We start from the raw sequence: 55307 nt of genomic DNA on the forward strand, positions 1-55307 counted from the left end.
GGCCGTCCACCACCGCGGCGACCGCCGCGAGCACCACCACGGCGGCCAGCGCCAGCCACCATGACGTATCCATACCGCAGACGGTACCGGCGCGCACCCCGCCCCGCGCGCCCCCCGAACCGGTGACAGCGCAGGTGAGTTCTCCCACAACGGCCCACGACAGAGGAGCGACCGGGCCTTTTGCGCCTTACGCTCGACGGATCGCAGCACTCCTCGAAGAGCCTCTCGCAGGCCCTTCGCGAGCCCCCAGCAAGGCCCCCGCACAACCCCCGTTTCGCCCCCGGAGGTTTCCGCTCCATGAAGCTCACCGTCGTCGGCTGCTCGGGGTCGTTTCCGTCCGCGGACTCGGCCTGCTCGAGCTACCTCGTCGAGGCCGACGGCTTCCGGCTGCTTCTCGACATGGGCAATGGTGCCCTGGGCGAGCTGCAGCGCCATATCGGTCTGTACGACATCGACGCGATCTTCCTCAGCCATCTGCACGCCGACCACTGCATCGACATGTGCGCCTATTTCGTGGCGCGCTATTACCGGCACGACGGCGGCCGCTGCGCCCCCATCCCGGTCTACGGACCCGAGGGCACGGAACAGCGCCTGACCGCCGCGTACGGCGACACCCCGTCGGCCTCCTCGATGAGCGAGGTCTTCGACTTCCACACCGTCAAGCCGGCCTCGTTCGACATCGGCCCGTTCTCGGTCCGCACGGAGAAGATGCGCCACCCGGTCGAGGCGTACGCCATCCGCGTCGAGCACGAGGGCAGGTCCCTCACGTACTCGGGAGACACCGGCGTGTGCGGCGCGCTCGACGAACTGGCCGCCGAGACCGACCTGTTCCTCTGCGAAGCGGCCTTCACGGACGGCAAGGAGAACATCCCGGACCTGCACCTCAACGGCCGTGAGGCAGGTGAGTCGGCACAGCGCGCGAGCGCCGCGCGGCTCCTGCTCACCCACATCCCGCCGTGGACGGACCCGCAGGCGAACCTGGCGGACGCGCGTGCGGTGTACGACGGCCCGGCCGAACTCGCGATGCCCAGCCTGAGCTACGAGATCTAGCGACCTGGCGATCTAGCGCCTGGTCCCGCGGCCGCCGAGCGCCATCCTGTTCCAGGTGTGGCGGCGGCCGCGGATCGCGACCGAGTAGGCGTACATGACCTCCGGATCGCACATGCCCGGCAGGTAGGAGTCGCCGAAGTGGTGGGCGTCGACGCCCACTTCCTTCGCGTTCAGGGCCAGCTGCGGCACGACGTTCGCGTGCGAGCCCTCCTGGCTGGTGCCGATCGCCCCCATCACGACCGCCCCCGCGTCCTGCACCGCGGCCACGGCCTCGGCCGCCAGCTCCTTGGTGACACCGGGCAGCGTCCCGGGCAGCGGCATCACGACGCCGTCCGCGCCCGCGTCCACGAGTGAGGTGAGCCGGGCGGCGGTGACCCGCTCCGGGTGACCGGCGTGGTGCATCTTGCCGCTCCAGAGCGCGACGTCGTCACCGAGGCCCTGCCGCAGCTCCTCCGTGACCCGCGCCAGACCCTCGTACGAACCGCCCGTCCCCGGATTCGCCGTCAGACAGAGCATCGCCGCGCCCATGTCGATCAGCCGTCTGGCGTACTCGGGCTTGGCGCGGCGGATCTCGGGGACGTCGCCGGGCTCCAGATTGATGCCGACGGGTCGGCCGATGAAGGCGGCGAGCTCGGCGATGGACGTGAACGTCCCGAGGCCGGGCAGGTCGAGCCGCTCGCCGTCCCAGGCCCGCTCGATCAGGTTCAGTACGACGATGTCGGCGCCGAAGGCCGCGACGAGCTCGGCGTTGTGCACACCGGGCATGCCGGGCACCGGGACGAGCGCGGCCCGGTCGGCGAACACCTCGCCGACCATGGTGCGCCCCTCGGCGGCGGCGACCGACTCGGTCAGGGCGCGGCCGCGCAGGGCGGAGAGCTGGTCGCGGTCGAGGTCGAGGATGCGGGGGGTCCGGGGGGTGGTCATGTCTCCGACCGTAAGCCGCAGAACATGACAAAGCCCCTCGCCGTTGGTCGCAACGGCGAGGGGCTTACGTCCTGAGGTGAGGCTGAGACCTACTTCGACTCGGCCTTCTGGAGCTCGGCGAGCTCCTCGTCGGATTCGCGGCCCGGCGTCGGGATGTTCCACTTGGTGATCGCGAAGCGGAAGATCGCGTAGTAGGCCGCCGCGAAGCAGAGGCCGACAAGGACGAGCATCCAGGGCTTGGTCGCGATGCCCAGGTTGAGGAAGAAGTCGACCGCACCGGCCGAGAAGCCGAAGCCGTCCTTCATGCCGAGCGCCCAGGTGAGCGCCATGGAGACACCGGTAAGCACCGCGTGGATCGCGTACAGCACCGGGGCGATGAACATGAACGTGAACTCGATCGGCTCGGTCACACCGGTGACGAACGCGGTGAGCGCGAGGGAGAACATCATGCCGCCGACGACCTTGCGGCGCTCGGGGCGTGCGCAGTGCACGATCGCCAGGCAGGCCGCGGGGAGGGCGAACATCATGATCGGGAAGAAGCCGGTCATGAACTGTCCGGCGGACGGGTCGCCCTGGAGGAAGCGGGCGATGTCGCCGCTCTTGCCCTCGTACGAACCGGCCTGGAACCACGGGAAGGAGTTCAGCAGGTGGTGCATGCCGACCGGGATCAGCGCACGGTTGACGACACCGAAGATGCCCGCGCCGACGGCGCCCGAACCGACAAGCCACTCACCGAAGTTGTGCAGACCCGTGCCGAGGACCGGCCAGACGTAGCCGAAGATGATGCCGATGAACAGACCCGCGAAGGCGGAGAGGATCGGGACCAGGCGGCGGCCACCGAAGAAGCCCGCCCAGTCGGGCAGCTTCGTCCGGTAGAACTTCTGGTAGAGCAGGGCCACGACTATGCCCATGACCACACCGCCGAGGACCTTGGCGTCCACGGGCGCGTCCACCATGACGACCTTGCCGTCGACGGCGGTGGCGACCTTCGGCAGGTTCTTGTCCGTGAAGGTACCGAGCACCTTCTGGAAGACGAGGTAGCCGGTGACGGCCGCGAGAGCGGTCGAGCCGTCCGACTTCTTGGCGAAGCCGATCGCGATGCCGACGGCGAACAGCAGCGCCATGTTGTCGATGATCGCGCTGCCACCGGCCGCCATGAAGGAGGCGATCTTGGTGATGAACGCGGGGAAGGACTCGCGGCCCAGCATGTCGGGCTGGCCGAGGCGGATGAGCAGGGCGCCTGCCGGCAGCACGGCGACCGGCAGCATGAGGCTGCGGCCGATGCGCTGCATGACAGCCATCGCGCCTGCGCCCTTCTTCTTGTCGGCCGCGGGGGCGGCACTGGCCGTGGACACAACTTCCTCCAGTGGGCAAGGCGCCGCCTGGGGACATGGAAGTGGGGGACGGCGGCGTCTCCGGGGGTCGCGGCTGGACGGCCGCGTGGTCTACACCAATTAGTGGTGTAGACCTGTTGTAGCACGGTGAAGGTGACGTAAGGAACCCACGAGTTTTGTGGGGTCGGCCATAACGTGAAATGAACGGCAAAAGACCCCCGGACCTGAGGTCCGAGGGCCTTCCGTATGCGGCCGCGCGCGGGGGCCGATCAGGCCACTGCCAAGGGTTAGGCCTTGGTCTGCTCCGCATCCAGTGCTTCCGCTTCCTCCTCGGGCTCTCGCCCGGGAGTCGCCAGGTCGAACTTGCGGATCACGAAGCTGAACAGGGCGTAGTACACCACGGCGAAGACCAGGCCGATCGGGATGATCAGCCAGGGTTTGGTCGCGAGACTCCAGTTGATGACGTAGTCGATCAGACCCGCCGAGAAGCTGAAGCCGTCCTTCACCCCCAGGCCCCACGTCACCGCCATCGAGACACCCGTGAGGACCGCGTGGATCGCGTACAGCGCCGGGGCGATGAAGAGGAACGAGTACTCGATCGGTTCGGTGATGCCGGTGACGAACGACGTGAGGCCGACCGACAGCATCAGCCCGCCGACCACCTTGCGGCGCTCCGGGCGGGCCGCGTGGGTGATCGCGAGGGCCGCCGCGGGGAGCGCGAACATCATGATCGGGAAGAAGCCCGACGTGAACTGACCTGCCGTCGGGTCGCCCGCGAGGAAACGGTTGATGTCACCGTGGACGATCGTGCCGTCCGGCTTGGTGAAGTCGCCGAACTGGAACCAGACGAACGTGTTCAGGAACTGGTGCAGGCCGATCGTGAGCAGCGCACGGTTGGCCACGCCGAAGATTCCGGAGCCCAACCACCCAAGGTCCACAAGCCACTTGGAGAAGCTGGTCAGCGCGTCACCGACGGGCGGCCAGATCCACACGCACAGACCCGCGAAGACCAGACCGACGAAGGCCATGATGATCGGCACCAGGCGACGGCCGTTGAAGAAGCCGAGCCAGTCGACCAGCTTCACGCGGTGGTAGCGCTGCCAGAACCACGCGGAGAGCAGGCCCATCACGATGCCGCCGAAGACCCCTGGATTCTGGTACGGGGCCTGCGCGACCGTTCCGTCCTCCGCCACACAGACGCCGCCCCACATCCCCGCGCCGCCGAACGTGGTGTCGGTGGGGCAGCCGTCGGGGAAGGCCCGCAGGACCGCGTAGTAGACGAGAAAACCCGCGACCGCCGCGAGCGCCGTGGAGCCGTCCGACTTCTTGGCCATGCCGATCGCGACACCGATGCAGAACAGCAGGGGCAGACCGAGGGTGGAGTCCAGGAGTGAACCGCCCGCCGCCGCGAAGACCTTGGCGACGTTGTCCCAGCCGAGGCCGTCGGCGCCGAAGACGTCCGGCTGGCCGAGGCGGTTGAGGATGCCCGCGGCCGGGAGGACGGCGATGGGGAGCTGGAGGCTGCGCCCCATCTTCTGGAGGCCTTGGAACAGGCCGCTCCACCACCTCTTCTGCGGCACCGCCGCTGCGTTGGAACTCATGGGCGTCCCCTCCGGAACAGGCCAGGTTTGGCGGTCGTCGAAAACTGGTGTAGACCAGTTGCGGAACGGGTGCGGTGCTGCCCCGACAGGGATGGCACCTTGATCGTCATCATTGGGTACGAGTGCGGTGACCGCCCGCGAAGATGCTCCAACCGTGCGTTACCGTGACAAAGCGGGCCCACGGTGTGGTGAGGCCGCGTCCTTTAGGAACAGGGAGAACACCATGGCCAGCAAGGCTGAGAAGATCGTTGCCGGGCTCGGCGGCATCGAGAACATCGAAGAGGTCGAGGGCTGCATCACCCGCCTCCGCACCGAGGTCCACGACCCGAGCAAGGTCGACGACGCCGCGCTGAAGGCCGCAGGCGCCCACGGAGTCGTCAAGATGGGCACCGCGATCCAGGTCGTCATCGGCACCGACGCGGACCCGATCGCCGCGGACATCGAAGACATGATGTGAGTCGCGCCGCATCCTCCGGGGAGTAACCCCCGGACCCCCGGCAGGACATGCGTGTGGGCCCCGCTCCGACAACCGGAACGGGGCCCACACGCGAACCGGATAGGGTCGGCACCATGTCTCGAATCGACGGCCGCACCCCCGAACAGCTCCGCCCGATCACCATCGAACGCGGCTGGAGCAAGCACGCCGAGGGATCCGTTCTCATCGCCTTCGGCGACACCAAAGTCTTCTGCACCGCCTCCGTCACCGAGGGCGTCCCGCGCTGGCGCAAGGGCAGCGGCGAAGGCTGGGTCACCGCCGAGTACTCGATGCTGCCGCGCTCCACCAACACCCGCGGCGACCGCGAATCCGTACGCGGCAAGATCGGTGGCCGCACGCACGAGATCTCCCGGCTCATCGGCCGCTCCCTGCGCGCCGTCATCGACTACAAGGCGCTCGGCGAGAACACCATCGTCCTGGACTGCGACGTCCTCCAGGCCGACGGCGGCACGCGCACGGCGGCGATCACGGGCGCGTACGTCGCCCTTGCCGATGCCGTCGCCTGGGCCCAGGGCAAGAAGCTCATCAAGGCCGGCCGCAAGCCCCTCACCGACACCGTCTCCGCCGTCTCCGTCGGCATCGTCGGCGGCGTGCCGCTCCTCGACCTGCGCTACGAGGAAGACGTCAAGGCCGACACCGACATGAACGTCGTCTGCACCGGCGACGGCCGCTTCGTCGAGGTACAGGGCACCGCCGAGGCCGAGCCGTTCGACCGCAAGGAACTCAACGCCCTGCTCGACCTCGCGGTCGGCGGCTGCGAGGACCTGGCCGCGTTCCAGCGCGAGGCGCTCGAAGCGACGAAGTAGGCGGGCAGCCGAGCAGGCGAACAACTGGGCGGCCGGGAAAGCAACCATCGGACCCCCCACACGCGTTCTTACCGATACAGGCGCACGGGCAATGCCGTGCGCCTGTGTCAGCACCCGGGGAGGGATCCACGCATGGCCGCGCGTCACCGCCGTATCGCCATCGCCATCACGTCCGTACTCATCGCCGTACCGGCGGGCGTCGGACTTGTCGGCTGCAGCGCAGTCGAGAAGGCCCTCGACTGCGTCCAGACCGCGGACGCCATCGCGGAGAGCGTCACCGACCTCCAGCAGGCCGTCGAGAAGGCGGGCGACGACCCCACGCAGGCGGACGAGGCGCTCGACAAGATCGACAAGAACATCGACGAGATCGGCGACAAGACCGACAACACCGATGTGAACAAGGCGGTCGACGACCTCGAGAAGGCCGTCAACAATGTCCGCGACTCCATCGACGGCGGCGACTCCACACCCGACCTCAGCCCGGTCGTGGACGCGGCGGGCGAACTGACGAAGGTCTGTACGCCGTAACACCCACGGGCCCGGATACTGGTGGGCATGACCCGCCTCATCCTCGCCACCCGCAACAACGGCAAGATCACGGAACTCAAGGCGATCCTCGCCGACGCAGGCCTCACCCATGACCTCGTCGGCGCGGACGCCTACCCCGAGATCCCCGACGTCAGGGAGACCGGCGTCACCTTCGCCGAGAACGCCCTCCTCAAGGCCCACGCCCTGGCCAAGGCCACCGGCCTGCCCGCCGTCGCCGACGACTCAGGCCTCTGCGTGGACGTCCTCGGCGGCGCCCCCGGCATCTTCTCCGCCCGCTGGGCAGGCCGCCACGGCGACGACACCGCGAACCTGAACCTCCTGCTGGCCCAACTCGGCGACATCGACGCGGACACCCACCGCGGGGCCCACTTCGCCTGCGCCGCGGCACTCGCCCTGCCGGACGGCACGGAACGGGTGGTGGAGGGCCAGTTGAGGGGAGTACTGCGCCACGCCCCCTCGGGCTCGGGCGGCTTCGGCTACGACCCGATCCTCCAGCCGGAGGGCGAGACGCGGACGTGCGCGGAGCTTTCGGCCGAGGAGAAGAACGCGATCAGCCATCGGGGGAAGGCGTTTCGGGCGTTGGTGCCCTTCGTGCGGGATCTGCTCGGCTAGACCCGAGAGGGCCCGGCACCGCGAACACATCGCTTGGCACAGCACATCTGCACAGCGCATACGAAGGGCGCCCGTCGTCGAGACGGGCGCCCTTCGTCAGATCCGTGCGGCCGGAGGGACTCGAACCCTCACGGGAGTTACCCCACTGGGACCTAAACCCAGCGTGACTGCCAGTTCCACCACGGCCGCGTGCGTGGCCCATCGTAATGGGCCCTGCACACGGGGCGGACCCGGAGTCAGAACCTCGGAGTCGGCGCGGCGGCCTCCACCATTTCCGCCGCCTCCTCCTTCGTCTCCACCGACGGGGGCGAGCCCGACAAGGGCTTCTGGGCTGTTTCCTTCATGCAGGCCACTGCCGCTATGCCGACCAGTGCCGCGGCCATCGAGTAGTAGGCGGGGACCATGTCCGTTCCCGTGACGCTGATCAGGGACGTGATGACCAGGGGGGCCGTGCCGCCGAAGAGGGATGCGGAGAGGTTGTAGCCGACCGAGAGGGAGCCGTAGCGGACCGATGTGGGGAACAGGGCGGGGAGCGTTGCCGACATCGTGCCGAGGAGGCAGACCAGGGAGAGGCCCAGGAGGAGCATGCCGCCGGAGACCGCGATCAGGCTGCCCTGCTTGATCAGGAGGAACGCCGGGATGGAGATGACGAAGAAGCTGACCATGCCCGTCATCAGGAGCGGCTTGCGGCCGAACCGGTCGGAGAGCTTGCCCACCTGATTGATGATCAGCATCAGGACCACCATCGTGCCGATGAGGATCAGCAGGCCGTGCGAGTCGTCGTAGCCGAGCTCGTCCGAGAGGTACGTCGGCATGTAGGAGAGGAGCATGTAGTCGGTGACGTTGTAGGCGCCCACCAGGGCGATGCAGAGGACCAGCATCGGCCAGTGCTCGCGGAAGATCTTCGCCAGGTCGCCCTTGGCGGTGGTCTCCACGGTGGAGGCGCCCTCGGACGCCGAGTGGTAGGTCGCGTCCTCCATCTTCTGGAACGCGGGCGTCTCGTCGAGCCTCAGCCGCAGGTAGAGGCCCACGAGGCCGAGCGGTCCCGCGACGAGGAACGGGAGGCGCCAGCCCCACGACTCCATGGCGTCCGGGCCGAGGGCGGTGTTGAGAGCGAGGACGAGGCCCGCCGCGCTCGTGTAGCCGGCGAGGGTGCCGAGCTCCAGGAAGCTGCCGAAGTAGCCGCGGCGCTTGTCGGGGGCGTACTCGGCGATGAAGGTCGACGCGCCGCCGTACTCACCGCCCGTCGAGAAGCCCTGGACGAGCCGGAAGAAGATCAGCAGCACCGGGGCCCAGAAGCCGATCGTGGCGTAGGACGGGATCAGGCCGATGGCGAGGGTGCCGATCGCCATCATGATCATCGTCAGTGCGAGGACCTTCTTGCGGCCGATCTTGTCGCCCATCGGGCCGAACACCATGCCGCCGATGGGTCGTACGAGGAAGGACACCGCGAAGGTGGCGAAGGAGGAGATCAGCTGGACCGTGTCGTTCCCAGAAGGAAAGAAGACGTGGCCGATGGTGACGGCCAGGTAGCTGTAGATGCCGAAGTCGAACCACTCCATGGCATTGCCGAGCGAGGCCGCCTTCACCGCCCGCTTGACCGCCGCATCGTCCGTGACCGTGATGTCCGTGCGGCGCAGCGGTGGATTCGCGCGCCGTTTGGCGGCCCGGAAGAGGGTGCGGTGGCGCTTCACGGCCTCGGGATCGGCCTCTGCCTGGTCGTGGGCCGCCATGGGTAGTCCTTCCGTTCTGCGAACAATCCTCCTGGGATCACTTGCTCGAACATGGCTGACGCAAACGAAGGCCCCCATGAAGGGGGCCTTCGTCACAGTCTCAGTCGCAGCGGAAGGGGAAGGGGCAGGTCAGATGCCCAGATCCTTGATGATCTTGGCTACGTGGCCGGTCGCCTTGACGTTGTAGAAGGCGTGCTCGACCTTGCCCGACTCGTCGACAACGATCGTCGAGCGGATGACGCCGGTCACGGTCTTGCCGTACAGCTTCTTCTCGCCGAAGGCGCCGTACGCCTCCAGGGTCTCCTTGGACGGGTCGCCGACCAGCGTGACCTTGAGGTTCTCCTGCTCGCGGAATTTCGCCAGCTTCTCCGGCTTGTCCGGGGACACGCCGATGACGTCGTAGCCCGCGGTCGCGAGCACGTCGAGGTTGTCCGTGAAGTCGCAGGCCTGCTTGGTGCAGCCGGGGGTGAGGGCGGCCGGGTAGAAGTAGACGATGACCTTGCGGCCCTTGTGGTCGGCCAGGGAGACCTTGTTGCCGTCCGCGTCCGGCAGGGTGAAGGCCGGGGCCGTGTCGCCGGGGGTGAGTCGCTCGCTCATCTTCGGTCTCCTCGCACAGGATGCTCGTAAAACGTGTGGTGACGGAGTCGAGCGTAATAGGGGTGCCGTGGGGTGCGGTGCGCCTGGAGCTGACAGACTGTCGGCGATACGTACAGAAGGAAACAGACAGCCGGACACGACCACGGAGGCAGCGCGGTGTCGGACACGTCGGATATCAGGACCCCGGCGCAGATCGAGGCGGACATCAAGCGCCGTCGCGAGACGCTCGCCGAGACGCTCGACGAGATCGGGGTGCGGGTCCACCCGAAGACGATCGTCGGTGACGCGAAGGCCAAGGTCGTCGCCAAGGTGGACAACTCCCTCGGGCGGGCGTACGTAGGTGCCAACCGCGTCGTGTCGGACGTGCGGGCCCAGCTGGTGTCCGAGGACGGGGCGCCGCGTCTTGAGCGCATCGTGCCGGTGGCGCTGGTGGCCGTGGGCCTGGTGGGGCTGCTCGCGTTGGGTTCGCGGCGCCGCAAGGACTGACCCGGCATCGTACGGACGTGCCGTCGGCAGGTAGGTTCGGGGCGTGAGCGCCAAGAGCCAGGGACACAGCACCCACGACGACAAGCTGCCCATCCGCATGCTGCACGACCGCGTGCTCGTGCGGCAGGACACCGCCGAGGGCGAGCGCAAGTCGGGCGGCGGCATCCTGATCCCCGCGACCGCCGCCGTCGGCAGGCGTCTGGCCTGGGCCGAGGTCGTCGCGGTGGGGCAGAACGTGCGGGCGGTGGAGCCGGGTGACCGGGTCCTGTACGACCCGGAGGACCGGGCCGAGGTGGAGGTGCGGGGCGTGGCGTACGTGCTGATGCGCGAGCGCGACCTGCATGCCGTGGCCGCCGACCGGTTCGAGGGCTCCGAGGATTCGACGGGGCTTTATCTGTAGTCCTGTAGGTCTGTAGTTCTGTAGTCGGCGGACAACGACGTGCGTAAGGGGCTGGTGACCATCGCCACCAGCCCCTTACGCACGTCGTTTGCTACCTTTTAAGGACCCCGACGAGACGCGCCGTACCGGGTTTCTGAAAAGACGACGCACCCCCATCAAGTAACGCGATCTCGCGTTCCTACGTTGTCGGAGGTGCCGTCATGGCCTGGGTTCTGTTGATCGTCGCCGGTCTGCTCGAAGTGGGCTGGTCGATCGGGATGAAGTTCACCGAGGGGTTCACCCGGCTGTGGCCGAGCGTGTTCACGGGTCTCGGGATCGTCGCGAGCATGATGCTGCTCTCCCATGCCGCCAAGACGCTGCCCATCGGTACGGCGTACGGCGTGTGGGTCGGCATCGGTGCGGCCGGTGCGGCGGTGGTCGGGATGATGGTTCTCGGTGAGCCCGCCACCGCCGCCCGGATCTTCTTCGTCGTGCTGCTGCTGGTCGCCGTCGTGGGTCTGAAGGCGACCTCGGGGCACTAGTAGTAGGGGTTGTACGCCGGGTCGGCGTCGCCCCGCCTTCTGGCCGCCGAGCCCTCCGTCAGGCCGCCCAGGGCGCCGTCGTCGCCCGTCCCGCCGTCGGCGGTGGAGCCGTCGGTCTGGCCGCCCTGTGCGGTGCCCGGGTCGGCGGTGGTGCCTCCGTCGCTCGCTCCGCCGTCGACGGTGGCACCGCCGTCCGTCTGGCCCTGCGTCTGCCCTTGGTCCTGGCCCTCTGTCTGGCCCTGGTCCTGGCCTTGGGTCTGCCCTTGGTCCTGGCCCTGCGTCTGGCCCTGGTCCTGCCCTTGGGTCTGGCCCTGGTCCTGGCCCTGCGTGTCGTCGCCGCCGGTGGCCGCCCCGCCGGTCGCCGGGTCCTCCTCGACGTCCGAGGGGTCGGGGATCACCGGTACGTCGGCGCCCTCCTCCAGCTCCAGGTCGAAGTCCCGCACCGGCTCGCCCTCCAGGGCGTCCCTGGTGAACTGCGCCCAGATCTGGGCCGGGTAGGCGCCGCCGTTGATGCGGGGCTGGCCGAGCGCCCCGTACAGCGGGGTGTGCGCGCCAGTGTCCGGGTTCTGGCCCATCACGGAGACCACGGTGGCGAGTTCGGGGGTGTAGCCCGCGAACCAGGCCGCCTTGTCCTCCTCCGCGGTGCCTGTCTTGCCCGCCGCCGGGCGGCCCGCGGCCTGCGCGGCCGTGCCGGTGCCGCCGTCGACGACGCTCTGCAGGATGGACGTGGTGGTGTCGGCGGCCTCGCGGCTGACGGCCTGCGCGGTGTTCTGCTCCGGCAGTTCGACCTCCTGGCCGTCCTTGGTGACCTTCTCGACCATCGTGTACGTGGGGTGCTTGCCGTGGTTGGCGAGCGTCGCGTACGCCTCCGTCATGTCCAGGACCGAGGCCGTGGAGGGGCCGAGCGCGATGGACGGGGACGCGGTCAGGTCGGGGGTGGACTCCGGGACGCCGAGGGCGACCGCCGTGTCCTTGACCTTGTCCGAGCCGACGTCGACGGCCATCTGCGCGTAGACCGAGTTGACGGACTTGTCGGTGGCGGCGCGGACGGTGAGGTTGCCGTAGTTGACGTCGTCCTCGTTCTCGGGGGCGTACAGACCGCCGTCCCAGCCCTGGACGGGGCGCTTGTTGGTGCCGTCGTAGATCGTGTTCGGGGTGATGGTGCGGCCGTCCTGGGTGACCGAGCCGTTCTCCACGGCCGATGTGAAGACGAACGGCTTGAAGGTGGAGCCCACTTGGTAGTCGCGGCGCGTGGCGTTGTTGACGTACTGCTTGGTGTAGTCGATGCCGCCGTACATCGCGACGACCTTGCCGGTGGCCGGGTCGATCGAGGCGCCGCCGGCGCGCACATTGCGGTCGACCTTGCGGGCGTCCTTGTCGACCTTGGACATCACCTGGTCGTCGACCGCCTCCTTGAAGGCGTCCTGGCGGCCCTTCTGGAGGGTGGTGGTGATGCGGTAGCCGCCCTTGGCCAGGGTGTCCTCGTCGACGATGTCGTTGGCCGTCAGGTAGTCCTCGACGGCCTGCACGAGATACCCGCGCTGCCCGGAGAGGCCGGACGCGCCCTTGGCCTCCTTCGGCGCCGGGAACTTGATCTTCGCCCGGTCGGCGGCGCTGAGCCACTCCTCCTTGACCATGCCGTCAAGGACGTAGTTCCAACGGCCCACGGCACGCTGCTTGTTCTCCGGGTGCGTCGCCACGTCGTACGCGTTGGGGGAGTTGAGGAGGGTCGCCAGATAGGCGCCCTGCGCGGTGTTCAGGTCCTTGACGTCTTTGCCGAAGTACGCCTGGGCCGCGGCCTGCACGCCGTACGCGTTGCGCCCGAAGTAGCTGGTGTTCAGATACCCGGCGAGGATGTCGTTCTTGCTCACCTCGCGGTCCAGCTTGATGGAGATGAAGAACTCCTTGGCCTTGCGGGTGATCGTCTGCTCCTGGCCCAGGTAGTAGTTCTTCACGAACTGCTGGGTGATCGTCGAACCGGACTGTTTGCCCTTGCCGGTGACGGTGTTCCAGGCGGCGCGGATCATCGCCTTCGGGTCGACCGCGGACTCGCTGTAGAAGTCCCGGTCCTCGGCGGCGAGCGCGGCGTGCTGGACCTCCTTGGGGATCTGGCTCAGCGGTACGTTCTCGCGGTTGACCTCGCCGTCGCGGGCCAGTTGGCTGCCGTCGGCGTAGAGGTAGACGTTGCTCTGCGCGGTGGCCGCCGCGTTGGCCGGGGGGATGTCGACGATCATGTAGCCCGCGACGAAGCCGCCGACGCAGAGCAGGATCAGCAGGATGAAACCGCCGAGCACCATGCGCCAGGTGGGGAAGATCCGCCGCCAGCCCTTGCGCTTGGGGCGTTTCTTCTTGCCCTCCTTACCCTCCTTGCCTGCGGGTGCCGCTGACGACTCCTCAGGGGTCTCATCGGGGGTGTCCACGGGTTCGCGGGGCGCCCAGCCCTCGGGTCCTTTGGCGCCCTGCTGCTGCGGCTCGTCGCTGCTCATGTCTCGTGGAACTCCCGGTTCGCCTCGTACGTCACGTACGCCTCGTACGACCCATTGCACACTGTCGATTCATGCGTTCCCCGCCAGGCACGCGCCGAGCGCCGAAAATGCCTGGCACGAGCGATGACGACCGCACTAGGCTCCGTCTCTTTGGTCCGGACCGGGCAAGGCTTTCGTCAAGGCTCTCGTTAAAGGGGATGCGTGTGCGTACAGGACGGTTCCGCTTGTACGCGGCCGTCGCCCACGGAGGCTTCCGGCGGTACGCGACCTATCGGACGGCGACCCTGGCGGGGGTGTTCACCAACACCGTCTTCGGGCTGATCCTCGCGTACACGTACATCGCGCTGTGGGACGAGCGTCCGGGGCTCGGCGGCTACGACCAGTCGCAGGCGCTGACGTTCGTGTGGCTGGGGCAGGCGCTGCTGATGGTGGTGGCGGTGATGGGCGGCGGTTTCGAGGACGAGCTGATCGAGCGCATCCGGACGGGTGACATCGCGATCGACCTGTACCGGCCCGCCGACCTGCAGGCGTGGTGGCTCGCGGGCGACCTGGGCCGTGCGCTCTTCCATCTTCTGGGGCGTGGGGTCGTGCCGATGCTGATCGGGGCGTTGATCTTCGATCTGGCGGTGCCCGCCGATCCGTTGACGTGGCTCGCGACGGCCGTCGCGATCGTGCTGGGCGTGGTGGTGAGTTTCGCGCTGCGTTTCCTGGTGGCGCTCTCCGCGTTCTGGCTGATGGACGGCGCGGGCGTGGCACAGATGGCGTGGCTCGCGGGGATCTTCTTCTCCGGGATGCTGCTTCCGCTGAACGTCTTCCCGGGTGCGCTCGGCGAGTTCGCGCGGGCGATGCCGTGGTCGGCGTTGATCCAGGTGCCCGCGGACGTGTTCCTCGGCAAGCGCACGGGGTTCGACCTGCTCACCACGTACGGCTTCCAGGCCGCGTGGGCCGTCGGGCTGCTGTGCGCGGGGCGGATGCTGCAGACGGTGGCTACGCGACGGGTGGTGGTTCAGGGTGGCTGAGAGTCTCCTTGACGGGGCGCCGGACACGCGGGTGTCGCGGGCGCTCGACGGCGTGCGGACCTACCGCATGATCGCGGCCATGTGGATCCGCTCCACGATGGCCTACCGCGCGTCCTTCGCGATGACCGCGTTCGGCAACTTCGCGGCGACCGCGCTCGACTTCGTCGCGATCCTGCTGATGTTCTCCCAGGTGGACGCCCTGGGCGGCTACTCGCTGCCCGAGGTGGCCTTCCTGTACGGCTCGGCGGGCGCGGCCTTCGGGCTCGCCGACCTGGCCATGGGGTCGATGGACCGGCTGGGGCGACGGGTGCGGGACGGCACCCTGGACACCCTGCTCGTACGGCCCGCTCCGGTGCTCGCGCAGGTCGCCGCCGACCGGTTCGCGCTGCGGCGCCTGGGCCGGATCACGCAGGGCCTGCTGGTCCTCGGCTACGCACTCGTCGTGCTCGACATCTCATGGACCCCGCTCAAGATCCTGATGATCCCGCTGATGCTGCTCAGCGGCGGGACGATCTTCGCTGCGGTGTTCGTGGCGGGCGCGGCCTTCCAGTTCGTGGCGCAGGACGCCTCCGAGGTGCAGAACGCCTTCACGTACGGCGGCACCACGATGCTCCAGTACCCGCCGACCATCTTCGCCAAGGACCTGGTGCGGGGCGTCACGTTCGTCCTGCCGCTCGCCTTCGTGAACTGGCTGCCCGCGCTGTACGTGCTGGGGCTGCCCTATCCGCTGGACCTGCCGCGCTGGCTGGCCCTCACACCGCCGCTGGTGGCCGTCGGGTGCTGCGCCCTCGCCGGACTCGCCTGGCGGGCGGGACTTCGTTCTTATCGCAGTACGGGGAGCTGAACGCACGTGACATCAGAATCGGACTTCATCGAGCTCGACGGCGTCGAGAAGGTCTTCGACGTACGCAAGAAGACCGGCTTCCTACGGCGCGAGAAGCACGAGGTGCGGGCCGTCGACGGCATCACCTTCACCGTGCCGCGCGGCGAGATGGTCGGCTACATCGGGCCGAACGGCGCGGGCAAGTCGACGACGATCAAGATGCTGACGGGCATCCTGACGCCGAGCGGTGGCCGGCTGCGCGTGGCGGGCATCGACCCCTCCCGCGAGCGCACCCGCCTCGCGCGGCGCATCGGCGTGGTCTTCGGCCAGCGCACCACCCTGTGGTGGGACCTGCCGCTGATCGACTCGTACCGCCTGATGCACCGGATGTACCGGATCCCGGACGCCCGCTTCAAGGAGAACCTCGACCGATGTGTCGAACTCCTTGAGCTGAGCGCCCTGTTGGACGTGCCCGTGCGCCAGCTCTCGCTCGGCCAGCGGATGCGTGGCGACATCGCGGCGGCGCTCCTGCACGATCCGGAGGTGCTGTACCTGGACGAGCCGACGATCGGCCTCGACGTGATCAGCAAGGCCAAAGTCAGGGAATTCCTGCGGGACTTGAACACGGAAGCGGGTACGACGGTCCTGCTCACCACGCACGACCTGACCGACATCGAGATGCTCTGCAAGCGGGTGATGGTGATCGACCACGGCCGCCTGATGTACGACGGTCCGCTTGCGGGGCTGCACGAGGTGGGCGAGAGCGAGCGGACCCTGGTCGTGGACCTGGAGCGCGAACTTCCGCCCATCGAGGTGGAGTCGGCGCGGGTGGTGAAGGTGGAGGGCCCGCGGCAGTGGCTCGCCTTCCCCGCGGCGGAGTCGGCAGCTCCGCTTGTCGCCCGTATCGCCGCCGAGTACCCGATGGTCGACCTCTCGGTCAGGGAACCCGACATCGAGGCCGTCATCGCCAAGATGTACGCGGAGAAGGCGACCTCGTAGGCTGCTTCGTATGACCGACGAGCAGCCTCATCTCCCGGATCTCCGGGCCGCCGACGCCGACCGTGAACGCGTCGCCGAACGACTCCGTGACGCCGTGGCCGAGGGCCGCCTCGACATGGAGGAGTTCGAGGAGCGCCTGGAAGCGACGTACAAGGCGCGTACGTACGGCGAGCTCGAGCCGATCACCCGGGACCTGCCGGAGGCGGGCGCCCGGATCTCCATGGTGAAGTCCAGCCCCGCCGGTGAGGGCGGGATCGACTGGCACTCCCGCATCGGCGGCGAGGCCACCTCCACGGGTGCCTTCGCGTTCTGGAGCGGCTTCAACCGCAAGGGCGGCTGGACCGTGGGCTCGCGGTTCACCGCGTTCGCGATGTGGGGCGGCGGCGAGATCGACCTGCGCGAGGCGCGGTTCGCGGACCGTGACGTCGAGATCCGCTGCTTCACGATCATGGGCGGCCTGCAGGTCACCGTGCCGCCCGAGCTGAACGTCCAGGTCAAGGGCTTCGGCATCATGGGCGGCTTCGACGACAGGGCTACCGGGGAGGGCACCCCCGGCTCCCCGCGCGTGGTGGTCAAGGGCTTCGCCCTGATGGGCGGGGTCGGCGTGGACCGCAAGCTGCCGCGGGCGGAGCGCCTGCGGATCAAGGAGGAGCGCCGCCGCGAGAAGCTGGAGCGGCGCGAGGAACGGCACCAGTTGCACCCGCGCAAGCGCGAGGAGCGGGACTGAGCGGGGACTGAGCGGCGGGGAGCGGGACCGAGCCGCGGGTGACCGCGGCTCGGCGGCCGACTACAGCTGGCGGCCGACTACAGCTCGGCGGCCGCGGAACCCCGCAGCTGCGCCAGGTTGAAGGTCTCCGCCATCTTCCGGTAGCCCGCGTCGCTCGGGTGCAGGTGATCGCCCGAGTCGAACTGGCCGCGCAGCTTGCGGGGGTCGTACGGATCCCGCAGCGCGCGGTCGAAGTCGACGAACTCGTCGAACACCTTGCCGTCACGGATCTGCTCGTTCACCGCCTGACGCACGTTCTCGAGCCCCGGCTGGTAGCCCCGGTGCCCGCCGAACGGCATCAGCGTCGCCCCGACGACCCGCAGCCCGCGCGCGTGCGCCTGCCGCGTCAGCTCCCGCAGCCCTTCCACGATGCGGTCGGGGTTGTTCTGGTGCGGGTTGCGCAGGATGTCGTTGACGCCGAGTGCGACGACGACGGCCTTGACGCCCGTCCGGTCGAGCACGTCACGGTCGAAGCGCGAGAGCCCGCTCGGGTTGTCCGCGGGTGTCCCGTTCCCGTCCGAGAGGACGCGGTTGCCGCTGATCCCCTCGTTCACGACGCCGTAGCGCGGGCCGCCCGACTCCTCGCGGAGGCGGTCGGAGAGGGTGTCGGTCCAGCGGGCGTTGGCGCCCATGGTGGAGGAGATGCCGTCGGTGAGCGAGTCACCGAAGACGACGACGGTGCCGTCCGACTCGTTGCTCAGGACGTCCACCGCCGACAGGTAGCGCCAGGAGGTGCTCTGCTGGGTGTACGCAGCGCCGTTCGGGTCCTCCGTACGGTCGCCCTCGGCGACGTAGCTGACCTGGCGGGCGTGCGGGTGGACGGTGACCGGGCCCGAAGGGGTCGGCGAGAACGTCGTGACCAGGAGGTCACCGTCGTGCGGCACGCGCAGCCGGACCGCGTCGCTCATCACCTGCTGGCCCGCGGGGATCACCACGGACGTGTTGCCGTTGAAGTTCAGGCGGCGCAGGGTGCCGGGTGCGACGGCCGGGTTGTTCGCCCCCACGGCGACCGCGATGGAGGCGTGGGTGATGCTCAGCGGCTGCTGCCCGTACAGGTTCGACAGGGTGATGCGAGCGCTGTCGCCGCCCACGCTGGTGTGCACGACGTTGCGGATGGAGCGGCCCGCGAAGCCGTTGCGGTGCGTGTTTGGTTCAGCGGCCGCGGGGGATGCGGCCCAGGTGCCCACCCAGGTGCCGGCGGACGCGGGCGCCGCGGAGTTGCGCGGCGTGCGCCCGCCCGCGCTGATGGTGTCCTGAGATCCGTCGTCGGTGTGCGCGACACCGAGGTATATGGCGGCGGAAATCACCACTATCACCGCGAGGACCGCGGCAAGCAGGGCATAACCGTGACGCTTGGTCATGCGGGCTGTGTCTCCTCGAGCAGGGGGAGCCCGAGGCTCCGATGTGATCACCCCATGATGCGTCATGGGCCGTGAGGCGGCCGACACTGCCCCCCTCCGACCATTGAGACGCCGGGAACTTGTGGTCCGTTCCAGGAGTCGGTCAGGAAGGGACGCAGAGAGACGGGGACAATACGGATGAGGACGCCGCGAATCACGCGAACGGGCCAGGTGGAGTGAGTGGAACGTACGAATCGATCAGTTCCGGGGGATGCGGCTGAAGAGGGTGCTGCCGGGCAGCATGCCCGTGAGCCCGCTCCTTCAAGCGGTGTCCCGTCCGGCTCGGGCAAGGGCGGCTTCGGCGCGGGCGGCGGCTTCACGTACAGCCCCGCCGACGAGGAGAAGCAGCGCGGCGTCCGCCGGATGAAGATCACCGCGACGGGCCTCCTCGTCTTCGTCGCACTCGTCTACGTACTCGCCAAATGGGCACAGAGCTCCGGCGCCGGCGCCTGGGCGGGCTATGTCGCGGCGGCGGCCGAGGCCGGCATGGTCGGCGCGCTCGCCGACTGGTTCGCGGTGACGGCGCTCTTCCGCCACCCGCTGGGCCTGCCCATCCCGCACACGGCGATCATCCCGAACAAGAAGGATCAACTGGGCGCCTCCCTCGGCGACTTCGTGGGCGAGAATTTTCTCTCCTCTGATGTCGTACGAGGCCGTCTGCGCGCCGTGGGCATCGGAAGCCGCCTCGGCACCTGGCTGGCGGACCCCGAACACGCCGACCGGGTGACGGCCGAGCTGGCCACGGCGCTGCGCGGCGCCCTGACGGTGCTGCGCGACTCCGACGTCCAGGCGGTCGTCGGCGAGGCCATCACGCGCCGCGCGGACGCCCAGGAGATCGCGCCGGGCATCGGAAAGATGCTGGAGAAGGTCGTGGCGGACGGCGGCCACAAACGAGTCGTGGACCTGGTCTGCGTACGCGCACACGACTGGCTGGTGGAGCACGACGAGTCGGTCATGGACGCGGTGCAGGGCGGCGCCCCCGGCTGGACCCCGCGGTTCGTCGACAAGAGGGTCGGCGAGCGGGTCTACAAGGAGCTGCTCCGCTTCCTCGCCGAGATGCGGGACATGCCCGAGCACCCCGCGCGCGGCGCCGTCGACCGCTTCCTCGCCGACTTCGCCGCCGACCTGCAGTCCGACTCCGACACCCGCGAGCGCGTGGAGCGCCTCAAGCGGGAGGTCCTCGGCCGCGGCGAGGTGCAGGACCTGATCGCATCCGCCTGGTCGGCGGTCCGCCAGATGATCGTGGCCGCCGCCGAGGACGAGCGCAGCGAGCTCCGCCTGAGGGTGCGGGCCGCGCTGCTCTCGCTGGGCGCGCGGATGTCGACGGACGACCGGCTGCAGCAGAAGGTCGACGGCTGGGTCGAGGGCGCCGCGGTGTACGTGGTGACGACGTACCGGGACGAGATCACCTCCCTGATCACCGACACGGTCGCGGGCTGGGACGCCGAACACACGTCGAAGAAGATCGAGGCCCACATCGGCCGCGACCTGCAGTTCATCCGGATCAACGGCACGGTGGTGGGGGCGTTGGCGGGGCTTGCGATCTATGCGGTGTCGCATGTGCTCTTCTAGCCCGTCCGGCGCTTGAGGACGAACTCGGCGGAGCCGGAATCTTCGGGAAGGGGCGGGATTCGGATCGGGGAAAGGAAAAGCACGGTGGCCAAGTCCCACAGCGTCGCGGTCCTGATCCGCGACGGCGTACTCCCCATGGAGCTGGGCCTGGTCCACCAGCTGTTCGGCAACGCGCGTACGCCCACCACGGGCGAGCCCCTCTACGACCTCCGCACCTGCGCACTCACCCCCGGCAGGATCCGCACGGACGCGGACTTCCCCGTATACGCCGAGCACGGCCCCGAGGCGGTGGCGGCCGCGGACACGGTCATCATCCCGGCGTCGCACGAGCAGGACGAGTCGCTGAGGCCGGGCGAGCTCCCGCCCGCCCTGGCGAGAACGCTCGAGTCCGCCACGGGCGCCGGCGCCCGCATCGCCTCCATCTGCACTGGCGCCTTCGTCCTCGCGGCAGCGGGCTTCCTGGACGGCCGCAGGGCGACGACGCACTGGCTCTCGGCGGACCTCTTCGCCCGCACGTTCCCGGCCGTGACGGTCGACCCGGACGTCCTGTACGTGGACGAGGGCGCGGTCCTCACCTCCGCGGGCGAGGCGGCGGGCATCGACCTCTGCCTGCACATGATCCGCCGCGACCAGGGCGCGGCGGTGGCGGCCGACGTGGCCCGCCGCACCGTCGTACCCCCGCACCGCGAGGGCGGCCAGGCCCAGTACATCCGACGCCCGGTGGCGGAGCCCCGCCTCACGTCGACGGGCCGGGCCAGGGAGTGGGCCCAGACGCGCCTGTCCGAACCCCTGACGCTGGCCGAGATGGCCGCGCGGGAGTCCATGAGTATCCGCACCTTCAGCCGCCGCTTCCGCGAGGAGACGGGCCTGACGCCGATGCAGTGGCTGACCCAGCGCCGCGTGGACCGGGCCCGCGAACTCCTGGAGGAGACGGACCGCACGGTCGACCGCATCGCGGCGGAGGCGGGCTTCGGCACCGGAGCGTCGCTGAGGCAGCACTTCCAGGCGGGGCTCGGGGTGTCGCCGGGGGCGTACCGGATGACGTTCAGGGGGACGAGGGGCGCGGTCTGACGAGGCTGAGTCTGAGGAGGCTCGCTTCTGAGTACGCGTACTCTGTCGCACCCCGAGGCGAGGTCGGCAGGCTCGTACGCATGACGGCAAAGTCGATGAACATGAGCGGGCGCATGAGCCCGCGCCATATAGGCCGACGCATGAGCCCGCGCCACATGGGCCGACGCATGAGCCCGCGCCACGAACTGAGCCCCATAAACGCGCGGAACCTGCTGGAGTCCCTGCCCGGGAGCCCTTCCCTGCGGCGCTGGGTGACGCGCGCCGTCGGAGCGGGCCTCGCGGCAGCGGCGTACCTCCTGTGCCTGCCCTGGGACCTGCGCAACCGCCCCGAGACACCGGGCGCGATCAACGAGACGTCACCGGTGACGGCCCTGGGAATCACGATCCTGGCCGTCTCGATGCTGTCCCTGGCGGCCTACTTCGGCTTCCGTGACCGCCTGGGCTGGGCGCTGCTCCTTGTGGCGGCCCCGCCGGCGACGCTGATGTACGTCTCCTTCGACAACCACCCGGAGCCGGACGCGGCGGTGTGGCCGCTGGCGTGGGGGTTCTTCGTGCTGGTGATGGGGGCGGGGGTGCTCGCGGTGGCGGGCTTCGCGCGCCTGTTCAGGGACAGCGAGGCCTGAGCGGCCGTATCCGGCGGCGGATCCCCCCCCGATCGCGCGGCGGATCACCCCCCCCGGATCCCCCAGCGGATCACCCCCGGCGATCGGCGAGCACCCACGAGGCCAGCCCCACGCCACCCGCGACCCCGAAGACCGCGGGCCAGGCCCCGACCTTCTTGGCGAGCGGATGCGACCCGGCGAAGGCGGCGACGTACGTGGCGCTGAGTGCGACGGCGGTCTTCGCGCCCGCGCTCTGCCGCCACTGCTGAGCGGCGGCGGCCCCCGCGGCAGCGAGGACGACACCGCCGAGGGGCCGCTTCTTGGTCCACCGAGCGACGGCGAACCCCCCGACGAGCCCACTGGCGGCAATTGCCGCTGCCGGTACCTTCGCCATGCCTGCCTCGCTTCCACGGCGTGAAGCCGATACGTCCTCAATACGTACTCAATGCGCGTTCGGCCCGAGGCTAACGCGGCAGGAAAGCCTTGCGGCGAGGGGGTCTGCGCCACGTAGGTTGGTGAGGGTGTGCGCTGCGCATCCGCGGCGTACTCGAAGGCGCAGCCGACGAGGGACCGATAGTAGAGATGACCGCGCGAACCCCTGCCTCCAGCACCCGAACCGCCCTGGTCATCGGGGGTGGCATCGCAGGCATGGTGGTGGCGATGGCACTGCACAAGGCGGGCATCGAGGCGAGGGTGTACGAGGCGTACGACTCCAGGCCGAGTGACCGGGGCGGCAGTCGCCTCGGCGGCGGCATGACGATCGCCCCGAACGGCCAGCAGGCGCTGGAGGCGATCGACGCGGCGGAGACGGTGAGCGCCATCGGCACCCCGGTGACCGCGCTGGGCCTGCGCAGCTGGACGGGCCGGCACCTGGCCCAACTGGCCCCGCCCGCCGACCTCCCCACGACCCGCTTCGTCTGGCGCACGGAGCTGCACGAGGCGATCACGGCGGAGGCGGAACGCCGCGAGATCCCCATCCACCGGGGCAAGCGCCTGCTGGACGCGACGGACACGGGCGCGGGCGTGACGGCTCGCTTCTCGGACGGCTCACTGGCGAAGGCGGACATCCTGATCGGCGCGGACGGCTTGCGCTCGACGGTGCGTTCATTGATCGACCCATCGGCGCCGAAGCCGCATTACGCCGGAATGCTCACGTTCACGGCACGCGTACAGAAGACGGAACTCCCTTCTACGGAGGGGGTGTTGTACATGTGCTACGGCAAGCGGGCGTACTTCGGCTACCAGATCTTCGACGACGGTTCGGCGGCCTGGTTCGCGAACCTGCCGCACCGCGAGCCGATGACGCAGGCGGAGGTTCAGGCGGTCGGCGCGGGGGAGTGGCTGAAGCGGCTGGGGGAGGCGTTCACGGACGACCGCACTCCGGCACCGGACCTCCTGGCGGACACGGCCCCGGAGGACCTGGTGACCACGGGCCCCACGGAAACGATGCCTCCCGTCCACACCTGGAGCAGGGGCCGCATGATCCTGATCGGAGACGCCGCCCACGCGATGTCCCCCACGTCGGGCCAAGGCGTGTCGCTGGCCTCGGAGGGTGCGGTCGAACTGGCCCGCTGCTTGCGGGACTTGCCCCACGGCAAGGCATTCAAGGCGTACGAGTCGCTGCGCCGCCCCCGGGTGGACCGCATCCTGAAACACACGACGGCGACTCCTACGGCCACATCGGCAGCGGCCCGCACAGCCGCCCCGAAGCCGGCGGGCCCCTTCAGCCGAGCCCTCCGTGACGCGCTGCTGCCGGTGGCGACGAAGGTGGGCGGGGGCGGGGGAGCGGTCTGGGGGGCTTGGCAGTTCGAGCACCGGATTGATTGGGATGAGCGGGTCGAGTAGGGGGTCGGGTAGGCCCGTCCCGGCAGTCGGGGTGCCGGTGCCCGATACCCGGGACCCGGGTGTGTCGGTTTCCGGTTCCGAGGGCGCGGCTGTCCGGTTCCGAGGGCGCGGCTGTCCGGGTGAATTGCGGCGGGGCAGGTTCTGTGCGGTCGGGGAAGAGGGCAGGACCTGGACACACCCCCATGATCACGTACCTGAAAGGGATCCCATGCGTATTCGTACAGCCTTGGCTGCCACAGCCCTCGCTGCCGCTGCAGTGCTGGGCGCCAGCGGCACCGCCCTCGCCGACGACGACAGGGGCTGGCAGGGCGGCGGCTTCGCCTTCGAGAACCTCGGCGGCCCGGCCGGGATCACCGAGGGCGCCGGATACGGCGCAGGCGGCCACGGCGGACACGGGCACGACAGGGGCTGGATGGGCGGCTTCGCCTTCGAGAACCTCGGCGGCCCGGCCGGGATCACCAAGGTCGCCGGTCACGGCGCAGGTCACAGCGCAGGCCACGGCGAGTAGTTCACAAGTAACCACGGATGGGGGCCCGCCATAAGCGGGCCCTCTTCTGTTTGGAGAACCACCCCACCTGACTCGCCCCCGACCACCCCCACCACCACGCCCAGCTCCGCAGATCGGATTGATTGGGATGAGTGAGTCGGGCAAGTCGGGTAAGGGGAGTGGTGGGGCCGCGGGGGCTTTGGCTGCCCGGGCGGCACCCTGATCCAGGGAACACGAGCAACACAGGTAGGGACTGAAGTGAAGAAGCTCAAGGCTGTAGGGGTGGCGTTCTGCGCCTCCGTCATGGTTGCCGCCGGTTCGGGCGCCGCGAACGCCTCGGCCGCCCCGGCAGGGTGGAACCACGTAGGCAGCAGCACGTTCAAGTACCGCGACACAGACCAGCACTTGTGGTTCACCGGCTACTCCCACTCCACCGGCGGCAGCTTCAAGGCGTGCGTCGACAGGACGCAGTTCAAGGAGACGGTCGCCCTGTGGGAGCACGACTCCAGCAATTCGAGGAAGGTGGCGTCAAGGTCCACCTCGGGCGGCTGCCTCACCTTCAACAACATCGGTGACTACGTCGACGGTGCCAACAACAAGGCGGAGTTCATGGTGTCGACGACGGACGCCGAGGGCGGCGGCGGGGTCGTCTTCTACGACTAGGCCCGGCTACTGAACACTGCGCTTGCGCAGACCGGCGGGCTCCCTGCCCCTACCCCGGAGGGTCTGAGCTTCGGCCCCACGGGGAACGGCGGGGCGCCCGCCACCCCCCTTCCAAGCCCCCTCAGTGCGGCGGGACTTACTCCATGTCAGCGAGGAATGCGCTCCAGGCGCGTGGCTGAAGGGCGATCAGGGGACCGCCAGGTCGCTTCGAATCGCGCACAAGGACTGCCTGTTCAACAGCAGCCACCTCCACGCACTCACCCCCGGAGCCGTTGCTGTAACTGCTCTTGCGCCACTGAACGGTCAAAGAGCTGCCGGAACCTGTAGTTGGGGTCATCTGGAGTACTCCTCAAGCACCTTCTCAATCAACAAGGCGGAGCGGGCCGGGCTCGAAGCAGAGGCCCGAAGGGCGTCGAAGGCCTTCGTGTACTGGTCCACATCCGAGGGAGCTTCCAGGTACACCGCATCAGTGATCCCGTCCCGGTACACCACATCTGGGTCTCCCCGCTGAGGGAACCCGAGGATGGTGTACGCGCCCGTCGCGGGGTATGTACCCGCGTCGAAGGGCAGGACCTGAAGGGTTACGTTCGGCAACTTCCCTAGGGCCAGCATATGTTCGAGCTGGAGCTTCATGACGTCACGGTCACCGACAACATGACGTAGGACCGTCTCGTGGATGACCGCCCAGAGTTCCGTCGGATTCTCTCGGGTGAGAATCTGCTTCCGCTCCATGCGTACCTGGATGGCACGTTCCAACTGCTCGTCACTGATGTGGCCGGTGGCACGGTGCAGTTCCGTGGCGTAGGCGGCTGTCTGTAGCAGCCCCGGGGTGAACTCGCACTGGTACTGGCGCAGGCTGGCTGCCTCTTGCTCCAGCCCGACATAGACCGAGAACCAAGACGGGATCGCCGCTGCGTGGGCATGCCACCACCCGCGGAGCTTCGATTCCTTGGCGAGGGCTTTGAGGAACTCGCGCAGCTCAGGGGTGGTCTCGTAATAGCGGCATAGCGCTTCGACATCCGACGGTTGGACGCGCCCGGTGCCTGTCTCCATGCGGTTGACCTTGGACCCGCTCCAGTCGAGTTCCTTGCCCACCTGGTTGCACGTGAGGTTGTGCTCCTCGCGGAGCTTCTTGAGCTCGATCGCCAGTCGGCGACGTCGGGCGGTGGGCGAGCCGGTCATTCCAACTCCCTGTCATCTAGCGAAGGTTCCATCTCACCGGAAGCCCTAGGAAAGGCCAATCACTCTATGGAGGGAATCCCCTCGTGCACATTGCACGGTGGGATGGGCGCTGCCATGCTCGCATGTATCGCTACGGTGGGTCCATTGATCGTGACAGCCAGTTGTCACTCGGGTGGATCTCTGGCTGGGAGGTTGAGGCGTGAGCGTTCATGAGTGCATGACGAGGAAGCCGTGGGAGATCTCGTTCCTAGCTGAGCCCGAGGAAGTCGCGGCACTTCGCCGCATCATGAGGTTGCATCTGAACCTGTGGGGTCTTCCTGGACTGATCGATGCGGCGCAGCTCTGCGTTACCGAGCTCGTCACGAACGTGATCACACACGTCGGCCCGGGGACTCCCGCCACGTTGGCGGTCTCTATGAGTGGGGAGTACCTGCGCCTCGAGATTCATGACCCGGATACGCGCGTGCTGCCGACCCTTCTTTCACCAGGGTCGGACGCGGAAACCGGGCGGGGCGTGGCACTAGTCGACGCTGTTGCGGACCGCTGGGGTGTGGTTCTTCAGTCGGATCTGAAGGTCACGTGGTGTGAGCTGGCTGCTGGACTGAATCGCCCTGACGGTCATGTCGAGAGACCGTCAGTAGCCCGGGCAGAGACCATCCTTGCGTTGTACGACCCCGTGCGGTTTCCATGCGCTGAGGCGCAGACCAGGCTGACGCCTGGTGTCGTGGAGGAGGCCATGGTCAGGGTGGTGGCTGACCTATTCAACTGGCTTCGTGCGCACGGCCGGGATACGGCAGAGGTGCTCGACCGGGCGCAGATGCATTTTGAGACGGAAGCGGTGGACGCCTGCTGAGGCCGCGCTAAGGGCAGCGCCCGTGGGTAGAGAGATCAGATCAAGCAGTGGGTTGATCGGCGAGCGTTCGTTCGACAGCATGCTCGTATGCCGAGACCGTCGAACAGCCCTTCCAAGCGCATCTACTTCGGTCCGCCACCCAATGCTGCCGTGGGGGACTGGTTCAAACTCCACGACGATCTGTATGCGGCGGACGTGCACCGATTCCGAGGGCAAGGCATCTCGGGCACAGCGGAAGAAGGCGTTGACTCGATCGTCGCGAGCGGCGGGTACGCTGCCGATCGCGACGAAGGGGACGTCGTGATTTACACGGCCATGGGCGGAGCGCCCAGCAACGGGCACATCACTCAGGACCAAGAACTGACGGGGCGCAACGCCGGATTGGTAGTGAACGAGCGGGAAGGGCTGCCTATCCGCTTCGTCCGTGGGTTGGATATCCGCAGCGGCAAAGCTCGGGGCGGCTACGAGTACGCAGGCCTCTACCTTGTAGAGGAACACTGGAGCTCCCGCACGGCGCAGGGCCACTTGATGTGGCAGTTCCGACTCGTCAAAGACGAGGGTGAGCTCATACCTGACGGCGTCGAGGTCGAGATCGACGAGGGTATGACCGAGCTCGAGCGAGCCGCAGCTCGGTACATCACAGCGCAGCGCAGGGTGAGGAACACTCGCGCCGCACGCAAGGTCAAGTCCCTCTACGGCAACCTCTGTCAGATCTGCCGTGAGCCAGTCATCGTGGACTCCGATGGCACGCTCTACAGCGAAGGTGCTCACATACAGGCGTTGGGCGAGCCGCACTGTGGGCCTGATGTAGCGGCCAACATCCTTTGCCTATGCCCCAATTGCCATGTGCGATTCGACAACGGGGCCATACTGATTACGGACGACTTCAAGGTTGTCGACGGATTTCAGCACACCTTCGTGAGGGATCTCTTCGTTCAGCGCGACCGGCACCGTATAAGGCGAGAGTTTCTGCAACAGCACCGCTCGCGCTGGGCCGACAGGTCCCAGAACCTGTGACTCAACCCCCGTCGGTGGCATGAGTCAGTCAGTGGCCCCATGGCATTCTCGGTAAGAGTCTCCCGACCCACACCAACACCCCGCCCCCGCCTCCGGCGGCCACCCCACTGCCCGCCCCCGCGCCGCCAGCGTCGTCGCGTACTGCGGGAGCAGGGAGACCTCCGTCGGCTGGGCGCCCTCCGAGGCTGCGAAAGCTTCGTACGACGGGACCGTTCCCGTCACGATGCCCAGGTTCGGGGTGCCGGAGGCTGAGAGTTCGCGTAGCGATGCCTCTATGGTCGACAAGTGGGCCTCGTGGGACGGGTATTCCGAAGCCAGGCTTGGGTACGCCGTCAGGAGTTCTGCCAGTTCTGTTGCGGGCCAGTGCAGGACCGCCACCGGGAACGGGCGGGACAGGGCCTCCCTGTATGAGCCCAACTCCGCCTGGATGCGGGAGATTTCCGCGCGGAGTTCCTCGGGGTTGTCCGAGCCCAGGGACCAGATTCGCTTCGGGTCGTGCAGTTCGTCCAGGGGGACGGGGGACGTCGAGACCTCGTCCGCCAGCGCGTCCCACGTGTCGTGGCTCGCTCCCAGCAAGCGGCGCACCCTGTGGCGGCCGAACAGCAGCGGGCGTTGTTCGTAGGAGGGGGTGCCTCCGGAGCCGCCGGGCGGCGGGGGCGGGAGCAGGAGTTCCAGTGCCTGCGTGAAGGTTTCCTGTGCTTGGGTCAGCTCGTCGTGCGCCTCCAGTGACTCCGCCACGATCACCCACGGGGCGGGATCGCGAGGGGCCGACGCCCGTACGCCGTCGATGATCGCCCTTGCCTCCGCCTCGTGGCCGTACTCCCAGAGGTTCGAGGCCTTCAGGGCCCGGATCAGGGTCGGGGCCGACGCCGGGTGAGGGGCGTCCGGGGTCAGCAGGCGGTCGTAGAGCGTCGTCGCGCGGTCGCGTTCGCCCGCCAGTTCCAGGTGGGCCGCGGCCTGGAGCAGCAGGTGCTCGGTGTCCTCGGGGTACAAGCCGGCAGTCCGCTCCAGGCGCTCGGCTTCGGCGATGTGGTCGGCAGGCGTGTCGGGGCGCATACGGGACACCGTACTGCCGAGTGGGGGCGTTACAGCAGGGTTGTCGTGCGGATATGCGGAGAGGGTGTGGGTGCATCGGCATGGCTAGTTGGCGGGGCTGGCCCTATCGTGCGGGCGGCCGGGAGAGGGGTGGTGGCCGTGCGGGAGCGGGTTCCTGTTGTCGTGCAGGGGCGAAGGGGGAGGAAGAGCCCCCTCGTGCGGGGGTTGTGGGGTGGGGCCGAGGCCGCCGTCACTCTCGGAGTCGTACTGCTCCTCCTTGTCGCCCATCAGCTCTGGTGGACCAACCGGCAGGCCCGCGAAGGCGCCGAGCGCAAGGTTCAGGCTCTTGAGCGGGAGTGGGGGAGCTCCTCCTCTGCCTCCAGTCCTCCGAGCGCCGCTGCCGAGGAGCCTGGTCCCGACGCCAGTCCCGCGCCGCGTGCCTCCGGCGCCGGTGAACCTTCCGGTCAGGAACCCACCCGGCGGCAACAACCCGTCACCGCCCCCGCCCCCACCCCCGACTGGGACCAGGCCTACGCCGTCCTCCGCATTCCGCGGATCGGAATACGGGTGCCCGTCGCTGAAGGCGTCAGCAAGAGTGGCGTGCTGAATAAGGGGTACGTCGGGCATTATCCGCGTACCGCCCAGCCGGGCGAGGGCGGGAACTTCGCGCTCGCCGGGCACCGCAATACCCATGGCGAGCCCTTTCGCCGCATCAATCGGCTGCGGGGCGGCGACGAGCTTGTTGTCGAGACTCAGAAGGCCATCTACACGTACGTCGTCGACAAGACGCTCGCCCAGACCTCCGCCCGTGACAGCGGCGTCATCCGCGCCGTGCCCCGCAGCCTCGTGAAGGCCGGGCACGGGTACAGCTCTCCCGGGTACTACATCACCCTCACCACCTGCACCCCCGAGTACACCTCCAAGTACCGGCTCATCGTGTGGGGGAAGCTGCAGTCCATGCGGCCCAGATGAAGCCCCCCGGATCAGCGCCCCCGCCCACCCCGGCGCCCCCGCCCCCGCAGCGCCAGTACCACCACCGCCCCCACCGCCCCCAGCACCGCCGACACCACCAGAGCCACCTGCGCCCCATGGGCGAGCGAGCCCCCTGATGTCGATACCGCGATCATCAGCGCCACGCCCGCCGCCGAACCGATGTACCGCGCCGTGTTGTTGGCGCCCGAGCCCATCGCCGCGCGGTCGGCCGGGACGGAGGTGACGGCCAACAGGGGAAGCGCCGCGTTCAGGAGGCCGCTGCCCGCGCCGGAGATGAGGAGGCCGGGGAGGAGCAGGGGCCACGGGCCCGCGTCCACCGCGGGCAGCATCGTCAGGACCGCCGCCGCGTGCAGTGCGAAGCCCAGGGCCAGTTGGTGGCGGGGTGAGACCTTGCCCGCCAGGCGGCGTGCCTGCAGGGCCACCAGGAATGACGTGCCCGACCAGATCATGAGCAGGAGCGCGGTGGCCATCGCCGACATGGGGAGCGTCTGCTGGAGGAGCGTCGGGAGATAGCTGAAGAGGGCGATCACCGCGAAGCCCGTGAAGAAGCCGCCCGCCGACGACGCCAGGAACGGGGCCCGCCGGAGGAGGGTCAGGTCGAGCATGGGGGCGGTGGAGCGGTGTTCCACCGCCGTGAACAGCGCGAGCAGGGCTGCCGCCGCCACGAGCAGGGCCGCCACCGGCGTACGCAGCCAGCCGTCCCTGCCCAGCGTCAGCGCCGCCACCAGGGCCACCAGGGCGAGGCCCAGCGTCAACGCCCCCGCCAGGTCCGGGCGGCCCGGGCGGGGAGCGCGTGATTCCGTCAGTGTGCGGGGGGCGAAGGCGGCCACCACCAGCGCCGCCGCCCCCAACACCACGTACGACCAACGCCAGCCGGCCGGCGAGGCGATGGCGCCCGCGAGCACCGGGCCCACCGCGATGCCGCCACTCACGAAGGCTCCCCAGACGCCGGTCGCCCTGATCCGCCCCGGCCCCGCCGGGAAGGCGTGCACCAGCAGGCCGAGGCTGGCCGCCAGGATCGCCGCGCTCGCCGCGCCCTGGGCGACGCGGGTCAGGGTGAAGAGCCATGTCGAGCCCGCGAGCGCGCCAAGCGCCGTGGTGATGCCGAGCGCCACTGTCCCGGAGAGGAAGATCCGGCGCCGGCCGTAGTCGTCGGCGAGGCTGCCCGCCACCAGGAGCAGGGCGGCCAGGCCCAGCGGCGTGCCGTTGAGCAGCCAGGCCTGGGCGGAGAGCGGGGTGTGCAGGGACGCGGCGGTGTCGGGGAGCGTGACCATCGGCGCGGTGTACGTCATCAGGGCCACGGCGGTGGCGGCGCTGGTGACCGCGAGTGTGGCCGCGGGGCGCGGGCGAACGGCGGAGGCCGCTCCCGTGGACGGCGCCGAGGTCTCTGGGGCTGTGGAGGGCGCTGAGGCTTCCGAGTGCATTGGGGCTGTCGAGGTCACCGGGGCTTCCGAGCTCACTGGGGCTCCCGAGCTCACCGGGACTTCCGAGCTCACCGGGACTTCCGAGCTCACCGGGACTTCCGAGGGCACTGAGGCTGCGGTGCGTTCTGGCCGTGGCGGCATGGCCTGCTCCTCCAGGGGGCATCAGGGTCCAAGTGGAGGGCAGGTTCAGTCATTGAACCTGGCCCGCGCCATGACCGTAGCAGGTGGAGTTCAGTCATTGAACCTCGAAGTCGGAACGTCGCTAAGGTGGACCCATGGCTCTCGGCAAGGACTACGCGGCGCAGGACTGCTCCATCGCCCGCGCGCTCGAAGTCGTCGGGGAGCGCTGGACGCTCCTCGTCGTCCGTGACGCGCTCTACGGGGTGCGGCGCTACAACGACTTCCTCGTCCACCTCGGCATCCCCCGCGCGGTCCTCGCCTCGCGCCTCCAGTCGCTCACCGCGGCCGGCGTCCTGGAGAAGCGGCCGTGCGCGCAGGCGCCGTCGCGGCACGAGTACGTCGTGACGGGGCGGGGCCGCGCGCTCTGGCCGACCCTGCTCGCGCTCGGCGCCTGGGGGCGCGACACCTTCTCGGAGACCAAGCCGCTGCGGTACTTCCGGCATGCGACGTGCGGTACGGATCTCGGCCTCGCCGGTGACTGTCCGGCCTGCGGGGTCCTCGTACCCGTCGAGGACGTCGAGATGGTGCCCGGCCCCGGCCTCGATCCGGACCCGTCCGATCCGGTCAGCCGGGCACTGCTCGCGCCCCGAAGGCTCCTTACGGCCGTCGAGACGGATCCTGTATAACGGCAGTACGCGATAAAGCGGCGCTACGCGATACGCCGTATCGGCGAGGGATCTGAAGGCGACTCAAGGAGAGGGGGGACGGGAAGCGATGCAGGACGCGATCCGCGGCTGGAAAGCCGCCCTCCGCCCCACCGGCCTCCTCCTCTTCCTCCTCGTCGAGGTCGTCCTCCTGGACGCGAGCAGCATCACCGCCGCCGTCGCGCTCGCCGCGACCGCCGCCGCGGGCTCCGCGCTCGCCGTCTGCTCCCTGATCGCCGCGCGTTGCGCTCCCGCCGTGCCCCGCACCCGGGTGCGTACGGCCATCCGCGACCGCGAGAAGCGCACGGCCTTCCTGCCGCAGCGCGATCCCGACGCCTCCGGGCGCAGGCGGCCCCGAGCACCGGGCCGTCTCGTCATGACGGCCGCGTAGGGAACACCGGAACACGCAACACGGAACACGACACCGGTAAACCTCTAGCGACATACCTCGACCCTTCGCGGGCCGTCACGCCGAAAAGAGCACGTTCTCCCGCCTTTTCCTCGGCACGACGAGACCCCGGAGGGTTTCTCCATGTCCGGTCTGTTCTCCGCTTTCATGTCCCTGTTCGCCGACCTGGTCGGCTCCATCGCCGACCTGCTCGAACCCGTCTTCCACGCCTCCGCGATGGCCGCCGCCATCGTCCTGTTCACCGCGTGCGTACGCCTCCTCGTCCACCCCTTGTCGCGGGCCTCGGCCCGTGGCCAGAAGGCGCGCGCCAAGCTGTCGCCGCAGATCGCCGAGTTGCGCAAGAAGCACGCCAAGAACCCCGAGAAGCTGCAGAAGGCGGTGCTTGAGCTGCACCGCGCGGAGAAGGTCTCGCCGCTCTCCGGGTGCCTGCCAAGCCTGTTCCAGCTTCCGGCGTTCTTCCTGCTCTACCACCTGTTCTCCAACTCCAGCATCGGCGGCGAGGCCAACGCGCTGCTCGGGCACAAGCTGTTCGAGGCGCCCCTCGGCGGACGCTGGGCCGACGCGCTCGCCGACGGCGGGGTCTTCGGGGCGCACGGACTCGTCTATCTCGTGCTCTTCGCGATCGTGGCCGCCGTCGCGACCTTCAACTTCCGGCGTACGAAGAAGCAGATGGCCATGGCCGCGCCCGCGACCGGCGCGACCGGCTCCGGTGACGCCCAGCAGATGCCCGGCATGGGCGCGATGACCAAGGTCATGCCGTTCATGTCGTTCATGACGCTGTTCACCGTCGCCTTCGTGCCGCTGGCCGCCGCGCTCTACGTGGTCACAAGCACCACCTGGAGCGCGGTCGAGCGCGCCGTGCTCTACCGGGACATGCCGTACGGGGCGGCCGGGGCGGGAGCGCTGGCTACCGCCGGGTAACGGTCCGGTCTGTGAACAGGGTCTTGCGGGATGGACGGTGACCTTGGAGGATCTTCCAATCCTCCGATGGCCGCAACCCGGGCCACGCGGGCAGTCAGGACGCGGGCGCGACTCGACCAAGGGAGATTGACCATGAAGCTGCTGCGAGTCGGTACGGCGGGGGCCGAGCGCCCGGCGCTGCTCGATGCCGAAGGCACGTTGCGGGACCTTTCAGGGACCGTCACGGACATCGACGGCGCGCTGCTCGCCGACACGGCCGCCCTCGGCCGGGTCCGGTCCGCCGCCGAGTCGGGCGAGCTGCCCGTGCTCGACGCGGAGGGGCTGCGGGTCGGGCCGCCCGTCGCCCGGATCGGCAAGGTCGTGTGCATCGGGCTCAACTACCACGACCACGCGAAGGAGACCGGGGCCACGCCGCCCGCCGAGCCCGTCATCTTCTTCAAGGCGGCGGACACGGTGGTCGGTCCGGACGACACCGTGCTCGTGCCGCGCAAGTCGGTCAAGACGGACTGGGAGGTCGAGCTCGCGATCGTCGTCGGGCGCACCGCCCGCTACCTGGAGTCCGACGAGGAGGCGCTCGCGCACATCGCCGGATACGCGGTGTCCCACGACGTCTCGGAGCGCGAGTTCCAGATCGAGCGCGGCGGCACCTGGGACAAGGGCAAGAACTGCGAGACGTTCAACCCGCTTGGCCCGTGGCTTGTGACGACCGACGAGGTCCCCGACCCGCAGGCCCTGTCCCTGAAGCTCTGGGTCAACGGCGAGCTGAAGCAGGACGGGACCACGGCCCAGCAGATCTTCCCGGTGGCCGAAGTGGTGCGCTACGTAAGCCAGTTCATGACCCTGTACCCGGGTGACGTCATCAACACCGGTACGCCGGCGGGCGTGGCCATGGGACACCCCGAGCCGAAGCCGTACCTGCGGGCCGGTGATGTGGTGGAGCTGGAGATCGAGGGACTGGGCAAGCAGCGGCAGGAGCTGAAGGGGGCGTAGCGGCTGCGTCGTGGCTTGGCGCGCAGTTCCCCGCGCCCCTGACGGGGCGCCCCCCTCAGCGGAGAGGGGCGCCCCCGTTTACACGAACCGCTCCAAGGCCTCGACCACCAGCGCGTGGTCCGCCGCCTGCGGGAGGCCCGATACCACGACCGTGCCGATCACGCCCGCGCCCCGCACCGCGATCGGGAACGCGCCGCCGTGCGCCGCGTACACGTCCGGGTCCAGGCGCGAGGACTCCTCGAACGTCGTCCCCTTGGCGCGGAAGCGCGTGCCGACCAGGAACGACGAGCAGCCGTAGCGTTCGACGACGCGGCGCTTGCGGGTGATCCAGGCGTCGTTGTCCGGGGTCGATCCCGGCAGGGCCGCGTGGAAGAGCTGCTGGCCGCCCCGGGTGATGTCGATGGCCACCGGGGCCTGGCGCTCGCGGGCCAGGTCGACCAGGAGGGTGCCGAGCGCCCAGGCGTCCTCGTACGTGAAGTGGGGGAGTACCAGGCGGAGTTCCTGGGTCTCCAGCTCGTCCACTGTGGGTGCGGTGGGCGTCGACTTCGGCGTCGGCGTCGTCATACGGCCACCGCCACACCGTCGCGGGCCGAGCGGCGTGCGGCCTCAAGGACGTCGAGGGCCGACGCGGCCTCGTACGCGGAGACGGGGTTCCGGCCGGTGCCGCGGACCGCCGCGGCCACGGCCGCGTAGTACGCGGGGTAGTCGCCCGGCAGTGTCTTGACCGGGATGCCGCCGCCGGTCAGCGGGGACTCGCCGGAGCCGACCCGGCCCCACATGCACTCCAGCTCCTCGCCCCAACTGTCCTCGCCGGCGGGCCGCTTGCCGTCGCGGAGTGCGGCTTCCTGCGGGTCGAGGCCGTACTTCACATAGCCCGCCGCCGAGCCGAGCGCGCGGAAGCGCGGGCCGAGCTGGGCGGTGGTGGCGCTCACGTACAGGTGCGAGCGGACGCCGTTCGTGTGCGTGATCGCGATGAACGTGTCGTCGTCGGCCTCGGCGCCGGGGCGGCGGACGTCGGACTCGGCGTACACGGACCGCGCGGGGCCGAAGAGCACGAGCGCCTGATCGACGACGTGGGAGCCGAGGTCGTAGAGCAGACCTCCGATCTCTTCGGGGTTTCCGGACTCGCGCCAGCCGCCCTTGGGCTGCGGGCGCCACCGCTCGAAGCGGGACTCGAAGCGCCATACGTCGCCGAGCTCGCCGTCGGCGACGAGCTTCTGGAGAGTCAGGAAGTCGTTGTCCCAGCGGCGGTTCTGGAAGACGGAGAGGAGCAGTCCGCGGTCCTCGGCGAGGGCGGCGAGCTCGCGCGCCTCGGCGGCGGTGCCCGCGATCGGCTTGTCCACAACGACCGGGAGGCCCGCCTTGAGGGCGGCGGTCGCGAGCGCGACGTGCGTCTTGTTCGGGGACGCGATCACCACCAGGTCGAGCTCGTCCGCGCGGGCCCAGAGCTCGTCCGTCGACGCGGCGAAGCGCAGGCCGTCACCGAACTCGGCGCGGGCCTGTGCCTGCCGCTCGGGGTTCGACGTGACGACCGTGTCGAGGGCGAGGCCCTCGGTGGCGGCGATCAGCGGGGCGTGGAAGACGGAGCCCGCGAGGCCGTATCCGATGAGGGCTACGCGTAGAGGGGAGCCGTGAGGTCCGGGGGCGCCTGAGCCTGTACCAGTCATGCGTTCCACTTAAGCAACGGTGTTGCCAAAGCGCAAGCGCGTACGACAATGGGGGTGTGAACAGCACTGATAAGGCGAGGGCGGGTACGGGAAGCGGCGGCAGGACGGGCGCCGGGGTGAACCTGCCCGCGCTGCGCGGGCACAACGCCGCCCTCGTGCTCGACCTGCTGCGCACGGCGGGCGAGGCCGGCATAAGCCGCCTCGAACTGGCCGAGCGCACCGGGCTCACACCGCAGGCCGTCAGCAAGATCACCGCGCGGTTGCGTGCGGAGGGTCTCGCGGCGGAGGCGGGCCGCCGCGCGTCCACCGGCGGCAAACCGCGCACGCTCCTTCGCCTCGTCCCGGACGCCGGACACGCGGTCGGCCTCCACCTGGACCGCGACGAACTGACGGCGGTCCTGGCCGACCTGACGGGGCATGTGGTCGCGGAACGCCGGGCGCCGCTGGAGTTCGCCGCGGGCGCGGAGGCGGTGGTCGACGTGGCGGTGGGGGTGGTGCGGGCGCTGGTCAGCGGGGCGGGGGGTGGTGAGGTCTCTTCGGCCGCCGCCGGGCTGCTGGGCGTCGGGGTCGCGTTGCCCGGTCCGCTCGACCACTCCGACGGCGTTCTGCACCGCGTGACCGGGTTCCCCGCGTGGGACGGTTTCCCGCTGCGGGACGCGTTCGCCGGGCGCCTGGGGCTGCCGGTCGTCGTGGACAAGGACACGAACGCCGCCGCGCTGGGGCTCGCGCTGGGCGGGGTGGCGGAGTCGTTCGCGTATCTGCACCTCGGGACGGGCCTTGGCGCGGGCCTCGTGCTGGACGGAGGTCTCTACCGCGGGGCGCGGACCGGGGCGGGCGAGTTCGGCCACCAGGTGATCCAGCTGGACGGCCCGGAGTGCGGGTGCGGTGACCGCGGCTGCATCGAGGCGCTGTGCCTGGCCGCGGTGGCGCGGGGGGATCTGGACGAGGCGGCGCGGGTACTCGGGGCGGGGGCGGGCAACCTGGTCAGCCTGCTCGACATCGATCTCGTACTGCTCGGCGGACGGGCCGTCCTCGCGGACGAGGAGCGCTTCGTACGAGGAGTGGGCGCCGTCGTCGCCGCACGCGCGCGGCGGGGCGGCGGAGGCACGGAGGTCCCGGTCGCCGTCGCGTCCGGGGGAGACCGGGGCGTCGCGGAGGGCGCGGCGCAACTGGTCCTCGCGCCGCTCTTCGGCAGGGCGAGCGTGGCGTTTCCGGCGAGTGCTCCGCTGGGCGTGCGGTGATGGTTCCGCGGGCTGGTGGGGGCTGGTCGCGTGCGCGTGGCGGAGCCGCATTCGTCACAGCCTCGCGCCCGGACTTCGTCGAGTCTGCTTCCGTGGCGTTCCCAGTGAGCCGGGGCTGAGCGTTCCGTTGGGAGTGCGGTGATCTTTCCGCGGGCCGGTGGGGGGCTGGTCCCGTGGGCCGGGGGGGCGAGCGCTTCGTTGGAACTGTGGTGGTGGACCTGCGGGCTGGTGGGGGCTGGTCGCGTGCGCGTGGCGGAGCCGTATGAGTCACAGCCCCGCGCCCCTTGAGGGGCGTACCCGGCAATCGCAATCAACGGAAAGTCGGCTGATAGGAGGAACTTGCGCGGGTCAGTCGGCGGTACGGGGTTGTGGCGTACTCGGGGGACGGCGTGGGGCGTGGCAAGGTCGCGGCCCATGACCGGTGTCATACGGCCCCCGCTCCAGCTCCCGCCCCTCCGCGCCAGCAAAGGCCCCTCATGCGACTCCGCCGCTCTCTCGCCTCCGGCGTCACCGCCGCTGCCGCCGCCCTCGCGCCTGTCGCGACCGGGGCGGCGAGTGACGCGGCCGCAGTCGTGCAGCGGCCGTACGCGGCCCAGCCCCCCATCTGCTCCGACCCCAGCGGCGAAGGTTTCCCCATCGCGACGCGGATCGAGGGTGGGCCCCCCGGTTACGAGGCCGGGGGCGGCTACCGGAGCTGGTCCGTCGAGTTGGCCAACACCACCCGCGGCGTCTGCGGCAACATCCACCCGGTCGTCGTCATCGTCGACAAGGAGCGCGAGCTGCGGCCCCGGCAGGTCCAGCTGGAGTTCCACGACGGCAAACGCTGGCGTCCCGTCGGGTTCGAACGGACCGACCGGGACGAGAACGTCGGCGTCTTCGACGACGGATTCCCCGGGTTCACGGTCAAGGCGGGGCGGACCCTCACCGTCAAGGTGCGGCTCTCCTTCACCTCCGAGGCCCGGTCCCGGCACGCCGTCATCTCCGCCGCCGTCGTCCAGCGCCGTGACGACGACGGCGACTGGGTGGGCGAGTCCGACGACTACCCGTTCGGCATCGGCAGCGACAGCTACAGCGACGGCGGCGCCGACACCTCCGAACCTGACGGGAGCGAGGTCGGAGGGCGGGACGGCGGAGGCGACACCCAAGGCGCCGACGGCGGCAGCGGCGGAGGACGTGAGCGCCTCGACTCCGGAGGCACTTCCTACGCCGACGAACTCGCCGCCACGGGACCCCGCGCCCTGCTCGGCGTCAGTGCGGTGCTCGGCGCGCTGTTCGCCGTGGGCTGGGCGCTTGTCGCAGGGACCCGGCGACTGCGGGCCGCACGCCGGCGCTGAGCCCGGCACGCGACGCCACGCTCCCGATCGCAAGGCCACCGGCCGCTCGCCCCAGTCGCTCGCGCCTGCCACCTCCCCGCGCCGCACCTTCCGTTCACCTACCTGTTCACGTACGTCTGCGAACATCCCTGGGTGGACAACCCGAACTCCCCGCACCCTCCCGCGCACCTGCTCGACCAGGCACCCGGCGCCCCCATCCGCTCCGGCATCCCCGAGCACGGCCGCATCCCGAAGTACTACGCGGTGAAGGCCAGGATCGCCGACCTGATAGAGGAGTTGGGGGACGGGCAGACGCTGCCGACCGAGCGGGATCTCGCCGTGCGGTACGAGGTCGCGCGGGAGACCGTGCGGCAGGCGCTGCGTGAGCTGCTGCTCGAAGGGCGGCTGCGCAGGCAGGGGCGCGGCACGGTCGTCGCGGGCCCCAAGCTGGAGCAGCCGCTGTCCCTCGCCAGTTACACGGAAGGCGTGCGGCGGCAGGGGCGTACCCCCGGGCGAAATCTCATCTCTCTCGACCGGTTCCCCGCTCCCGCAGCCCTCGCCGCCGAGATCGGGGTCGAGCAGGGGGAGCCCGTCTGGCACATGGAGCGTGTGCTGCTCGCCGACGACGAGCGGGTGGGGCTCGAGAGTACGTACGTCTCCGTGGCCCGAGTCCCCGCGCTCGACCGGGACTTCGAGCCCGACTCCTCTTTCTACGCCTACCTCCGCGATCAGCTCGGCATCTCCTTCGGCGACGCCGACGAACGCATCGAGACCGTCCTCGCCACGCCCCGCGAGGCCCTGCTGATCGGCACCCCTCCCGCGCTGCCCATGCTGCTGATCCACCGCGTCTCACGGGACACGTCCGGGCATCCGCTGGAGCGGGTCCGCACCCTCTACCGCGGCGACCGGTTCTCCTTCACCACGCACTTGGGCAACGGCGGCGGCTGAACTCCCTTTCCGTGTAAGGCGATCGACCCATCACGATAACGAGAAGGTAACGGGTCTAGGCCAACCTTGGGTGGCCGTTCACCATCCCGTTGCCGCCAGGACCACAGCGGGTCACTCGTCCCCAGGAGCGTTGCCGTCGTGAGAGTCATCGTCGTAGGAGCCGGCGTGGTGGGAACCATGCACGCCTGGCACGCAGTGGAACGCGGCCACGAGGTCGTACAGATCGAGCGCGAGAGCGAGGCCCGTGGGGCCTCACTGCGCAACTTCGGGCAGATATGGGTGAGCGGCCGCGCCGGGGGCGAGGAGCTGGAGACCGCCCTGCGGGCCCGCGAACTGTGGGAGGAGATAGGCGCGAGGGTGGAGGGCATCGGCTTCCGGGCCAACGGCTCCCTCACCCTCGTGCGCAACGAGCGCGAGCGCGCGGTCGCCGAGGCCGCCCTCGTCCGCCCCGACGCGGCGGCCCGCGGCTACAAGCTGCTCGACGCCGACGAGGTCCGCGCCCTCAACCCGGCGCTGCGCGGTGACTTCATCGCCGGACTGTGGTGCGAGCGGGACGCGGCGGTGGAGCCGCGCGTCGCTCAACTGCGGCTGCGGGAGGCGCTGTTGGCGTCGCCCCGCTACACCTTCCTGCCCGGCCGCGAGGTCCGCGAAGTCGTCGGTGAGAACGCGGTGCGGGACGACCACGGCGACGTACACACCGGTGACGTCGTCGTGCTCGCCACCGGCGCCTGGCTCGGGGGCCTCGTCCGCGATCTTGCCGGGCCCGATCTGCCCGTGCGCCGCGTGCGGCTGCAGATGATGCAGACGGAGCCCCTCGGTGAGGCGCTCACGACCTCCGTCGCCGACGCCGACAGCTTCCGCTATTACCCGGCGTACAAGTCGGACGCCCTCGACGCGCTCAACGCAGGGCAGGCGCAGGCGCCGACCGCCGCCGAGCACAAGATGCAGCTGCTCATGGTGCAGCGCCGCGACGGCGGTCTGACCATCGGCGACACCCATGAGTACGAGCACCCCTTCGCCTTCGACACCCTCGAAGACCCCTACGACCACCTCACCGAGGTCGTCGAGGGCTTCCTGGGCCGCCCGCTGCCGAAGATCAGACGGCGCTGGGCCGGGGTGTACGCGCAGTGCGTCGACACGGCCCGCGTCGTGCACCGGCAGCAGGTGCGCGAAGGCGTGTGGCTCGTCACCGGGCCCGGCGGGCGCGGCATGACGTGCTCGCCCGCCATCGCGGAGAAGACGGCAGACGAGTTGGGATGGTGAGGAAGGTGCGGGAGTCGAACATGCGCCGCTGTGGGCTTGTCGTTCTCGACATGGCCGGTACGACCGTCGCGGACGGAGGCCTTGTCGAGCAGGCCTTCTCCGCCGCCGCGCGGGAACTCGGCGTCGAGCCGGGCTCGGCGGACCACGCCGAGAAGCTGGACTACGTACGCGCCACCATGGGCGAGTCCAAGATCTCCGTCTTCCGGCATCTGTTCGGCGACGAGGCCCTTGCCCAGCAGGGCAACGTGGCCTTCGAGAAGGCGTATGGGGAGCTGGTGGACGGCGGCCGGATCGCGCCGATCCCGGGCGCGCGGGAAGCCGTCGAAGAGCTCAAGTCGGCAGGTCTGGCCGTGGTGTTGACCACCGGGTTCGCCCGGGTCACGCAGGACGCCATCCTGGACGCCCTTGGCTGGCGGGACCTGGTCGGGCTGACCCTGTGCCCCGCCGACGCGGGCGGTCGTGGGCGCCCCTACCCGGACATGGTGCTCAGCGCCTTCCTGCGGACGGGGGCGGTGGACGACGTCCGGCAGATCGCCGTCGTGGGCGACACGGCGTACGACATGAAGAGCGGGGTGCGGGCCGGGGCCGGTGTGGTCGCCGGGGTGCTCACCGGGGCGCATGACGCCGAGGCGCTGCGGGGGGCGGGGGCCACTCACGTCCTCGGGTCGGTCGCCGAACTGCCCTCGCTGCTCAGGGGCGTTGACGAGTGAGCGGCGGCACCCCTACGCGCGTGCGCAGCGGCATCCGCTTCGAGAACGTCTCGGTCGCCTACGGCAAGAACACCGTCCTGGACTCGCTCGACCTGACCGTCGAGCCCGGCGAGGTCATGGCCCTGCTCGGCCCCTCGGGCTCGGGCAAGACGACCGCGCTGCGGGCCGTCGCCGGGTTCGTGCGGCCCGCGGCCGGGCGGGTGTTCATCGGGGAGCGCGATGTCACCGGCCTTCCGCCGCACCAGCGGGGGATCGGGATGGTCGTCCAGCAGTACGCGCTCTTCCCGCACATGCGGGTCGAGGACAACGTCGCCTTCGGCATGAAGGCGCAGAAGGTCGCCAAGTCCGAGATTCCGGGGCGGGTCGCCGAGGCGCTGGAAATGACGGGGATGGCGTCGTACGCCAAGCGGTTCCCCCGGGAGCTTTCCGGGGGGCAGCAGCAGCGGGTCGCCATCGCGCGGGCGTTGGCCATTCGGCCGGGGGTGCTTCTGCTTGACGAGCCGCTTTCCGCGCTCGACGCGCAGTTGCGGTCGGGGGTGCTGGGGGAACTCGCCCGGTTGCACCGGGAGTTGCCCGACGTCTCCATTTTGTACGTCACCCATGACCAGGTGGAGGCCTTGACCCTGGCGGATCGCATTGCCGTCATGGACAAGGCGCGGTTGCGGGACTGCGGGACTCCGCAGGAGCTTTATCGGGCGCCTCGGACTGAGTTCACGGCTTCTTTTGTGGGGAACGCGAATCTCCTCACGGTGCGGGTGGGGTCCGGCACTGTCGCCTTCGGCGGGGTTGACCTGAAGGTCGACACGGGGGAGGCGGTGCGGGGCGCCACCGCCACGTTGTGCGTGCGGCCGCATCTGGTCGGCCTGGGGGACGGGCCCAACGCCCTTACAGGGAGTGTCGCCGAGGTGCAGTGGCGGGGGGCCACTCACCGGTTGTACGTGGATGTCGGCGGGCAGCGGGTGAAGGCGGACCTTCGGGAGCTTCGGACTCCGCCGGGTATCGGTGACTCGGTCACGCTGCACTTTGCGCCGGAGGATGCGGTGTTGCTGTCTGGCGGGGTGACCGATGGATAGCTCTGGTGCGCGCCTTGTGAAAAGTGACCCGGCATCGGGGGCTGTGCCCACCCGTTCCGCCGTGCGGAACGCCTGCCCACAGCAGGGGCGGCCGGGGTGGTCGGGTGGGCCGGAGGAGGGCGGCAGCCCCTCGCCGAAGTGGCGAGTGCCCCGCTTCGTCTGGGCTCTGCCCCCCATCGCCGCTCTCGCGCTCTTCTTCCTCTACCCCCTCGGCCTCGTCGTCCAGCAGTCCGTGCAGCCCGATACCGGAGGCACCTCCCTCCAGCCCTACTCCGACGTCTTCGGCTCCGAAGCGTTTCGGGAGGCGCTCGGGACTACCGTGTGGCTGGCCGTCGGGTCCACGGTCGGGTGTCTCGTGCTCGGGTTCGCGCTCGCGCTGATCATTGCCTTTGTGCCGTTCCCGGGAGGGAAAGCCGTCGCCAGGTTCATCGACGTCTTTCTCTCCTTTCCGTCCTTCCTCATCACCCTCGCCCTGCTGTTCATCTACGGCACCAAGGGCATGGCCAATGGAATGTGGACGGACGCGACCGGGGCCGCCGAAGGGCCGTTTCAGTTCCTGACCACTCCGTGGGGTGTTCTCCTCGCCGAGATCACGTACTTCACGCCCTTCGTGATGCGTCCCCTGCTCGCCGCCTTCTCGCAGATCGACACCGCGCAGCTGGAAGTCGCGTCGAGTCTCGGGGCGAGGCCCGGCCGCATCATCCGGCGGGTCATCCTGCCCGAGGCGCTGCCCGCCCTCGCCGCGGGCGGCAGCCTCGTACTCGTCATGTGTCTGAACGAATTCGGGATCGTGCTCTTCACGGGAGCCAAGGGGGTCACGACCCTTCCCATGCTCGTCTACAGCAAGGCCATTCTCGAGTCCGACTATCCGGCGGCCTGTGTCGTCGCCGTGGTCAACATCGCGATCTCCGTGGGTCTTTACAGCCTCTACCGGGTGGTGAGCCGTCGTGTTGGTGCATAGCCGCAAGGGGAAGTGGGCGACCTGGGTTCTTTTCCTCGTCTTCTTTCTGCCTCTCTTCGCGCTTCCTCTCCTCGTGATCCTGGCCGCCTCGTTCTCATCGCACTGGTCCGGCGCCTTTCCCTCCGGATTCACCGCGGAGCACTACGCGTCCGCCACCCGCGGGGATTCGCTCAAGGCGCTCACCACCAGCCTGGTCACCGCCGTCGGCGCCAGCCTGCTCGCGCTTGCCGTCGGGTCCTGGGCCGCGCTCGCCGCGGCCTCGCTGAAGAAGGGGGGCAAGCGTGTTCTCGACACCCTCTTCATGCTGCCGGTCGCCGTGCCCTCAGTCGTTGTCGGGCTCGCGATCCTCGTGGCGTTCAGCAAGCCGCCGATGATCCTCAACGGCACCCGCTGGATCGTGATCCTCGCGCACACCATTCTTGTCACGGCGTTCGCCTATCAGTCGGTTTCGGCTGCCATCGTCCGACTCGACCCGGCGTACGAACAGGCCGCCGCATCGCTCGGCGCCCGGCCCTCGTACGTCCTGTGGAAGGTGAAGCTGCCGCTCCTGCTGCCGTCGCTCAACGCGGCAGCGGGCCTCTGCTTCGCGCTCTCCATGGGCGAGTTGAGCGCCACGATGATGCTCTACCCGCCGGACTGGATGCCGCTTCCTGTGCAGATCTACGCGGCCACCGACCGCGGCTCCCTCTTCATCGGTGCCGCCGTCGCGGTGGTCCTGATGGCGGCGACGCTGCTCGTCCTCTTCGGCGTCTCGCGCATCCGCACCCGCGCCTCCTACCGCTGAACCGACCGGCCCCTCAAGTCCCCTCAAGGTTTTCAAGGAGTACGAAACGTCATGTCACGGCTTACCCAGACCAGAACGCTCGCCGCCCTGACCGGCAGCCTCGTCATCGCCGGATCCCTCACGGCGTGCGGTGGCGACTCCTCCGCGTCCGACGCGAAGGAGGTCACCGTCTACAGCGCCGACGGCCTCAAGGGCGAGAACGGCGACGGCTGGTACGACCAGGTCTTCAAGGACTTCGAGAAGAAGACCGGCATCAAGGTGAACTACGTCGAGGGCGGCTCCGGCGAGATGGTGCAGCGCGCCGTCCGCGAGAAGTCCAACACGCAGGCCGACGTCATCATCACCCTGCCGCCGTTCATCCAGCAGGCCGACGAGAAGGGCCTGCTCCAGGCCTACAAGCCCGAGGGGTCCGACCAGGTCGACGGCGCCGACAAGGCGCCCGACGGCAAGTGGACCTCCGTCGTGAACAACTACTTCGGCTTCATCTACAACAAGAAGGAGCTGCCCGGCGGCAAGGCGCCCAAGACCTGGGAGGACCTCACGGACTCCTCGTACAAGGACAAGGTCCAGTACTCCACGCCCGGCGTCGCGGGCGACGGCACCGCCGTGCTCATCAAGGCGATGCACGACTTCGGCGGCAAGAAGCCCGCCATGGATTATCTGAACAAGCTCCAGACCAACAATGTCGGCCCGTCCGCCTCCACCGGCAAGCTCGCGCCCAAGGTCGACAAGGGCGAGCTCCTCGCCGCCAACGGTGACGTGCAGATGAACTACGCCCAGTCCAAGGACATGCCGAACCTCGGCATCTGGTTCCCGGCGACTTCGACGGACCCGGCCGGAAAGCCCACCACCTTCGCGCTGCCCTACGCGGCCGGCCTGGTCAACAAGGCCCCGCACTCCGCCAACGCCAAGAAGTTCCTCGACTACCTGCTCAGCCAGAAGGCCCAGCAGCAGGTCAGCGAGATCGGCGGCGGCTTCGCGGCGCGCAAGGACATCAAGGCCACCGACGCCAACGCGGTCGCGCTCGACAAGATCGTCGACGGGGTCGAGATCTTCGAGCCGGACTGGTCCGACATCTCCGAGAACCTCCAGACGTACGTCGAGGACTGGAAGTCGGCGACCGGTAGCTGAGAGTTCACCGCCGCACCCTTGGCCCAGGGTGTCCGGTAGCGAAAAGATAACGGGTATGGACCCAACGCCCCTGGTTCTCCAGGGGCGTTGGCGTGCGCCCCACTTCCTTCCGACTGGAGGACCACGTGTCGCAAGGCATCACCCGCCGCTCCCTCCTCGTTTCCACCGCTGCCTCCACCGCCGCCCTCGCGGTGGCCGCAGGCCCCCTCGCCACCGCCGCCAAGGCCGCAGCCAAAACCCCCAAGGTCCTGGTGATAGGCCTGGACGGCGCCCTGCTCGGCAGAATCAAGGACGCCGAAGCGCCCGCACTCAAGGGCCTGATGAGCGCCGGCCTGACCGCGCCGAGCAGCATCTACGCCAACCCGCTCGCGCCCACCTCGTCGGGCCCCGGCTGGTCGACGCTCATCACCGGTGTCTGGCCCGACAAGCACAAGGTCGTGAACAACGAGTTCACCGGCCACAACCTCGCCAAGTACCCGGACTTCATGACCCGGATCGAGGCCGCGAAGCCGAACCTGCGGACGTACGCCGTCTCGTCCTGGGCGCCGATCACCGACATCATCTTCTCGGCGAAGGTGGATGCGCGGGTGTCCACCCCGTCGGCCGAGTACGACGCCGGAACCACCACCCGCGCCGTCGCCGAGGTCAAGGGCGGCAACCCCGACGCGGTCTTCGTCCAGCTCGACAACATCGACCACGCGGGCCACGACAGCGGCGCCGCGAGCCAGGCCTATCTCGACGCGATCCACGGCGCCGACACCCAGGTCGGTCAGATCGTCGCCGCGGTCAAGTCCCGCGCCACGTACGGCGACGAGGACTGGCTCATCATGATCACCGCCGACCACGGGCACACCGACCCCGGCGGCCACGGCGGCTCCAGCTGGCCCGAGCGCCAGACGTTCATGATCGCCGCCGGTGGCACGGTCACGGCGGGCTCGGTCCGCCACGACGTCCGTATGCCCGACATCGCCGCCAGCGCGCTCGCCCACCTCGGCATCGCGATCGACCCGGCCTGGGGCCTGGACGGACGCCCCGTCCAGCAGCCGACGCCGGACGCGTTCGACGCCCTGCGCGCCAAGCTGACGGGGCCCGTGGACGAGACCGGCATCGGCGGCGGAGTCATCGGATTCACGCACACGCCGCCGAGCGGCTGGAGCGTCGACAACTCGAAGATGGGCACCGGCGGCATCACCGAGTGGCGCGGCTGGTCCTTCACCACGGACGAGTTCTGGACGAAGACCGAGCGCGACCAGCAGCGGGAACTCAACATCCGCGCCCGGAACGTCTTCGCGGTCGCGGACGGCGACGAGTGGACCGACAAGACCTTCTCGGGGACTTTCGACTCGACGCTCGTCAGCCCGGCGTACGAGGTGCGGGGCGGCGCGAAGGCCACCCTCACGTACACGACGTACTACCGCCAGGAGGCCCCGCAGAAGGGCGAGGTGCTCGTCTCGTACGACGGCGGGGCCCCGGTCGCGGTGAAGACGTACACCGCGGACACCCCTTCCGTCGTCGAGAACATCGCCCTCCAGGTGCCCGCGGGGGCCACGAAGGCCCAGGTCCGCTTCCGGTACACCGGCGGCAACAACTGGTATTGGGTGATCGACGGGGTCACGATCACCGCATCCTGATTAGGCTGGGGGGCGTCGGCACAGAGCTGTCCCGGCGCCCCCCAGCTACCTTGCTCAACGGAGACCGCAGGAGTGCACCCCATGGCAGAGCGCAAGCCCATCGAATCGTGGCTCACCGACATGGACGGCGTGCTCATCCACGAGGGCGTTCCGATTCCCGGCGCCGACGCTTTCATCAAGAGGCTCCGGGAGTCCGGGAAGCCCTTCCTGGTCCTGACGAACAACTCCATCTACACCGCGCGTGACCTCCAGGCCCGGCTGACCCGCATGGGCCTCGAAGTCCCCGTCGAGAACATCTGGACCTCCGCGCTCGCCACCGCGAAGTTCCTGGACGATCAGCGGCCCGGCGGCACGGCGTACGTCATCGGCGAAGCGGGGCTCACCACCGCCCTGCACGACATCGGGTACGTCCTGACCGACCACGACCCGGACTACGTGGTGCTCGGAGAGACCCGTACGTACTCCTTCGAGGCCATGACCAAGGCCGTACGGCTGATCAACGGCGGGGCCCGTTTCATCGGCACGAACCCGGACGAGACCGGGCCCTCCACGGAGGGGCCGCTGCCCGCGACCGGGGCCGTCGCGGCGCTGATCACCAAGGCCACCGGGCGCAACCCCTACTTCGCGGGCAAGCCGAACCCCCTGATGATGCGCACGGGCCTGAACGCCATCGGGGCGCACTCGGAGACCAGCGCCATGATCGGCGACCGCATGGACACGGATGTCCTCGCAGGCCTTGAGGCCGGGATGGAGACCTTCCTGGTCCTGACCGGCCTGACCTCCCGCAAGGACATCGACCAGCACCCGTTCCGGCCCTCGAACGTCGTGGACTCCATCGCCGATCTCGTCGACCGGGTCTGACGCGAAGACCACCCGTTTGCCGCACACGGGAGGCGTGGGACGCCGTCGCGCGTGAACCTCGAAACAGGAGGTTCACGATGCGTAGAGGAACACTCACCCTGCGTGGCATAGCCGGGGCGGTTGTCCTCGCCGCGCTTCCCATCGCCGCGGCGACACCCGCGCACGCCCATGACGAGGGCAAAGTGCATGCCACGGTCACCCCTTCCAGCGCCGCGCCCGGGGCCAAGGTGGAGATCAGCGTCTCGGGCTGTGAGGGCACGACCGGGTCCGCCGGGTCCGGGGCGTTCACGGGAGACGCGAAGCTCACCGGCAGGGACGGCGGCAAGTACTCGCTGAACGGCTCCGCCACGCTCCGCGACGGCGTCGAGGGTTCGCACGACGTCACTGTCATCTGCGACGGTCACCCCCACCAGGGCGTGGGCACCGTGCAGATCGTCCCGAACAATCCCGCCCCCGTCTCGCCGGTACGCGCGGGCGGCGGCGGCACCGCGCAGCTTGCCGCGCACGCCCAGGAGGCGGGGCCCGGCACCCGGCACGCGGTGATCGGCCTGGTGCTCGCCGGGGTGGCGGCCGTGGCCGTGGCGTTCCGCAGCGTCCGCCGGCGCCGCTCCGAGTGACGGGCGACGAACGACGTGTCGGGCCATGAGAAGCCGGACGGGCAGCCGGCGGGGCACGGGCGATTCCTCACCGGGGTCGCCTGGGCGCTGGTGCTCGTGGGGCTCTGGCTGTGGGGCAGCGAGATCACCGACGTACGCGGCGGTGTCTCGGAGCCCACGACCGGTGACGTCGCGGCGGTCGGCAGGCCGTTCGCCGTCGAACTCCCGGACGCGCACGAGCCCTTGGGCGCCGCGAAGCCGCAGCGTGTCGATGTCCCCTCGCTGAAGGTGCGGGCGCCGGTGGTCGCCCGCGGACTCGATCAGGACGGCGCCATCGATCCGCCGCCCTTCGAGCAGGCGGGCTCCGTCGGCTGGTACGGCGGCGGCACACGCCCCGGAGCGGCGGGCACCTCCCTGTTCGTGGGCCACGTCGACACCGAGACGCGCCCCGCGGTCTTCTACGACCTCAGCGCGGTGCGCCCGGGCGAGAAGGTCCTTGTGACCCGGGACGACGGCTCGGTCGCGGAGTTCACCGTGGACGACGTCCAGGTCCTCAGCCGGGAACGCTTCGACGCGAAGAAGGCGTACGGCCCCCACGAGGAGGGCCGCGCCGAACTCCGCCTGATCACGTGCGGCGGCACGTTCGACCGGGCGACCAAGACGTACTCGGCGAACGTGGTGGTGTCCGCCTACCTCACCGGGGTGGGGTCGTAGGGGTGGCGCCGAGGCGCGAGGGCACTCCCGCCGCGCTCGCGCCCCCGGCGGCACCCCTGGCGGCCCCTTCCCGGACGGCCCGCAGGCCGAGGCCCCCGAAGACCGCCGCGAACACGGCCCACAGCAGGGCGTGCGAGGCGATCGAGACGACGCGGAAGTCCCACAGGAGCTTCGCGTCGACCGGGACCGGGTCGGGGTTGTCCGGGAGCAGGAAGAGCGAGGCCAGGACGGCGACCGTCGTGAGGACCGCCGCGATCTGCCGCACCGGGACGGGTCTGCCCGCAAGGCGTACGTACACCTGCCAGGTCAGGAACATGCCGAGGACGCCGATCGCCATGGCCGCGAGCCACATCGCCTGGCGGTCGCCCACCGTGCCGGGGTCACCGACGCCCGGCGGGTTCGCCGGGTAGCGCAGACCGGGCACCAGGGAGACGGCGAGGAAGGCCGCTCCCGCGAAGGCCAGGGCACGCGGCCACGGGGCCGAGCCCGGGTCGCGGCGGTGCACCAGGGCGTACGCCACGGCAAAGAGGATGCCGACGGCCAGACCGGCGACGACCGCGGAGACCACCAGTCCCGCGTGCTGGGCCGAGCGCGTGAACAGCTCCTCGTGGTGCTGGACCGACCGCTTCTCCTCGGCGCGGATCGCCCGGTCCATCAGCGGCTCGGCGAGGAGCAGGGAGAAGAGCCCCGCCGCGAGGCCCGCCACGCCTCCCGCGACGAGACCCCGGCCGAGCAGGGGCAGGACCGGCGAGACCGGCGAGGACTGGGGCGTCGGCATGGTGCCGTGTCCGTGTCCGTGCCCGGTCAGTGGCACGGGGCACCGAGGAGATGCCTGCCGTCGTGGGCGAACTCGTGGAGATAGCTGCCGGTCGCCGAGATCAGCGCGCCGTTGTCGATGAAGACCGCGTAGAGCGCGATCAACGCGATGATGACCGCGGCCGACGCGATGAGCCAGTCGCGGGTCGAGGCCGTGGCCGCCTGGGCCGCCGTGCTGTCGGTGCGCGATGCCGCGGAGTGCGATGACATGCCGGAGGGCCTCCTTCCGGGGTTTCCACGCCCCGAAGCAGGAGTACGACGGTTCAGTTCCTGACTTCCGCACGCCGCGCGGGCGTCCGGTCACAGTGGCGGGACCGCCCCGGTATCGCACCGGGTTCCTGTCAACCGTCGCCTCGATGTATGGACTTGTCGTCCCGGAGAGTCCCAGTCGGCATGGACACTGTCAACGTCAATGGAGGCTGTATCCGGACAATCCGGATCCGGACAACCCGGCCCGGTCGGCGGCCCGCTCCCCCCGGAGCCGTCGACCGGGCTGGTCCTCGACCGCGCGCGCACGAGCTGCGGGAGTAACCCGGCGCCGGCGCGGGAGGTTCGATGGCCAACCCCGTTGTGCGGGATGGGCGTTCAGGCCGGGGGCTTGGGCCGTTGTGACGACTCTAGAACGGATGAGCGCTGGAGCCTAGAGGTGGATTGACGCCAAGTCGTGATCCGCTTTCTCTCTGTGATCACCGCAGGTGGTGGCGGCTCTCGGGATGACCTTCAGGAAGGTTCGGACCAACTGCCGCGCAGCGCCGCGTCATCGAGGGAACCCTTGATCACCTCGGTGGCGACCACCTGCATGACCAGCCGTTCTCTACGCGCGTACCGCCTCAGTACGTCAAAGGCCTCGTCCAGGTCGGTCCGCCAGCGTTCGGCGAGTATGCCCTTGGCCTGTTCGATGCGTATACGGCTGGTCAGGGCGCCCTGGAGCTGTGTGGCGAGGGTCCGATACTGCGTGTAGGCGCGGTGGTTGTGCAGACCGACCGCGGCGGCGTCGGCGAGCGCCTGCGCCAGGCGCAACTCGCCGTCGGTGTGCGGGGCCAGGGAGGTCTCGGGCACGAAGACGTTGAGCGCGCCGAGCACGGTCGCGCGCTGTCGCAGCGGAACCGCGTACGTCACCCCGATGCCGTGGCGGCGGGCCAGCGCCGTGAACTCCGGCCAGCGCGCGGCGGGTTCGGGTGCCGCGAGCCGCACCGGCGGCACGGGCAGGCCCGAGCCGAAGCTCTCCACGCAGGGTCCACCACTCTGCTGGGCCCCGAGCAGGGCGAGTGCCAGGTCCTGTGGATGGCCGCCGAGAGAGACGGGGCAGTTGCCGGAGCCGTCGACGATGACCCCGGCGGCGGCAGCGGCCAGCAGCTCCACGCAGTGGCCCGCGACCCGGCCCAGATGGCGTTCCGGATCGAAGTCGTCGTCCAAGGTGTCCGTGGTCTCCACCAGGACTTCGGCCAGCCGTAGTTCAGAGGTGCGATCCTGCATGATCTCCTCCCCATGAGCGCTGCCCCGTCCACTGCGCCTACCCCCGGGCGCCGAGCTGTAACAGCTCACCAACAGGTCTCCGTAGCCGACGGGCGGGCCTCGTGGGCCGGGAGTGCGTATGTCAGGATTGAGAATCGGACAGTGCACCCAAGGGGGAGTGGATGTACCACAAAGGCACCGGCCGCGGTCATCGAATCGCGGCCAGGGGGGTGAAGGCTGCGGCGGCGTTTGCGGGGGCGGCGCTGCTGCTGTCGGGGTGCTCCTCCGATGACGGCTCGGACAACGAGGGGTCGTCGGGGAAGCCGGTCGAACAACAGCCGAAGGGCACCGACCCGTACTGGGTCAACCCGGACGGGAACGCGGCCAAGCAGGTCGCCACGTACGAGAAGGACGGGAAGAAGGACGACGCCGAGCTGATCCGCAAGATCGCCGAACAGCCCGTCGCCGAATGGATCATCCCGGAGAACGCGGAGGACCAGTCCCGCGGCTTCACCGAGGCGGCCCAGAAGGCGGACCGGGACGCGCTCCTGGTCCTCTACAACATCCCGCACCGCGACTGCGGTCAGTACTCGGGCGGTGGCGCGGCCGACGGCAACGCCTACCGCACGTTCATCGACCAGGTGGCGAAGGGCATCGGTGACCGCAACGCAACGATCATCCTGGAGCCGGACGCGGTGCTCCACATGGTCGACAACTGCACGCCGGAGGAGTTCCACGAAGAGCGGTACGACCTTCTCAAGGGCGCCATCGAGAAGCTCAAGTCCCTGAAGAACACCAAGGTGTACCTGGACGCGGGCAACGCGGGCTGGAAGAACCCCGACTCGCTCTGGGAGCCCCTGAAGTGGTCGGGTGTCGAGCAGGCCGACGGCTTCTCGGTGAATGTCTCGAACTTCCAGACCACCGAGGCCAGCACGGAGTTCGGCAAGAAGCTGTCGGCGAAGATCGGCGACAAGCCGTTCGTCATCGACACCGCGCGCAACGGCAACGGCGCGTACACCAAGGGCAAGGACACCTGGTGCAACCCGCCAGGCCGCGCGCTCGGCGAGGCGCCCACCACCAAGACGGGTGACCCGCTGGTCGACGCCTACCTCTGGGTCAAGCGGCCCGGTGAGTCCGACGGCACGTGTCGGGGCGGTCCCAAGGCCGGAGAGTGGTGGCCCGAGTACGCAGCGGGCCTTGCGAAGGCGGCCCGATAGGGGCGCGAGGAACTGCGCGCTCAGCGCGCGAAAAGCCGCAGTCGCATCTGCCGGGATCTCGGCAGATGCGACTGCGGCTTTCTTGTGGTTGCTCGCGCAGTTCCTCGCGCCCCTACGGGGCGCTCCTTACGGAACGTGGACCCACTGGGCCTTGCTCGGGGTGCCCTGGTCGTCCGTCACGAAGAGCATGTACCAGCCGGACTCCACCAGGCTCTTCTCCTTGGGGATCGTCACCGTGACGCCGTCCGCGGACTTCTTCAGGTCCAGGGCGACGGACGTCTGGTCGATGTCGGTGACGTGCGTCGAGGCGCTCGGCCTGATCAGGCGGGCCGTCTTGATGGACGAGGCGTGCTGGGTCCGGTACGTCCCGGACCCGCCGCGCTTGATCTCCTCCGGGCCGCCGCTGAGCGTGGGCTGCGAGCCCTGGTACAGGTACGGCGGGGTGTAGATCTCGATGCGCTGCTCGAACTCGCCGGGCTTGGTGTTGGCCTTGTCGGAGTAGAGCGAGTCGGAGCCGAAGAACATCACGCGGCCGTCGGGCAGCAGGATCGAGCCCGAGTGGTAGTTGCGGCCGACCTCCGGGTCCGCGACCCGGCGCATGTCGCCGGTCTTGGCGTCGTAGATCCGCGCCTGCTTGATGTTCGAGTCACCACGGCCGCGGTAGTCCTCGGAGCCGCCGGATATGAGCACCGAGTCGTCGGGCAGGGTCGAGGCCTGCGGGTAGCGGGTGCCCTTCTCCAGCTCGGGCCCGTCCGTGAACTTCGGGTTGTCGTCCAGGAGGTCGACGATGCGGGTCTTCTTGCTGGACTTCTTGGACTCGCCGACACCGCCGCCGCCGACCACCATGTACTTCTGGTCCTGCGCGGGCGGCAGTTCGACCGTGTTGGAGGTCTCGAGGAGGTTCGGGTCGCTCATCCCCGGGATCCCCTTCCAGCTGCCCTTCTCCTCCAGGTCCCAGGTGCCGGGCTTGCGGCCGACGTCGTCGGGGCCGTAGCCCGCGTTCGACCCCGAGTAGAAGAGCCTGCCGCTCTCCAGCTGGAAGACCGCAGGGTAGGTCGGGAACTGGCGTACCTGCTTGGTGTACGTCCACTTCTTGGTCTTGGGGTCGTAGATCTCGTTCTTGCCCGGGACCAGCTGGCCGATCTCGTCGAGGCCGGAGAGGCTGAGCACCTTGCCGTCCGAGAGCGTGGTCAGCGTGGGATACCAGCGGGCCTCGTTCATCGGGTCGACCTTGATGTACTTCTCGGCGACCGGGTCGAACTCGAAGGCGTCCTTGATCCCCTGGAAGTCCTTCTTGTCCAGGGCGAGCTTCTGCGCGATGCCGTACGTGTTGCGGGTGGCGGCGCCGCTCAGGCCCTGCACGCGGTAGTTGTCCTGCGTGCCCGTCTCGTGCTTCGTGCCGCTCTTCTGCGCCTCCACGTACACCCGGCCGAGGCCCGGTTCGTTGCGCAGGAACTTGCCGGTCGCCTTGTCGAAGACCTTCTTCGCGCGCTCGACGACGACCGGGTCCTTGGAGACGAACGTCTTGCCGTTCTTCTTGCCGGTGAACTTCGTGCCCGCGGGCAGCGTGATCGGCTTGTCCGGGTCCTCGTTGTGCACCACCATCAGGCCGCCGGCCTTGGTGATGTCGCCCTTGAGCTTCTCGTAGCGCTGGGTGCCGCCGGCTATCAGGAGATTGCCGTTGGCCAGCTGGGTGTGGCCGGTGCAGAAGAGGTCGACGGGCGTCTTGATCTTCTTGATCGTGTTCTTGACCGGGTCCCACAGCCGGGTGTCGAACTTCTTGGCGTCGAAGTTCTTCTGGTTGTTGCCGGAGCCCGCGACCAGAAGGATCTTGCCGGTGTGCAGGAGCGCCGCGTGGATGGTGTTCTGGCGGTACTCCTCGGGGAAGTCCACGACCTGCCAGTGGCCGTTGTCGGCCTTGTACTCCGGCTTATTGATCTTGTAGTCGTGGTACTTCTCCGAACCCACGCGCCATAGCCACGGGCCGTTCATCCCGGCCAGCGCTATGACCACCGCCGCGCCTATCGCGATGCGGCGGGCGCGGCGGCGGCTGGAGCGGTCCTTCATTTCTTACGTCCCCCAAGGGCGATCTGCATGGTCTGGTCGTTCGCTGCCCAGCTGGGCTTCTGCTGCGGCGCGTGCGGCGCCTGCGGAGGCTGTTGCGCCTGCGGCAGTTGCGCCGTGGCGTCCTCGCCGTCCCGCTGCTGCGGCACCCTCTGGCCCCCGCCGGGCGGCGGCCCGGAAGGGCCTCCCCCGTGCCGCGACTTGCGCTTCTTCTTGTCCTGCCGCATGCCCCACCGCCACGCGAAGATCGGCGCGGCCGTGATCAGGAGGGCGAACGTGGCCCAGATGATCATCGCCGGGTGGACGTGGTCGTACACGAACGCGGCGGCCATCGAACCGCCGAAGACCAGGATGAAGAACAGGTGGATCCGG

At 69.4% G+C, this 55307-nt stretch carries 58 protein-coding genes, 1 tRNA gene and 2 riboswitches (1 of these 61 running past the window's edge); of the genes, 39 read left to right on the forward strand and 20 right to left on the reverse strand.

Going from position 1 to position 55307, the window contains the following annotated elements; genetic code table 11:
• Positions 1-297: 297 nt before the first annotated feature.
• Positions 298-1050 (forward strand): MBL fold metallo-hydrolase, encoded by a 753-nt coding sequence (locus ABD378_RS24985; protein ID WP_344523950.1) that lies wholly within the window; start codon positions 298-300, stop codon positions 1048-1050.
• Positions 1051-1062: 12 nt separating this feature from the next.
• Here ABD378_RS24985 and ABD378_RS24990 read toward each other — a convergent pair whose 3' ends face one another.
• From ABD378_RS24990 to ABD378_RS25000, 3 genes are all read right to left on the reverse strand, one after another.
• Complete coding sequence (locus ABD378_RS24990; protein ID WP_344523952.1) at positions 1063-1974, reverse strand: DUF7916 family protein; 912 nt, start codon at positions 1972-1974, stop codon at positions 1063-1065.
• An 89-nt stretch (positions 1975-2063) separates the two neighbouring features.
• Positions 2064-3329 carry a PTS transporter subunit EIIC gene (locus ABD378_RS24995; protein WP_344523954.1) on the reverse strand — a complete coding sequence of 422 codons (1266 nt, stop codon included), beginning with the start codon at positions 3327-3329 and terminating at the stop codon, positions 2064-2066.
• A 266-nt stretch (positions 3330-3595) separates the two neighbouring features.
• Positions 3596-4909, reverse strand: coding sequence for a PTS transporter subunit EIIC (locus ABD378_RS25000; RefSeq protein ID WP_344523956.1), 1314 nt, complete (start codon positions 4907-4909; stop codon positions 3596-3598).
• A 223-nt stretch (positions 4910-5132) separates the two neighbouring features.
• Here ABD378_RS25000 and ABD378_RS25005 point away from each other — a divergent pair, with 223 nt between their 5' ends.
• From ABD378_RS25005 to rdgB, 4 genes are all read left to right on the forward strand, one after another.
• The gene (locus ABD378_RS25005) at positions 5133-5366 is read left to right on the forward strand and encodes a PTS sugar transporter subunit IIB (RefSeq protein WP_344523958.1); all 234 of its coding nucleotides are present in this window, start codon (positions 5133-5135) and stop codon (positions 5364-5366) included.
• A 113-nt stretch (positions 5367-5479) separates the two neighbouring features.
• Entirely contained in the window at positions 5480-6211 is a 732-nt protein-coding gene (rph, locus tag ABD378_RS25010; RefSeq protein ID WP_344523960.1) for a ribonuclease PH, read from the forward strand.
• Between the two features lie 132 nt (positions 6212-6343).
• Positions 6344-6739 carry a hypothetical protein gene (locus tag ABD378_RS25015; protein WP_344523961.1) on the forward strand — a complete coding sequence of 132 codons (396 nt, stop codon included), beginning with the start codon at positions 6344-6346 and terminating at the stop codon, positions 6737-6739.
• 27 nt (positions 6740-6766) lie between these two features.
• A complete protein-coding gene (gene rdgB / locus ABD378_RS25020; protein ID WP_344523963.1) occupies positions 6767-7372 on the forward strand; it encodes an RdgB/HAM1 family non-canonical purine NTP pyrophosphatase in 606 nt (201 codons plus the stop codon).
• 105 nt (positions 7373-7477) lie between these two features.
• Here rdgB and ABD378_RS25025 read toward each other — a convergent pair.
• From ABD378_RS25025 to bcp, 3 genes are all read right to left on the reverse strand, one after another.
• Positions 7478-7561 (reverse strand) — tRNA-Leu (locus tag ABD378_RS25025).
• Positions 7562-7608: 47 nt separating this feature from the next.
• On the reverse strand, positions 7609-9105 hold the full coding sequence (gene proP, locus ABD378_RS25030) for a glycine betaine/L-proline transporter ProP (protein ID WP_344523965.1): 1497 nt from the start codon (positions 9103-9105) through the stop codon (positions 7609-7611).
• A gap of 129 nt (positions 9106-9234) precedes the next feature.
• The gene (bcp, locus tag ABD378_RS25035; protein ID WP_344523967.1) at positions 9235-9702 is read right to left on the reverse strand and encodes a thioredoxin-dependent thiol peroxidase; all 468 of its coding nucleotides are present in this window, start codon (positions 9700-9702) and stop codon (positions 9235-9237) included.
• A 156-nt stretch (positions 9703-9858) separates the two neighbouring features.
• Here bcp and ABD378_RS25040 point away from each other — a divergent pair, with 156 nt between their 5' ends.
• The 3 genes from ABD378_RS25040 to ABD378_RS25050 all read left to right on the forward strand — a co-directional run bounded on the left by ABD378_RS25040 (position 9859) and on the right by ABD378_RS25050 (position 11109).
• On the forward strand, positions 9859-10188 hold the full coding sequence (locus ABD378_RS25040) for a DUF3618 domain-containing protein (protein ID WP_344523969.1): 330 nt from the start codon (positions 9859-9861) through the stop codon (positions 10186-10188).
• Positions 10189-10285: 97 nt separating this feature from the next.
• Positions 10286-10588: a GroES family chaperonin gene (locus ABD378_RS25045; RefSeq protein ID WP_190080540.1), complete on the forward strand. Its 303-nt coding sequence runs from the start codon at positions 10286-10288 to the stop codon at positions 10586-10588.
• 89 nt (positions 10589-10677) lie between these two features.
• A riboswitch (guanidine-III (ykkC-III) riboswitch) is annotated at positions 10678-10739 on the forward strand.
• A 49-nt stretch (positions 10740-10788) separates the two neighbouring features.
• Positions 10789-11109, forward strand: coding sequence for a DMT family transporter (locus ABD378_RS25050; protein WP_160505255.1), 321 nt, complete (start codon positions 10789-10791; stop codon positions 11107-11109).
• Here ABD378_RS25050 and ABD378_RS25055 read toward each other — a convergent pair.
• On the reverse strand, positions 11106-13595 hold the full coding sequence (locus ABD378_RS25055; RefSeq protein ID WP_344523973.1) for a transglycosylase domain-containing protein: 2490 nt from the start codon (positions 13593-13595) through the stop codon (positions 11106-11108). The genes ABD378_RS25050 and ABD378_RS25055 overlap by 4 nt on opposite strands.
• Before the next feature lie 197 nt (positions 13596-13792).
• On the opposite strand from ABD378_RS25055, the gene ABD378_RS25060 reads away from it, so the two are divergent.
• From ABD378_RS25060 to ABD378_RS25075, 4 genes are read left to right on the forward strand one after another with little or no spacing between them, the layout of a single operon-like run.
• The gene (locus ABD378_RS25060; RefSeq protein WP_344523975.1) at positions 13793-14614 is read left to right on the forward strand and encodes an ABC transporter permease; all 822 of its coding nucleotides are present in this window, start codon (positions 13793-13795) and stop codon (positions 14612-14614) included.
• On the forward strand, positions 14607-15458 hold the full coding sequence (locus ABD378_RS25065; RefSeq protein ID WP_344523977.1) for an ABC transporter permease: 852 nt from the start codon (positions 14607-14609) through the stop codon (positions 15456-15458). The genes ABD378_RS25060 and ABD378_RS25065 overlap by 8 nt, the downstream gene beginning before the upstream one ends.
• Before the next feature lie 6 nt (positions 15459-15464).
• Complete coding sequence (locus tag ABD378_RS25070; protein WP_344523979.1) at positions 15465-16436, forward strand: ABC transporter ATP-binding protein; 972 nt, start codon at positions 15465-15467, stop codon at positions 16434-16436.
• Positions 16437-16446: 10 nt separating this feature from the next.
• Positions 16447-17163, forward strand: coding sequence for a DUF1707 SHOCT-like domain-containing protein (locus ABD378_RS25075; RefSeq protein ID WP_344523981.1), 717 nt, complete (start codon positions 16447-16449; stop codon positions 17161-17163).
• Positions 17164-17240: 77 nt separating this feature from the next.
• On the opposite strand, the gene ABD378_RS25080 is transcribed toward ABD378_RS25075, so the two are convergent.
• A complete protein-coding gene (locus ABD378_RS25080; RefSeq protein ID WP_344523983.1) occupies positions 17241-18563 on the reverse strand; it encodes an SGNH/GDSL hydrolase family protein in 1323 nt (440 codons plus the stop codon).
• 219 nt (positions 18564-18782) lie between these two features.
• Between ABD378_RS25080 and ABD378_RS25085 the strand changes: the two genes are divergently transcribed.
• From ABD378_RS25085 to ABD378_RS25095, 3 genes are all read left to right on the forward strand, one after another.
• Positions 18783-20174: a DUF445 domain-containing protein gene (locus ABD378_RS25085; protein WP_386544947.1), complete on the forward strand. Its 1392-nt coding sequence runs from the start codon at positions 18783-18785 to the stop codon at positions 20172-20174.
• Positions 20175-20258: 84 nt separating this feature from the next.
• Entirely contained in the window at positions 20259-21245 is a 987-nt protein-coding gene (locus ABD378_RS25090; RefSeq protein ID WP_344523985.1) for a GlxA family transcriptional regulator, read from the forward strand.
• Between the two features lie 80 nt (positions 21246-21325).
• A complete protein-coding gene (locus ABD378_RS25095) occupies positions 21326-21868 on the forward strand; it encodes a hypothetical protein (protein ID WP_344523987.1) in 543 nt (180 codons plus the stop codon).
• Positions 21869-21938: 70 nt separating this feature from the next.
• Here the strand turns inward: ABD378_RS25095 and ABD378_RS25100 are convergent, their stop codons facing one another.
• Positions 21939-22241 (reverse strand): hypothetical protein, encoded by a 303-nt coding sequence (locus ABD378_RS25100; RefSeq protein ID WP_344523989.1) that lies wholly within the window; start codon positions 22239-22241, stop codon positions 21939-21941.
• Positions 22242-22429: 188 nt separating this feature from the next.
• On the opposite strand from ABD378_RS25100, the gene ABD378_RS25105 reads away from it, so the two are divergent.
• From ABD378_RS25105 to ABD378_RS25115, 3 genes are all read left to right on the forward strand, one after another.
• On the forward strand, positions 22430-23692 hold the full coding sequence (locus tag ABD378_RS25105) for an FAD-dependent oxidoreductase (protein ID WP_344523991.1): 1263 nt from the start codon (positions 22430-22432) through the stop codon (positions 23690-23692).
• Positions 23693-23900: 208 nt separating this feature from the next.
• Positions 23901-24200, forward strand: coding sequence for a hypothetical protein (locus ABD378_RS25110; RefSeq protein ID WP_344523993.1), 300 nt, complete (start codon positions 23901-23903; stop codon positions 24198-24200).
• Between the two features lie 237 nt (positions 24201-24437).
• Positions 24438-24842, forward strand: coding sequence for a hypothetical protein (locus ABD378_RS25115; RefSeq protein WP_344523995.1), 405 nt, complete (start codon positions 24438-24440; stop codon positions 24840-24842).
• Between the two features lie 136 nt (positions 24843-24978).
• On the opposite strand, the gene ABD378_RS25120 is transcribed toward ABD378_RS25115, so the two are convergent.
• Positions 24979-25179, reverse strand: coding sequence for a DUF397 domain-containing protein (locus ABD378_RS25120; protein ID WP_344523997.1), 201 nt, complete (start codon positions 25177-25179; stop codon positions 24979-24981).
• The gene (locus tag ABD378_RS25125) at positions 25176-26024 is read right to left on the reverse strand and encodes a helix-turn-helix domain-containing protein (protein ID WP_344523999.1); all 849 of its coding nucleotides are present in this window, start codon (positions 26022-26024) and stop codon (positions 25176-25178) included. The genes ABD378_RS25120 and ABD378_RS25125 overlap by 4 nt, the downstream gene beginning before the upstream one ends.
• A 217-nt stretch (positions 26025-26241) precedes the next feature.
• Between ABD378_RS25125 and ABD378_RS25130 the strand changes: the two genes are divergently transcribed.
• Both ABD378_RS25130 and ABD378_RS25135 read left to right on the forward strand, forming a co-directional pair.
• Positions 26242-26877: an ATP-binding protein gene (locus ABD378_RS25130; protein WP_344524065.1), complete on the forward strand. Its 636-nt coding sequence runs from the start codon at positions 26242-26244 to the stop codon at positions 26875-26877.
• 87 nt (positions 26878-26964) lie between these two features.
• A complete protein-coding gene (locus tag ABD378_RS25135) occupies positions 26965-27894 on the forward strand; it encodes a YDG/SRA domain-containing protein (protein ID WP_344524001.1) in 930 nt (309 codons plus the stop codon).
• Between the two features lie 24 nt (positions 27895-27918).
• Here ABD378_RS25135 and ABD378_RS25140 read toward each other — a convergent pair whose 3' ends face one another.
• Positions 27919-28950: an SEC-C metal-binding domain-containing protein gene (locus tag ABD378_RS25140; protein WP_344524003.1), complete on the reverse strand. Its 1032-nt coding sequence runs from the start codon at positions 28948-28950 to the stop codon at positions 27919-27921.
• A gap of 195 nt (positions 28951-29145) precedes the next feature.
• On the opposite strand from ABD378_RS25140, the gene ABD378_RS25145 reads away from it, so the two are divergent.
• Positions 29146-29901, forward strand: coding sequence for a class E sortase (locus ABD378_RS25145; protein WP_344524005.1), 756 nt, complete (start codon positions 29146-29148; stop codon positions 29899-29901).
• Between the two features lie 11 nt (positions 29902-29912).
• On the opposite strand, the gene ABD378_RS25150 is transcribed toward ABD378_RS25145, so the two are convergent.
• Positions 29913-31346, reverse strand: a complete 1434-nt coding sequence (locus ABD378_RS25150) for an MFS transporter (RefSeq protein ID WP_344524007.1) — start codon at positions 31344-31346, stop codon at positions 29913-29915.
• 275 nt (positions 31347-31621) lie between these two features.
• Between ABD378_RS25150 and ABD378_RS25155 the strand changes: the two genes are divergently transcribed.
• The 4 genes from ABD378_RS25155 to ABD378_RS25170 all read left to right on the forward strand — a co-directional run bounded on the left by ABD378_RS25155 (position 31622) and on the right by ABD378_RS25170 (position 34490).
• Positions 31622-32152: a winged helix-turn-helix transcriptional regulator gene (locus ABD378_RS25155; RefSeq protein WP_344524009.1), complete on the forward strand. Its 531-nt coding sequence runs from the start codon at positions 31622-31624 to the stop codon at positions 32150-32152.
• A gap of 88 nt (positions 32153-32240) precedes the next feature.
• The gene (locus tag ABD378_RS25160) at positions 32241-32561 is read left to right on the forward strand and encodes a DUF6412 domain-containing protein (RefSeq protein WP_344524011.1); all 321 of its coding nucleotides are present in this window, start codon (positions 32241-32243) and stop codon (positions 32559-32561) included.
• A 141-nt stretch (positions 32562-32702) separates the two neighbouring features.
• Positions 32703-33500, forward strand: coding sequence for a YidC/Oxa1 family membrane protein insertase (locus tag ABD378_RS25165; RefSeq protein WP_344524013.1), 798 nt, complete (start codon positions 32703-32705; stop codon positions 33498-33500).
• A gap of 132 nt (positions 33501-33632) precedes the next feature.
• Entirely contained in the window at positions 33633-34490 is an 858-nt protein-coding gene (locus ABD378_RS25170) for a fumarylacetoacetate hydrolase family protein (protein WP_344524015.1), read from the forward strand.
• Between the two features lie 78 nt (positions 34491-34568).
• Here ABD378_RS25170 and ABD378_RS25175 read toward each other — a convergent pair whose 3' ends face one another.
• Together ABD378_RS25175 and ABD378_RS25180 are read right to left on the reverse strand one after the other, a co-directional pair.
• Positions 34569-35054 carry a heme-degrading domain-containing protein gene (locus tag ABD378_RS25175; protein WP_344524017.1) on the reverse strand — a complete coding sequence of 162 codons (486 nt, stop codon included), beginning with the start codon at positions 35052-35054 and terminating at the stop codon, positions 34569-34571.
• Positions 35051-36157: a Gfo/Idh/MocA family protein gene (locus ABD378_RS25180; protein ID WP_344524019.1), complete on the reverse strand. Its 1107-nt coding sequence runs from the start codon at positions 36155-36157 to the stop codon at positions 35051-35053. Before ABD378_RS25180 ends, ABD378_RS25175 begins: the two co-directional genes overlap by 4 nt.
• Before the next feature lie 56 nt (positions 36158-36213).
• Between ABD378_RS25180 and ABD378_RS25185 the strand changes: the two genes are divergently transcribed.
• The 13 genes from ABD378_RS25185 to ABD378_RS25245 all read left to right on the forward strand — a co-directional run bounded on the left by ABD378_RS25185 (position 36214) and on the right by ABD378_RS25245 (position 49383).
• Entirely contained in the window at positions 36214-37398 is a 1185-nt protein-coding gene (locus ABD378_RS25185) for an ROK family transcriptional regulator (protein WP_344524021.1), read from the forward strand.
• Positions 37399-37874: 476 nt separating this feature from the next.
• Positions 37875-38732 (forward strand): hypothetical protein, encoded by an 858-nt coding sequence (locus ABD378_RS25190; RefSeq protein ID WP_344524023.1) that lies wholly within the window; start codon positions 37875-37877, stop codon positions 38730-38732.
• A gap of 132 nt (positions 38733-38864) precedes the next feature.
• On the forward strand, positions 38865-39659 hold the full coding sequence (locus tag ABD378_RS25195) for a GntR family transcriptional regulator (protein WP_344524025.1): 795 nt from the start codon (positions 38865-38867) through the stop codon (positions 39657-39659).
• 138 nt (positions 39660-39797) lie between these two features.
• Positions 39798-40922, forward strand: a complete 1125-nt coding sequence (locus tag ABD378_RS25200) for a TIGR03364 family FAD-dependent oxidoreductase (protein ID WP_344524027.1) — start codon at positions 39798-39800, stop codon at positions 40920-40922.
• On the forward strand, positions 40916-41632 hold the full coding sequence (locus ABD378_RS25205) for a phosphonatase-like hydrolase (RefSeq protein WP_344524029.1): 717 nt from the start codon (positions 40916-40918) through the stop codon (positions 41630-41632). Before ABD378_RS25200 ends, ABD378_RS25205 begins: the two co-directional genes overlap by 7 nt.
• Before the next feature lie 20 nt (positions 41633-41652).
• Complete coding sequence (locus ABD378_RS25210) at positions 41653-42705, forward strand: ABC transporter ATP-binding protein (protein WP_344524031.1); 1053 nt, start codon at positions 41653-41655, stop codon at positions 42703-42705.
• On the forward strand, positions 42698-43666 hold the full coding sequence (locus ABD378_RS25215) for a 2-aminoethylphosphonate ABC transporter permease subunit (RefSeq protein WP_344524033.1): 969 nt from the start codon (positions 42698-42700) through the stop codon (positions 43664-43666). Before ABD378_RS25210 ends, ABD378_RS25215 begins: the two co-directional genes overlap by 8 nt.
• Positions 43653-44450 (forward strand): ABC transporter permease, encoded by a 798-nt coding sequence (locus tag ABD378_RS25220; RefSeq protein ID WP_344524035.1) that lies wholly within the window; start codon positions 43653-43655, stop codon positions 44448-44450. Before ABD378_RS25215 ends, ABD378_RS25220 begins: the two co-directional genes overlap by 14 nt.
• Before the next feature lie 51 nt (positions 44451-44501).
• The gene (locus ABD378_RS25225; RefSeq protein ID WP_344524037.1) at positions 44502-45581 is read left to right on the forward strand and encodes a 2-aminoethylphosphonate ABC transporter substrate-binding protein; all 1080 of its coding nucleotides are present in this window, start codon (positions 44502-44504) and stop codon (positions 45579-45581) included.
• 125 nt (positions 45582-45706) lie between these two features.
• On the forward strand, positions 45707-47212 hold the full coding sequence (locus ABD378_RS25230; RefSeq protein WP_344524039.1) for an alkaline phosphatase family protein: 1506 nt from the start codon (positions 45707-45709) through the stop codon (positions 47210-47212).
• 81 nt (positions 47213-47293) lie between these two features.
• Positions 47294-48073 carry an HAD-IIA family hydrolase gene (locus tag ABD378_RS25235; protein ID WP_344524041.1) on the forward strand — a complete coding sequence of 260 codons (780 nt, stop codon included), beginning with the start codon at positions 47294-47296 and terminating at the stop codon, positions 48071-48073.
• A gap of 77 nt (positions 48074-48150) precedes the next feature.
• The gene (locus ABD378_RS25240; protein WP_344524043.1) at positions 48151-48690 is read left to right on the forward strand and encodes a hypothetical protein; all 540 of its coding nucleotides are present in this window, start codon (positions 48151-48153) and stop codon (positions 48688-48690) included.
• Positions 48691-48705: 15 nt separating this feature from the next.
• Positions 48706-49383 (forward strand): class F sortase, encoded by a 678-nt coding sequence (locus tag ABD378_RS25245; protein ID WP_344524045.1) that lies wholly within the window; start codon positions 48706-48708, stop codon positions 49381-49383.
• Here the strand turns inward: ABD378_RS25245 and ABD378_RS25250 are convergent.
• The 3 genes from ABD378_RS25250 to ABD378_RS25260 all read right to left on the reverse strand — a co-directional run bounded on the left by ABD378_RS25250 (position 49364) and on the right by ABD378_RS25260 (position 51675).
• A complete protein-coding gene (locus ABD378_RS25250) occupies positions 49364-50161 on the reverse strand; it encodes a CbtA family protein (protein ID WP_344524047.1) in 798 nt (265 codons plus the stop codon). The two genes, ABD378_RS25245 and ABD378_RS25250, sit on opposite strands and share 20 nt — an antisense overlap.
• 26 nt (positions 50162-50187) lie before the next feature.
• Positions 50188-50409, reverse strand: coding sequence for a CbtB domain-containing protein (locus ABD378_RS25255; RefSeq protein ID WP_344524049.1), 222 nt, complete (start codon positions 50407-50409; stop codon positions 50188-50190).
• Between the two features lie 34 nt (positions 50410-50443).
• A riboswitch (cobalamin riboswitch) is annotated at positions 50444-50563 on the reverse strand.
• Between the two features lie 356 nt (positions 50564-50919).
• A complete protein-coding gene (locus tag ABD378_RS25260; RefSeq protein ID WP_344524051.1) occupies positions 50920-51675 on the reverse strand; it encodes an ANTAR domain-containing protein in 756 nt (251 codons plus the stop codon).
• Between the two features lie 161 nt (positions 51676-51836).
• On the opposite strand from ABD378_RS25260, the gene ABD378_RS25265 reads away from it, so the two are divergent.
• Positions 51837-52871, forward strand: a complete 1035-nt coding sequence (locus ABD378_RS25265; RefSeq protein WP_344524053.1) for a glycoside hydrolase family 6 protein — start codon at positions 51837-51839, stop codon at positions 52869-52871.
• 126 nt (positions 52872-52997) lie between these two features.
• Here the strand turns inward: ABD378_RS25265 and glxA are convergent, their stop codons facing one another.
• Together glxA and ABD378_RS25275 are read right to left on the reverse strand one after the other, a co-directional pair.
• On the reverse strand, positions 52998-54938 hold the full coding sequence (glxA, locus tag ABD378_RS25270; RefSeq protein ID WP_344524055.1) for a radical copper oxidase GlxA: 1941 nt from the start codon (positions 54936-54938) through the stop codon (positions 52998-53000).
• Positions 54935-55307, reverse strand: the final stretch of a protein-coding gene (locus tag ABD378_RS25275) for a glycosyltransferase family 2 protein (protein ID WP_344524057.1). The gene runs 1619 nt beyond the window's last position; the window shows 373 of its 1992 coding nt (coding positions 1620-1992); its start codon lies beyond the right edge, outside the window; the stop codon is at positions 54935-54937. The genes glxA and ABD378_RS25275 overlap by 4 nt, the downstream gene beginning before the upstream one ends.

Origin of the sequence: Streptomyces rectiviolaceus, assembly GCF_039533825.1 — a bacterium.
Taxonomy (GTDB): domain Bacteria; phylum Actinomycetota; class Actinomycetes; order Streptomycetales; family Streptomycetaceae; genus Streptomyces; species Streptomyces rectiviolaceus.

Excerpts from the sequence above, each read along its gene's own strand:
- ABD378_RS25140 (WP_344524003.1), bottom strand. The coding sequence starts at position 28,950 with ATGCGCCCCGACACGCCTGCCGACCACATCGCCGAAGCCGAGCGCCTG.
- ABD378_RS25170 (WP_344524015.1), top strand. The coding sequence starts at position 33,633 with ATGAAGCTGCTGCGAGTCGGTACGGCGGGGGCCGAGCGCCCGGCGCTG.
- ABD378_RS25100 (WP_344523989.1), bottom strand. The coding sequence starts at position 22,241 with ATGGCGAAGGTACCGGCAGCGGCAATTGCCGCCAGTGGGCTCGTCGGG.
- ABD378_RS25080 (WP_344523983.1), bottom strand. The coding sequence starts at position 18,563 with ATGACCAAGCGTCACGGTTATGCCCTGCTTGCCGCGGTCCTCGCGGTG.
- ABD378_RS25005 (WP_344523958.1), top strand. The coding sequence starts at position 5,133 with ATGGCCAGCAAGGCTGAGAAGATCGTTGCCGGGCTCGGCGGCATCGAG.
- ABD378_RS25205 (WP_344524029.1), top strand. The coding sequence starts at position 40,916 with ATGGTGAGGAAGGTGCGGGAGTCGAACATGCGCCGCTGTGGGCTTGTC.
- rph (WP_344523960.1), top strand. The coding sequence starts at position 5,480 with ATGTCTCGAATCGACGGCCGCACCCCCGAACAGCTCCGCCCGATCACC.
- ABD378_RS25120 (WP_344523997.1), bottom strand. The coding sequence starts at position 25,179 with ATGACCCCAACTACAGGTTCCGGCAGCTCTTTGACCGTTCAGTGGCGC.
- ABD378_RS24990 (WP_344523952.1), bottom strand. The coding sequence starts at position 1,974 with ATGACCACCCCCCGGACCCCCCGCATCCTCGACCTCGACCGCGACCAG.
- ABD378_RS25180 (WP_344524019.1), bottom strand. The coding sequence starts at position 36,157 with ATGACTGGTACAGGCTCAGGCGCCCCCGGACCTCACGGCTCCCCTCTA.
- ABD378_RS25265 (WP_344524053.1), top strand. The coding sequence starts at position 51,837 with ATGTACCACAAAGGCACCGGCCGCGGTCATCGAATCGCGGCCAGGGGG.
- ABD378_RS25255 (WP_344524049.1), bottom strand. The coding sequence starts at position 50,409 with ATGTCATCGCACTCCGCGGCATCGCGCACCGACAGCACGGCGGCCCAG.
- glxA (WP_344524055.1), bottom strand. The coding sequence starts at position 54,938 with ATGAAGGACCGCTCCAGCCGCCGCCGCGCCCGCCGCATCGCGATAGGC.
- ABD378_RS25260 (WP_344524051.1), bottom strand. The coding sequence starts at position 51,675 with ATGCAGGATCGCACCTCTGAACTACGGCTGGCCGAAGTCCTGGTGGAG.
- bcp (WP_344523967.1), bottom strand. The coding sequence starts at position 9,702 with ATGAGCGAGCGACTCACCCCCGGCGACACGGCCCCGGCCTTCACCCTG.
- proP (WP_344523965.1), bottom strand. The coding sequence starts at position 9,105 with ATGGCGGCCCACGACCAGGCAGAGGCCGATCCCGAGGCCGTGAAGCGC.
- ABD378_RS25015 (WP_344523961.1), top strand. The coding sequence starts at position 6,344 with ATGGCCGCGCGTCACCGCCGTATCGCCATCGCCATCACGTCCGTACTC.
- ABD378_RS24985 (WP_344523950.1), top strand. The coding sequence starts at position 298 with ATGAAGCTCACCGTCGTCGGCTGCTCGGGGTCGTTTCCGTCCGCGGAC.
- ABD378_RS25105 (WP_344523991.1), top strand. The coding sequence starts at position 22,430 with ATGACCGCGCGAACCCCTGCCTCCAGCACCCGAACCGCCCTGGTCATC.
- ABD378_RS25130 (WP_344524065.1), top strand. The coding sequence starts at position 26,242 with ATGACGAGGAAGCCGTGGGAGATCTCGTTCCTAGCTGAGCCCGAGGAA.
- ABD378_RS25050 (WP_160505255.1), top strand. The coding sequence starts at position 10,789 with ATGGCCTGGGTTCTGTTGATCGTCGCCGGTCTGCTCGAAGTGGGCTGG.
- ABD378_RS25250 (WP_344524047.1), bottom strand. The coding sequence starts at position 50,161 with ATGCCGACGCCCCAGTCCTCGCCGGTCTCGCCGGTCCTGCCCCTGCTC.
- ABD378_RS25125 (WP_344523999.1), bottom strand. The coding sequence starts at position 26,024 with ATGACCGGCTCGCCCACCGCCCGACGTCGCCGACTGGCGATCGAGCTC.
- ABD378_RS25190 (WP_344524023.1), top strand. The coding sequence starts at position 37,875 with ATGCGACTCCGCCGCTCTCTCGCCTCCGGCGTCACCGCCGCTGCCGCC.
- ABD378_RS25175 (WP_344524017.1), bottom strand. The coding sequence starts at position 35,054 with ATGACGACGCCGACGCCGAAGTCGACGCCCACCGCACCCACAGTGGAC.
- ABD378_RS25150 (WP_344524007.1), bottom strand. The coding sequence starts at position 31,346 with ATGCACTCGGAAGCCTCAGCGCCCTCCACAGCCCCAGAGACCTCGGCG.
- ABD378_RS25060 (WP_344523975.1), top strand. The coding sequence starts at position 13,793 with ATGCGTGTGCGTACAGGACGGTTCCGCTTGTACGCGGCCGTCGCCCAC.
- ABD378_RS25000 (WP_344523956.1), bottom strand. The coding sequence starts at position 4,909 with ATGAGTTCCAACGCAGCGGCGGTGCCGCAGAAGAGGTGGTGGAGCGGC.
- ABD378_RS25240 (WP_344524043.1), top strand. The coding sequence starts at position 48,151 with ATGCGTAGAGGAACACTCACCCTGCGTGGCATAGCCGGGGCGGTTGTC.
- ABD378_RS25225 (WP_344524037.1), top strand. The coding sequence starts at position 44,502 with ATGTCACGGCTTACCCAGACCAGAACGCTCGCCGCCCTGACCGGCAGC.
- ABD378_RS25135 (WP_344524001.1), top strand. The coding sequence starts at position 26,965 with ATGCCGAGACCGTCGAACAGCCCTTCCAAGCGCATCTACTTCGGTCCG.
- ABD378_RS25095 (WP_344523987.1), top strand. The coding sequence starts at position 21,326 with ATGACGGCAAAGTCGATGAACATGAGCGGGCGCATGAGCCCGCGCCAT.
- ABD378_RS25045 (WP_190080540.1), top strand. The coding sequence starts at position 10,286 with ATGCTGCACGACCGCGTGCTCGTGCGGCAGGACACCGCCGAGGGCGAG.
- ABD378_RS25110 (WP_344523993.1), top strand. The coding sequence starts at position 23,901 with ATGCGTATTCGTACAGCCTTGGCTGCCACAGCCCTCGCTGCCGCTGCA.
- ABD378_RS25075 (WP_344523981.1), top strand. The coding sequence starts at position 16,447 with ATGACCGACGAGCAGCCTCATCTCCCGGATCTCCGGGCCGCCGACGCC.
- ABD378_RS25165 (WP_344524013.1), top strand. The coding sequence starts at position 32,703 with ATGTCCGGTCTGTTCTCCGCTTTCATGTCCCTGTTCGCCGACCTGGTC.
- ABD378_RS25215 (WP_344524033.1), top strand. The coding sequence starts at position 42,698 with ATGGATAGCTCTGGTGCGCGCCTTGTGAAAAGTGACCCGGCATCGGGG.
- ABD378_RS25155 (WP_344524009.1), top strand. The coding sequence starts at position 31,622 with ATGGCTCTCGGCAAGGACTACGCGGCGCAGGACTGCTCCATCGCCCGC.
- ABD378_RS25160 (WP_344524011.1), top strand. The coding sequence starts at position 32,241 with ATGCAGGACGCGATCCGCGGCTGGAAAGCCGCCCTCCGCCCCACCGGC.
- ABD378_RS25235 (WP_344524041.1), top strand. The coding sequence starts at position 47,294 with ATGGCAGAGCGCAAGCCCATCGAATCGTGGCTCACCGACATGGACGGC.
- rdgB (WP_344523963.1), top strand. The coding sequence starts at position 6,767 with ATGACCCGCCTCATCCTCGCCACCCGCAACAACGGCAAGATCACGGAA.
- ABD378_RS25055 (WP_344523973.1), bottom strand. The coding sequence starts at position 13,595 with ATGAGCAGCGACGAGCCGCAGCAGCAGGGCGCCAAAGGACCCGAGGGC.